The organism is Streptomyces malaysiensis subsp. samsunensis, assembly GCF_024519315.1.
Taxonomy (GTDB): domain Bacteria; phylum Actinomycetota; class Actinomycetes; order Streptomycetales; family Streptomycetaceae; genus Streptomyces; species Streptomyces malaysiensis.
This window is the reverse complement of record NZ_JANIIC010000047.1, coordinates 1-57,671: the sequence shown is the minus strand read 5'-3', so window position 1 is coordinate 57,671 and position 57,671 is coordinate 1. Positions and strand designations below refer to the sequence as shown.

Genomic DNA, 57,671 nt, shown 5'->3' with positions numbered 1-57,671 from the left:
GGTCGCGGACGTCCGCGTCCATTCGGGGGGTCCATTCGGCCGCCCGGCGCCAGTTGGCGCGCAGGGCGTCGGTGTCCGGCCAGAAGCCGACGGCCAGACCGGCGGCGTAGGCCGCGCCGAGGCAGGTGGTCTCGGCGACCATCGGGCGCACCACGGGAGCGTCCAGGGCGTCCGAGAGGGTCTGCATCAGAAGGTTGTTGGAGGTCATACCGCCGTCGACCTTGAGCGCGGTGAGCTCGACCCCGGAGTCCTTGGTCATCGCGTCGACGATCTCGCGGGTCTGCCAGGCGGTGGCCTCGAGCACGGCACGGGCGATGTGCGCCTTGGTGACATAGCGGGTCAGGCCCGCGATCACGCCACGCGCGTCGGCCCGCCAGTACGGGGCGAACAGACCCGAGAAGGCGGGCACGAAGTACGCGCCGCCGTTGTCCTCGACGGAGCTCGCGAGGGTCTCGATCTCGGCGGCGCTGTTGATCAGGCCCATCTGGTCCCGCATCCACTGCACCAGCGAACCGGTGACCGCGATGGAGCCCTCCAGGGCGTAGACCGGCTTCTCGTCGCCGATCCGGTAGCCGACGGTGGTCAGCAGCCCGTTGTAGGAGTTGACCGGCTTCTCGCCGGTGTTCATCAGCAGGAAGGTGCCGGTGCCGTAGGTGGACTTGGCCTCGCCCTCGGAGTAGCAGGTCTGGCCGAAGAGGGCCGCCTGCTGGTCGCCGAGCGCGGAGGCGACCGGAACGCCCGCCAGGACGCCCTCGGCCGTGTGCCCGTAGACCTCGGCGGAGGAACGTATCCGCGGCAGTACGGCGGTTGGGATGTCGATCGAGGACAGGATCTTCTCGTCCCAGTCCAGGGTGTGCAGGTTCATCAGGAGGGTGCGGGAGGCGTTGGTGACGTCGGTGACGTGCACCCCGCCGTCGACCCCGCCGGTCAGGTTCCAGATGACCCAGGAGTCCATGGTGCCGAAGAGGATGTCGCCCGCCTCGGCCCGCTCGCGCAGCCCCTCGACGTTGTCGAGCAGCCAGCGGATCTTGGGACCGGCGAAGTAGGAGGCCAGCGGGAGGCCGGTCTCGCGGCGGAAGCGGTCCTGGCCGACGTTGCGGCCGAGCTCACGGCACAGGGCGTCGGTGCGGGTGTCCTGCCAGACGATGGCGTTGTGCACCGGCTCACCGGTGTTCTTGTCCCAGAGCAGGGTGGTCTCGCGCTGGTTGGTGATGCCGATCGCCTTGACGTCGGCGGCGGTGATCCCGGCCTTGGTGATGGCGCCGGCGACGACCTCCTGGACGTTCTCCCAGATCTCGGTGGCGTCGTGCTCCACCCAGCCGGGCTTGGGGAAGATCTGCTCGTGTTCCTTCTGGTCCACCGAGACGATGCGGCCGTCGCGGTCGAAGACGATACAGCGGCTGGAGGTGGTGCCCTGGTCGATGGCCGCGATGAACGGGCCCTGGCCGTGGGACGAGGCGCTCGTGGTGTGGGTGTCGGTCATGATCTGCTGCTCTCCTGCGATGGGTGGGGTGGGCTAGGCGAAGGCGATCTCGTAGATCCCGCCGGCGATGGCACCGCCGATGAGCGGGCCGACGACGGGGATCCAGGCGTAGCCCCAGTCCGAGCCGCCCTTGTTGGGCAGCGGCAGGAGGGCGTGAGCGATACGGGGGCCCAGGTCACGCGCCGGGTTGATGGCGTAACCGGTCGGGCCGCCGAGCGAGAGGCCGATGCCGACCACCACGAAGGCGGTGATCATGGCGCCGATGACACCCAGGCCCTTGCCGTCGCCGTTGAGCCCCTGGGTGAGGATGGCGAGCACCAGTACGGCCGTGGCGATGATCTCGGTGGCCAGGTTCTGGCCGACGTTGCGGATCTCGGGACCGGTGGAGAAGACGCCCAGCACCGGGCCGGCGTCACCGGCCTGCTGCCGGTCCGCCACCACCGTGTCCTGGGCGCCCGGGCCGCCGACGATCTCGCGGTCCTTGAGATGGGCGTGGAAGTGGCCGAGGTAGGCGAGCCACACCAGCGAGGCGCCGATCACCGCGCCGAGCATCTGCCCGAGGAAGTAGACGGGCACCTTGCTCCACTCGACACCGCCCTTGATGGCGAGGCCGAGCGTCACCGCCGGGTTGAGGTGCGCCCCCGAGAGCGGCGCGGAGATATAGGCGCCGGTGAGCACGGCGAAGCCCCACCCGAGGGTGATGGCGACCCACCCGGCCTCGAACGCCTTGGATTGCTTCAAGACAACGCCGGCGACGACACCGCAGCCGAGCAGAGTGAGTACGGCGGTACCGATGGTCTCGCCGATGAAGATGTCGGAGCTGGACACCCGCGACTCCTTTGTCCTTCGTCCAGGGGAAGGCGAACCCCCGGGTTCTCACCGGTGGTCCGCGCCCTCGTGGGAGGGCGTTGGTCGGCCCGCGGCGAGTCCACCATAGCGAATATTGTCGTCAGGTGTTCGACAATGCCGACCGATGAACGGCAGTTTTCTTCACGCCGAAGACCCCGTCAAGGGTCGTGTGAGGGAAAAATCGCACGTATGTGAAACCGTGATGAAGCCGGTCATCACGGCATATGGGGGCTGATCGGCGCCCACCGGCACGATTCAGAAGCGCAGGGCACCCAGGTCCCGGGAGACGGCGCGGGCGCAGTCCCTTACGGCGGCCACGAGCTCGGAGCGCAGCTCCCCGCCGTCGCACACCCGCTCGACCGCGCCCGTGATCCCCACCGCGCCCACCGGCAGCCGGCGTCGGTCGTGGATGGGCGCCGCGACCGACGCGACGCCCTCCCAGGTCTCCTCCACATCGGAGCCCCAGCCACGCGCCCGGGTCAGGTCCAGGACGCCCTCGAACTCGGGCTCCCCGGTCACCGTGCGGGGGGTGAACACCCTGCGCTCGGTCTCGGTCACCTCGGTGTGGGCGACCGGGTCGTACGCGGAGAGCACCTTGCCCAGGGCCGTGGAGTGCAGCGGGTGCATCGCGCCGACCTCCAGCACCTGGCGGCTGTCGTCCGGCCGGAAGACATGGTGGACGATCAGCACGCCCTGCTGGTGCAGCACGCCCAGGTACACGCTCTCGCCGCTGGAGCGGGCCAGGTCGTCGGTCCACACCAGGGCGCGGGCGCGCAGCTCGTGCACGTCCAGATAGCTGTTGCCCAGGCGCAGCAGCTCCGCGCCGAGCTGATAGCGGCCGGACGCCTCGTCCTGCTCGACGAAACCCTCCTGCTGGAGGGTGCGCAATATGCCGTGCGCGGTGCCCTTGGCCAGCCCCAGAGTGGATGCGATGTCGGACAGCCCCAGACGTCGCTCACCACCGGCGAGCAGGCGTAGCATCGCGGCGGCGCGCTCCAACGACTGGATGTTCCGTGCCATCGCCAACCCCTCCTGACTGCGGTTCGACAATGCTGAACACTATCGGTCCATGTCGACCCCGCGGTACAGCGAGGCCGTGTGTCGGCGATCAGCGGGCCCACCGGGGGCCGATCGGCCGTGTTCATCCCGGCTGATGGAACGACCATCGTGAAATGACCACTGGCGGCTACCCTGGCGTGGTGCGCCTTCCCCCGGGGAGGGCGCAAAGCCGACAGCCGTCGCACTCCAGGGAGCACATCCATGGCCTCGTACACGCCATCGCCCACATCCGCCGCCCGAGCCGACGCGCTTCGTGAAGCGCTGGCCACCCGCGTGGTGGTCGCCGACGGCGCGATGGGGACGATGCTCCAGGCTCAGGACCCCAGTCTCGACGACTTCCAGCAGCTCGAAGGCTGCAACGAGATCCTCAACGTCACCCGCCCGGACATCGTCCGCTCGGTCCACGAGGCGTACTACGCCGCCGGTGTGGACTGTGTCGAGACCAACACCTTCGGCGCCAACCACGCGGCGCTCGGCGAGTACGACATCCCCCACCGCGTCCATGAGCTCTCCGAGGCCGGCGCCCGGATCGCCCGTGAGGTCGCCGACGAGTTCGGCGCCGATGGACGCCAGCGCTGGGTGCTCGGCTCGATGGGCCCCGGCACCAAGCTGCCCACCCTCGGCCACGCGCCCTACACCACCCTCCGCGACGCCTACCAGGCCAACGCCGAGGGCATGATCGCCGGCGGCGCGGACGCCCTCCTGGTGGAGACCACCCAGGACCTGCTCCAGACCAAGGCCGCGATCATCGGCGCCCGCCGCGCCCTGGACGCCACCGGTGCCAACCTCCCCGTGATCTGCTCGGTCACCGTCGAGACCACCGGCACCATGCTGCTCGGCTCCGAGATCGGCGCGGCGCTCACCGCCCTCGAGCCGCTCGGCATCGACATGATCGGCCTCAACTGCGCCACCGGCCCCGCCGAGATGAGCGAGCACCTGCGCCATCTCGCCCGCCACTCCCGTATCCCGCTGTCCTGCATGCCCAACGCCGGCCTTCCGGTGCTGGGCAAGGACGGCGCCCACTACCCCCTCACCCCCGGCGAACTGGCCGACGCCCAGGAGACCTTCGTCCGCGAGTACGGGCTCTCCCTGGTCGGCGGCTGCTGCGGGACCACCCCCGAGCATCTGCGCCAGGTCGTCGAGCGGGTCCGCGAGCTGACCCCCACCGAGCGCTCCCCGCGCCCCGAGCCCGGCGCCGCCTCGCTCTACCAGACCGTGCCGTTCCGCCAGGACACCTCGTATCTGGCGATCGGCGAGCGCACCAACGCCAACGGCTCCAAGAAGTTCCGCGAGGCCATGCTGGAGGGCCGCTGGGACGACTGCGTGGAGATGGCCCGGGAGCAGATCCGCGAGGGCGCCCATCTGCTCGACCTGTGCGTGGACTACGTCGGCCGGGACGGCGTGGCGGACATGGAGGAGCTGGCCGGGCGGTTCGCCACCGCCTCCACCCTCCCCATCGTCCTGGACTCCACCGAGGTCGACGTCATCCGGGCCGGGCTGGAGAAGCTCGGCGGACGCGCGGTCATCAACTCCGTCAACTACGAGGACGGGGACGGCCCCGAGTCGCGGTTCGCCAAGGTCACCGGGCTCGCGCGGGAGCACGGCGCCGCCCTGATCGCGCTGACCATCGACGAGGAGGGCCAGGCCCGCACGCCGGAGCACAAGGTGGAGATCGCCGAGCGGCTGATCGCCGATCTGACCGGCAACTGGGGCATCCGCGAGGACGACATCCTCATCGACTGTCTGACCTTCACCATCTGCACCGGTCAGGAGGAGTCCCGCAAGGACGGCATCGCCACCATCGAGGCGATCCGCGAGCTCAAGCGGCGCCACCCGGACGTCCAGACCACCCTCGGCCTGTCGAACATCTCCTTCGGCCTCAACCCGGCCGCCCGCATCGTGCTCAACTCCGTCTTCCTCGACGAATGCGTCAAGGCGGGCCTGGACTCGGCGATCGTGCACGCCTCCAAGATCCTGCCGATCGCGCGGTTCGAGGAGGAGCAGGTCGAGACGGCCCTGGACCTGATCTACGACCGCCGCGCCGAGGGCTATGACCCGCTGCAGAAGCTGATGGGGCTCTTCGAGGGCGCCACCGCCAAGTCCCTCAAGGCGGGCAAGGCCGAGGAGCTGGCCGCGCTGCCCCTGGAGGAGCGCCTCAAGCGGCGCATCATCGACGGTGAGCGCAACGGCCTGGAGGCCGACCTCGACGAGGCCCTCCAGGAGCGCCCCGCCCTCGACATCGTCAACGAGACGCTGCTGGACGGCATGAAGGTGGTCGGCGAGCTGTTCGGCTCCGGCCAGATGCAGCTGCCGTTCGTCCTCCAGTCCGCCGAGGTCATGAAGACGGCCGTGGCGCACTTGGAGCCGCACATGGAGAAGTCGGACGACGAGGGCAAGGGCACCATCGTGCTGGCCACCGTCCGCGGCGACGTCCATGACATCGGTAAGAACCTCGTGGACATCATCCTGTCCAACAACGGCTACAACGTGGTCAACCTCGGCATCAAGCAGCCGGTCTCCGCGATCCTGGAGGCCGCCGAGGAGCACCGGGCCGATGTGATCGGCATGTCCGGGCTGCTGGTGAAGTCCACGGTGATCATGAAGGAGAACCTGGAGGAGCTCAACCAGCGCAAGCTGGCCGCCGACTACCCCGTGATCCTCGGCGGCGCCGCCCTCACCCGGGCCTATGTCGAACAGGATCTGCACGAGATCTACGAGGGCGAGGTGCGCTACGCCCGCGACGCCTTCGAGGGGCTGCGGCTCATGGACGCCCTGATCGCCGTCAAGCGCGGGGTGCCCGGCGCCACGCTCCCCGAGCTCCGGCAGCGCCGCGTCCCCCAGCGCGCCGCCCAGGTGCGGGAGCCGGAGCCGGACCAGGGCCCGGCGCGCTCCGACGTGGCCACCGACAACCCCGTACCCACCCCGCCCTTCTGGGGCACCCGCGTCGTCAAGGGCATCCAGCAGGCCGACTACGCCTCCTGGCTGGACGAGGGGGCGCTCTTCAAGGGCCAGTGGGGGCTCAAGCAGTCCCGCACCGGCGATGGCCCCGGCTATGAGGAACTGGTGGAGCGCGAGGGCCGGCCCCGGCTGCGCGGCTGGCTGGACCGGCTGCACACCGGGAACCTGCTGGAGGCGGCCGTGGTCTACGGCTACTTCCCGTGCGTCTCCAAGGGCGACGACCTGGTCCTGCTGAACGAGGACGGCAGCGAGCGCACCCGCTTCACCTTCCCGCGCCAGCGCCGCGGCCGCCGGCTGTGCCTGGCCGACTTCTTCCGGCCCGAGGAGTCCGGGGAGACCGATGTCGTCGGCCTCCAGGTGGTGACCGTCGGCTCGAAGATCGGCGAGATGACCGCCGAGCTGTTCGCCGCCGACTCCTACCGCGACTATCTGGAGCTGCACGGTCTGTCCGTCCAGCTGGCGGAGGCGCTGGCCGAGTACTGGCACGCCCGGGTCCGCGCCGAGCTGGGCTTCGCCGGTGAGGACCCGGGCGAGATGGAGGACATGTTCGCGCTGAAGTACCGCGGCGCGCGCTTCTCGCTGGGCTACGGCGCCTGCCCCGACCTGGAGGACCGCGCGAAGATCGCCGATCTGCTGGGACCCGAGCGGATCGGGGTGAAGCTCTCGGAGGAGTTCCAGCTCCACCCCGAGCAGTCCACGGACGCCATCGTGATCCACCACCCGGAGGCGAAGTACTTCAACGCGCGGTAGCCCTCCGGAGGCCGTTCGTGGCCGCCTTACGGCGGCCACGAGGCGCGTCGGCGCGGCGCGACGTAAACTGGTCGATCCGGTAGAGGCCGGTCGCCTTCCCGTCCGTGGAAGGGGGCCGGCCTTCGTGCCCCTTACCCGGAGGTGTTTGGATGACCAGCAGCATCCCCGCCGTCGACACTCGTACGGCCGAAGGCTCGGCTCTGCAAGCCGTGCTGCTCGACATGGACGGCACCCTGGTCGACACCGAGGGCATCTGGTGGGACGCCGAAGTCGCCATCTTCGCCGAGCTCGGCCATGCGCTCGCCGAGGAGTACCGCCAGGTGGTCGTGGGCGGTCCGATGTCGCGCAGCGCCCAGTTCCTGATCGAGGCCACCGGCGCCGAGATCGCCCTCGCCGAGCTCACCGGCCTGCTCAACAGCCGTTTCACCGAGCTGATCGACGGCAGTGTGCCGATGCTGCCCGGCGCCCGCCGGCTGCTCATCGAGCTGGCCGCGCACTCCATCCCCACCGCCCTGGTCTCCGCCTCCCACCGCCGGGTGATGGACCGGGTCCTGCGCTCGATCGGCCCGGAGCACTTCACCCTGACGGTCGCGGGCGACGAGGTCGAGCTGACCAAGCCGCATCCGGAGCCGTATCTGTTCGCCGCCTCCGGGCTCGCCGCCGAGCCGGGGCGGTGCGTGGTCATCGAGGACACCCACACGGGTGTACGGGCCGCGGAGGCGGCCGGGTGCCGGGTGGTCGCGGTGCCGTCCGTGGTGCCGATCGAGGCCGCGGTGGGGCGTACGGTCGTCGGTTCGCTCGAAGAAGTCGATCTCGATTTCTTGCGCACTGTGGTCACTGCAATGCACTGATCGCGCACCGAGCGTATTTCTGTAAATTGCAGACTGAATAGCGCGGGCGTACTTTTCGCGATCCGTTGGCGACAATGGAACGTGATGTTTATCACTGCATATGCCGTGGACGAGTGTTGTGGATCTCTCCCGCGCGTCCCGTCTGGTGCGATTTGGGTGAGCCCAAGTGTCCGGATTGATGGCATCCCGTATGAATCGCGGCCGCGTCCGGATATCGGTCGATGATCGCGCGTTATCGGGGCGTGATATCGCCTCAACTTCGTTGTGTCTGAGCATGGCTGGCGCCTCGGACTAATGTCGTCGCGAGTAGTTGATCGATGGCAGGGAGACTCCCGACGATGACGCGCAAGTCGCTGGTGCTGCCGGCTGTGGCCGGCCTCCTGATCTCCACGCTCGCCGCGTGCGGTGGTACCGACGGCTCGGGCTCGGACGGTGAGGCGATCGTCCTGGGCAGCACGGACCGCATAGAGGCGTCGAAGGTGGCGCCCGCGCCACTGGATCCGGCCCTCGCCTATGACTTCGCCTCCTGGAGCGTGTTGCACAACACCTTCCAGACGCTGATGAGACTGCCCCGTTCGGGCACCGAGCCAATACCCGACGCGGCCGAGAAATGCGGCTTCCAGGACAGACAGAGCGAGCAGTACCGCTGCACGCTGCGAAGCGGGCTGAAGTTCTCCAACGGTCACGACCTGACCTCCAAGGACGTCAAGTTCTCCCTCGATCGCGTGCTGCGCATCGACGACCCCAACGGGACCAAGTCCCTGTTGTCCAACGTCGACAAGATCGAGACCCCCAGCGACCGAGAGATCGTCATCCACCTCTCGCAGCCGGACGCGACCTTCCCGTCCAAGCTCACCACCCCGGCCGCCGCGATCCTGGACAGCGAGGTCTACAAGCCGGACGCGCTGCGCGACGGCTTCGAGATGACCGGCTCGGGCCCGTACTCGGCGAAGACCGAGGTGCGCAACAACAAGCTGGTCAAGGTCGTCTTCACCAAGAACCCCCACTACAAGGGCGATGTCCAGCCGAAGTCCGACAAGGCCGAGATGCGGTTCTACGACTCCGCCTCGACCATGGAGCAGGCGCTGGTCAAGGGCGACATCGACGTGGTCCACCGCGGCTTCTCGCCCGAGCAGCTCGACAAGCTCAACAAGGGCGAGATCAAGGGCGTCCGCCTCTTCGAGTCCTCCGGCCAGGGCATCCGCTATCTGGTGTTCAACACCTCCGACCCGACGGTCAAGGACAAGGCGGTCCGGCAGGCCATCGCCCATCTCGTGGACCGCCAGGCGCTGGTGCGCGATGTGTACAAGCGGACCGCCGAGCCCCTGTACTCGATGATCCCCACCAGCATCTCCTCGCACATCAACTCGTTCCACAACGAGTACGGCGACCCGGACCCGGATGTCGCCCGGAGCGTGCTGCACGACGCCGGTATCAGCACCCCGGTGAAGCTGAAGCTGACCTACACCACGGACCACTACGGCCCGGAGACGGCGGCGGAGTTCAAGGAGCTTCAGAAGCAGCTCAACAGCAGCGGCCTCTTCTCCGTCACCATCAAGGGCTACCCGTGGCGGGAGTTCCGCCCCGCGCTCGTCAAGCGCGAGTTCTCCGCCTCCGGGATGGGCTGGCTGCCCGACTTCCCCGACCCGGACAGCTACACCGCGCCCTTCCTCACCAAGGACAACTTCCTCAACTCGCCCTACCGCAACAGCACCATCCAGGACGAGCTGATCCCCAAGACCCGGCAGGAGGCCCAGCGCAGCCTCGCCGACAAGGACTTCCAGTCCATCCAGAACGCCGTCGCCAGCGATGTGCCCTACCTCCCGCTGTGGCAGGGCAACACCTACGTGGCCGCCCGCGGGAACGTCACGGGCGCCGAGTACGCCTTCGACTCCTCGACCATGCTTCAGCTGTGGGAGCTCGGGAAGGGCAACTGAGGACGGCCCACGGGGGGTCGGCTGTGGCAGGGCAAGCAGTACGCGGTGGCCCAGGACGACATCTCCGGGCTCCAGTGGACCCTGGACTCCTCGACGGTCTTCCGCTTCTGGGAGATCGGCAAGTCGGCCGGCGGCTGACCGGGGCGACCGGCCGATCCGCGCCCCCGAGCCGGGCGAGGCGGCCGTACGCCAGGAGGTCCGGGGGCGCTCCCCCGGACCTCCTGGCGTACGGCCGTACGTCCCGGTGCCGCTACTGCGCGCCGGGGCGGACCAGCCCGCTCTCGTAGGCGTAGACGGCGGCCTGCACCCGGTCGCGCAGCCCCAGCTTGGTCAGCACATGGCCCACATGCGTTTTGATCGTGGTCTCGCTGACGAACAGATCCGCGGCGATCTCCGCGTTGGACAGCCCCCGGGCCACCAGCTTCAGCACCTCGACCTCGCGCTCGGTCAGCGTGTGCAGAGTGTCCGGCACCGGCTCCTCGCCCGACGGCAGATGCCCGGCGTACTTGTCGAGCAGCCTGCGGGTGATGCTGGGCGCCAGCATCGCCTCGCCCGCCGCCACCACGCGGATGGCCTGCACCAGCTCGGTGGCGGGCGCGTCCTTCAGCAGAAAGCCGCTGGCCCCGGCGCGCAGCGCCTCCACCACGTACTCGTCCAGGTCGAAGGTGGTCAGCACCAGCACCTTGGCCGGGCCGTCCCGGCCCGGACCGGTGATCTGGCGGGTGGCCTCCACGCCGTCCATCCGCGGCATCCGGATGTCCATCAGGACCACATCGGGCTGGAGCGCCCGCACCTGGTCGAGGGCCTGGAGACCGTCCCCGGCCTCGCCGACGACCGCCAGATCCTGCTCCGCCTCCAAGATCATCCGGAAGCCGGTGCGCAGCAGCGGTTGGTCATCGACCAATAGGACGCGGATCGCCACGGGATCTCCTTCATTCGCTAGCCCGCGCCCATTCTGCCCGCCCGTCTCCCACCACCACCCTCAGGGGCCGCTACGCGGCAGCCTCAATTCTGTGAAGGGATCACAGCCAGCGGATACATCGGCGGCGTACCCCCGAATTCCGGACAGTGTGCCTGGTGGTCGCACCAGCCACAGAGCCTGGTCTGACGCGGTACGAAGGCGCCGGTCTCCGTGGCCAGCCGGATCGCCTCCCACAGGGCCAGCACCTTGCGCTCCACGGCCCGCAGATCCCGCTCCTCCGGGTCGTACGTCAGCACATCCCCGCTGCCCAGATAGACCAGCTGGAGCCGCCGCGGGATCACCCCGCGCAGCCGCCACACCACCAGGGCGTAGAACTTCATCTGGAACAGGGCCTCGCCCGCGTACTGCGGCGCGGGGGCCTTGCCGGTCTTGTAGTCCACGATCCGTACATCACCTGTCGGAGCGATGTCGATCCGGTCGATGATGCCACGGAGCCTCAGCCCGGACTCGAGCTCCGTCTCCACGAACAGCTCCCGCTCCGCGGGCTCCAGACGGGTCGGATCCTCCAGCGAGAACCACTGCTCCACCAGCGTCTGGGCCCCCGTCAGCCACTCGGCCAGCCGGTCCGGCGCCGGGGCGCCGTCCTCCTCCTGGAACAGCTCCGCCAGCTCCGGCTTGGCCGCGAGCAGCCGCTCCCACTCGCCCGGCACCATCGCCCGCGCCCGCGGCGCGGTGCGCTCGGCGGCCGGGGCGTCGAAGAGCCGCTCCAGCACCGCGTGGACCACCGTGCCGCGGGTGGCCGCCGCGCTGGGCTTCTCCGGCAATTTGTCGATCACTCGGAAGCGGTACAGCAGCGGGCACCGCATGAAATCGGCCGCCCGCGAGGGTGACAACGAGGCGGCTGGAACGGATTTCGGTGGCCCGTCGGAGGGTTCGGCCTTCCCGGTGGTGGTTCCCGTGGTGGTTCCCATGGCCAAGACCCTACGACCCGCCACTGACAGCCGGACGCATACCATCGACGTTCGAGCCCCTCGCACTGCATGATCGTGGGGACCGTATCAAAAGAGGGGTGCGACGGAGCATCCGACGAGGGGACACCGTGGACAACAGCGGGCAGCGGCAGTCCGACAACGGGGAATCGGACCGCGCGACCGAGCCCGAGGACGGCAAGCAGCCGCGCCCACGCGAGGTGGGCGGCGGCTTTCTCATGGGCCGTCCCTTCGGCGTGCCCGTGTACGTCTCGCCGAGCTGGTTCCTGGTCGCCGCCCTCATCACCTGGGTCTTCGGCGGTCAGCTCGACCGGGTGCTGCCCGAGCTCGGCGCCGCCCGCTATCTGGTCTCGCTCTTCTTCGCGGTGGCCTTCTACGCCTCGGTGCTGGTGCACGAACTCGCCCACACCGTGGCCGCGCTCCGCTTCGAGCTGCCGGTGCGCCGGATCCAGCTCCAGTTCTTCGGCGGGGTCTCGGAGATCGAGAAGGAGACCGAGACCCCCGGCCGGGAGTTCGTGCTCGCCTTCGTCGGCCCGCTGCTCTCCCTGGTCCTGGCGGGCGTGTTCTACCTGGGCATGCTGGTGGTGGAGCCCGGCACGGTGCCCGGGGTGCTGCTCGCCGGGCTGATGATCTCCAACCTGATCGTGGCCGCGTTCAACCTGCTGCCCGGGCTGCCGCTGGACGGTGGGCGGATGCTGCGGGCCATCGTCTGGAAGGTCAGCGGCAAGCCCATGACCGGCACCGTCGCCGCCGCCTGGTGCGGCCGCGCGCTCGCCGTCGCGGTGCTCGTCGGGCTGCCGCTGCTCACCCAGGCGGGCGGGCTGGGCGAGGAGCCCAAGAGCTTCGGCAGCGTCGACTCGCTCACCGACGCGCTGCTGGCCGCCATACTCGCCGCGATCATCTGGACCGGTGCGGGCAACAGCCTGCGGATGGCCCGGCTGCGGGAGCGGCTGCCGGACCTGCGCGCCCGTACGCTCACCCGGCGCGCGGTGCCCGTGGCGGCCGACACCCCGCTCTCCGAGGCGCTGCGCCGGGCGAACGAGGCCGGGGCCCGCGCCCTGGTCGTGGTGGACGGCCAGGGAGCCCCGACGGCCGTGGTGCGCGAGGCCGCCATCGTGGGCGTCCCCGAGCACCGCCGACCCTGGGTCGCGGTCAGCGGTCTGGCCCAGGACCTCAAGGACGGTATGCGGGTCTCCGCCGAGCTCACCGGCGAGGAGCTGCTGGACACTCTGCGGGCCACCCCCGCCACCGAGTACCTGGTGATCGAGGAGACCGGTGAGATCTACGGGGTGCTCTCCACGGCCGATGTCGAGCGCGCCTTCGTGGCGGCCATGGCCAGGACCCCCTCGGGCCGCTCCTGAGGGCCCGGTGTGGTCCGGGCGGGCGGAAGCGCCCGGTAGGCTGTTCACATGTCCGAACCGACCGGTGCCGCCCGCCGTCGCGGGCCCTTCCAGGTCGGGGACCAGGTCCAGCTCACCGACCCCAAGGGACGCCACTACACCTTCACGCTCGAGGCCGGGAAGAACTTCCACACCCACAAGGGATCCTTCCCCCATGACGAGCTGATCGGTGCCCCCGAGGGAACCGTCGTGCGCACCACGGGAAACGTCGCGTATCTCGCGCTGCGCCCCCTGCTCCCCGACTATGTCCTGTCCATGCCACGCGGTGCCGCCGTGGTCTACCCCAAGGACGCGGGGCAGATCCTGGCGATGGCCGACATCTTCCCCGGCGCACGTGTCGTCGAGGCGGGCGTCGGTTCCGGCTCGCTCTCGATGTTCCTGCTGCGGGCCATCGGCGACCAGGGCATGCTGCACTCCTACGAGCGCCGGGCCGACTTCGCCGAGATCGCCGCCCAGAACGTCGAGCGTTACTTCGGCGCTCCGCACCCCGCCTGGCGGCTCACCGTCGGCGACCTTCAGGACAACCTCAGCGACACCGATGTGGACCGCGTGATCCTGGACATGCTCGCCCCCTGGGAGTGCCTGGAGCCGGTCTCCAAGGCGCTCGTCCCCGGCGGCATCCTGTGCGCGTACGTCGCCACCACCACCCAGCTCGCCCGCACCGTGGAGGCCATCCGCGAGCACGGCACCTTCAACGAGCCGTCGGCCTGGGAGACGATGGTGCGCACCTGGCACGTCGAGGGCCTGGCCGTGCGGCCCGACCACCGCATGATCGGCCACACCGGCTTCCTGCTCACCGCCCGCCGCCTCGCGGACGGTGTGGAGCCCCCGATGCGCCGCCGCAGGCCCGCCAAGGGCGCCTACGGCGAGGACTACGTGGGCTGGGGCACCGCGAAGGACACCGGCGCCGCGGACGCCTCCGAAGGCGGCCGGCGCGCTTCCGGCGGCCGGGACACCGCATCCGGTTCCGATGGCCGGGACACCGCTCCCCATGGGCGGGAGACCCCGTCCGGTGGCCAGGAGACCCCGGCCGGCGACTCCTGACGGCCGTCCGGTGTCCATCTGACGGACACCGGCCCGCAACAGCGCGGCGCGGCCACCGAATTCCCCGTGCGGGGGCGGTGGCCGCGCACCTGTGAGATGTGGCACGATGCGGGACACCCCCGCCGCAAGCCCTCACATGGAGTCGTCCCGCGTGCAGCCTCTGGGCCCGGATCTCGAGCACACCCACCCTCGTCCGGTGCACTGGGTCGCGACGGCGGCCGCCGTGGCCGCCGTCATCGCCGGGGGGTCGTTCTTCCAGCCCTCCGACGCCAAGGCCACCACGTCCACCGGCGTCTCCGCACCGCGCACCGGGTCGCTTCCGGCCGTCGAGGCCCCCGATCCCCGCGCCGCGGACTACCCGATGGACTGCGGACGGGCCAGGCCCGATGTCATCGACCGCGGCTCGGCGGACCTGGACGGGGACGGGCGGCCGGAGACCGTGGCCGTGGTGCGCTGCCGGACGGCGTTCGGGACCCCGCCCAGCGGTGTGTATGCGCTCTCCCAGCCGGCCGGGGCGGGCGCGGCGCCCCGGGTGGTGGCCACGTTCGTGGACCCGAAGGAAGGGATGAGCATCCGCGATTTCGCGGTGCGCGGAAAGCTGGTTTCGGCCACCTTGCTGGGATACTCCTCGGCCAAGGTTCCGCGGTGCTGTCCGGACCTGGCGCGCAAGGTCAACTGGCGGTGGCGGGACGGCAAGTTCGTTTTGAAGGCGCTGCCGGTTCCGGGGAGTGTGTGAGCGGTCACTCGCCCTGTGTCACACCGTGTGTGTCACTCCGCGTCGGGGCCGTAGACCTCGATCCGGTCCGTGACACGGCGTACATGGATGCAGTCGCCGGGGCACTCCTTCGCGGAATCCCGGACCTCGGTCAGCAGGGCCAGGGGGACCGGAGTGGTGGCACCCTTCTCCTGAAGCAGCTCATCGTCGGCGCTCTTGACGTAGGCTAGACCGTCGATGTCGAGTTCGAAGACCTCGGGAGCGTACTGGGCGCAGATGCCATCGCCGGTGCACAGATCCTGGTCAATCCAGACCTCAAGATCACCGAGCTCCTCGTTCCGCACAGTATGTCCCCTGCCGTTCCTTCGATACGCCATTCAACATTGTCTAAATATCGCCAACCCTGACGGGTGTTGACCGTGTCGACGATACAACCGCTCGCTTTCCGATGTTGTTGGGTGGGTATTCACCTGGCGTGAGGGAGTGCGCAAGGGTGAAGATCGGACACACGCCGACCGGGTTTGTGATCTAGGGGTTTCAACCCGCACCGGCCCAGGTAGGGTCAGGAAGCGTCCAGCTCCCCTTGGAGGAGGTGAGGACCGTGGCAGCCCACGACGACGACATCAACCGCGGCATCCGGCCGGGGCGGGGGTCTGACGACCCTGCCGGCCAGGTTGCCTATCTCGAGCAGGAAATCGCCGTCCTGCGCCGCAAGCTCGCCGACTCTCCGCGTCACACGAGGATTCTCGAAGAGCGGATCGTCGAGCTACAGACCAATCTGGCAGGCGTCTCCGCACAGAACGAGCGGCTCGCGAACACACTCCGTGAGGCCCGCGACCAGATCGTGGCCCTCAAGGAGGAGGTCGACCGGCTCGCGCAGCCGCCGGCCGGCTTCGGAGCCTTTCTACAGGCGAACGAGGACGGTACGGCCGACATCTTCACCGGGGGCCGTAAACTCCGGGTGAATGTCAGCCCAAGTGTCGAGCTCGACGACCTCAGGCGTGGCCAGGAGGTCATGCTCAACGAGGCGCTCAATGTGGTCGAGGCCATGGAGTTCGAGCGCGCCGGGGACATCGTCACCCTCAAGGAGGTCCTTGAGGACGGCGAGCGCGCCCTGGTGATCGGGCACACCGACGAAGAGCGGGTGGTGCGGCTGGCGGAGCCGCTGCTGCGCACCACCATTCGCCCCGGTGACGCCCTGCTGCTCGAGTCCCGGTCCGGCTATGTCTACGAGGTCGTGCCGAAGAGCGAGGTCGAGGAGCTCGTCCTCGAAGAGGTACCGGACATCGACTACAACAAGATCGGCGGTCTGGGAAACCAGATCGAGCTGATCCGCGACGCGGTCGAGCTCCCCTACCTCTACCCCGACCTCTTCAAGGAGCACGAACTGCGGCCGCCCAAGGGTGTGCTGCTGTACGGCCCGCCCGGCTGCGGCAAGACGCTGATCGCCAAGGCCGTGGCCAACTCCCTTGCCAAGAAGGTCGCCGAGGTGACCGGCAAGCCCGCGGGGAAGAGCTTCTTCCTCAACATCAAGGGCCCCGAGCTGCTCAACAAGTACGTCGGTGAGACGGAGCGGCACATCCGGCTGGTCTTCCAGCGGGCTCGGGAGAAGGCCAGCGAAGGCACGCCCGTCATCGTCTTCTTCGACGAGATGGACTCCCTCTTCCGCACCCGTGGCTCCGGGGTCAGCTCGGACGTGGAGAACACCATCGTCCCCCAGCTGCTCTCCGAGATCGACGGTGTGGAGGGCCTGGAGAATGTGATCGTCATCGGCGCCTCCAACCGTGAGGACATGATCGACCCGGCGATCCTGCGCCCCGGCCGTCTCGATGTGAAGATCAAGATCGAGCGTCCGGACGCCGAGGCCGCCAAGGACATCTTCTCGAAGTACCTGACCGAGTCCCTGCCGATCCACGGCGACGACCTCGCCGAGCACGGCGAGTCGCCCAAGGCCGCGATCGGCGGGATGATCCAGTCGGTGGTCGAGCAGATGTACACCGAATCCGAGGAGAACCGCTTCCTGGAGGTCACCTACGCCAATGGCGACAAGGAAGTCCTCTACTTCAAGGACTTCAACTCCGGCGCCATGATCCAGAACATTGTGGACCGCGCCAAGAAGATGGCGATCAAGGACTTCCTGGACCACAACCAGAAGGGCCTTCGCGTCTCCCATCTGCTCGCCGCCTGCGTGGACGAGTTCAAGGAGAACGAGGACCTGCCCAACACCACCAACCCGGACGACTGGGCCCGGATCTCCGGTAAGAAGGGCGAGCGGATCGTCTACATCCGCACCCTGGTCACCGGAAAGCAGGGCGCGGACACGGGACGCTCCATCGACACGGTGGCGAACACCGGTCAGTACCTGTAACACCGCGGTCCGGCTGCGGATGTCCTGGACGGGGCATCCGCAGCCGGATGCGCTTTTCGGACCGCATTCTTCGTATGAGTCCTACGAGCCCGACCGGAGCAATGACTGTAATGATCTCCGCAGCACCGCGTGGCCGTTCTAGGCTCTTCGGTACCGCAGTTTCGCGGCACGGGGGATCGGGGGCCGCAAATGGACCGGGAGCGCAGCGGTACTTGAGCGCCGATCCCAGCCGGGGGCGGCGCCGGGCAAGGAGGGCCGCATGACCGTACGGCGCGTGATGGGAATCGAGACGGAGTACGGGATCTCTGTCCCGGGGCACCCGAACGCCAATGCCATGCTCACCTCATCCCAGGTCGTCAACGCCTACGCGGCGGCGATGCACCGGGCGCGCCGCGCCCGCTGGGACTTCGAGGAGGAGAACCCGCTGCGGGACGCCCGCGGTTTCGACCTCGCGCGCGAGTCCGCGGACGCCAGCCAGCTCACCGACGAGGACATCGGCCTGGCCAATGTGATCCTCACCAATGGCGCACGGCTCTATGTGGACCACGCCCACCCCGAGTACTCCGCCCCCGAGGTCACCAACCCCCGGGACGCGGTGCTCTGGGACAAGGCGGGCGAGCGCATCATGGCCGAGGCCGCGGTGCGCGCCGCCGAGCTGCCCGGTGGCCAGCCCATCCACCTGTACAAGAACAACACCGACAACAAGGGCGCCTCCTACGGCACGCATGAGAACTACCTGATGAAGCGGGAGACCGCCTTCTCGGACATCGTGCGCCACCTGACGCCCTTCTTCGTCTCCCGCCAGGTCGTCACGGGCGCCGGCCGCGTCGGTGTCGGCCAGGACGGCCATGAGCACGGCTTCCAGATCAGCCAGCGGGCCGACTACTTCGAGGTCGAGGTCGGCCTGGAGACCACGCTCAAGCGCCCGATCATCAACACCCGCGACGAACCGCACGCCGACGCCGAGAAGTACCGCCGGCTCCACGTGATCATCGGGGACGCCAACCTCTCCGAGCTCTCGACCTACCTCAAGCTGGGCACCACCGCCCTGGTCCTGTCGATGATCGAGGACGGCTTCATCGCCGTGGACCTCGCCGTGGACCAGCCGGTGCGCACCCTGCACCAGGTCTCGCACGACCCGACCCTGCGCCGTCTCGTCACGCTGCGCAGCGGCCGTACGCTCACCGCGGTGCAGCTCCAGATGGAGTACTTCGAGCTCGCCCGCAAATACGTCGAGGACCGCTACGGCGCGGACGCCGACGAGCAGACCCGGGACGTCCTGACCCGCTGGGAGGACGTGCTGAACCGGCTGGAGCGCGATCCCATGAGCCTGTCCGGTGAGCTGGACTGGATCGCCAAGCGTGAGCTGCTGGAGGGCTACCGCCGGCGGGACGCCCTGGACTGGGACGCGGCCCGGCTCCATCTGGTGGACCTCCAGTACGCCGACGTACGCCCCGACAAGGGCCTGTACAACCGTCTGGTGGCCCGCGGCAAGATGAAGCGGCTGCTGGACGACGAGGACATCGCACGCGCCCAGAACAAGCCCCCGGAGGACACCCGCGCCTACTTCCGCGGCCGCTGCCTCGAGCAGTACGCGGACGATGTGGCCGCGGCCTCCTGGGACTCGGTGATCTTCGACCTGCCAGGTCGTGACTCTCTGCAACGGGTCCCCACGCTGGAGCCGCTGCGCGGCACCCGGAACCACGTGAAGGAGCTGCTGGACCGCTGCCGCACGGCCGAGGACCTGGTCCGGGTGCTGTCCGGAGGCTGAAATGCCCTTGGGCCGGGAATCATCGAGGTGGCCTCCGTGCGTTGTAGCGAGTGGGAGGCCGATGTCGGACCCGGCTTGTAGGGTCTGATCTTGAGACCGATCGAATCAGCGGGCGAACCGAGCGGGGTGAGGGATATGGCGACCAAGGACACTGGCGGCGGTCAGCAGAAGGCGTCGCGCTCGACCGAGGAGGTCGAGGAGCAGACGCAGGACGCACAGGCCGCGGAGGACCTCAAGGAGCGGCAGGAGAAGCTCTCGGACGACGTGGACTCCGTCCTGGACGAGATCGACGACGTGCTCGAGGAGAACGCGGAGGACTTCGTGAGGTCTTTCGTCCAGAAGGGCGGACAGTAAGGCGCGTCTTCTCCGTCCTGCGTCCCCGTGGAAGGGACGCAGGACGGATGACTTGCATGGCCAGGGGTATGGTCCGTGCAGAATTTCAAGATCTGGTGGAAGGAAACGTGTGGAAGCCAACACTCGTAGCACAGGGCGTCTGCCGGCTGCCTTCCTGACGCCCGGCTCCTCGTCGTTCATGGACTTCCTGGGTGACCACTCGCCCGAGCTGCTTCCGGGGAACCGTCCGCTGCCCGCGGTGCAGGGCGCCATCGAGGCCCCCCACGGCACCACCATCGTGTCGCTGACCTTCGCCGGCGGTGTGGTGCTCGCCGGTGACCGCCGCGCCACCATGGGCAATGTCATCGCGCAGCGTGACATCGAGAAGGTCTTCCCCGCCGACGAGTACTCGGCCGTCGGGATCGCGGGGACCGCCGGTATCGCCGTGGAGATGGTCAAGCTCTTCCAGCTCGAGTTGGAGCACTTCGAGAAGGTCGAGGGCACCGTGCTCTCGCTCGAGGGCAAGGCGAACAGGCTGTCGACCATGATCCGCGGCAACCTCGGCATGGCGATGCAGGGGCTCGCCGTGGTCCCGATCTTCGCGGGGTGGGACGTCGACCGGGAGAAGGGCCGCATCTTCTCCTACGACGTGACCGGGGGGCGTTCGGAAGAGCGCGGCTTCGCCGCCACCGGCTCGGGCTCGATGTTCGCCCGGGGCGCGCTCAAGAAGCTCTACCGCGAGGACCTGAGCGAGGAGCAGGCCGCCACCGCCGTGCTTCAGGCGCTCTATGACGCGGCCGACGACGATTCGGCGACCGGAGGGCCGGATCTCGCCCGCCGTATTTATCCGATCGTCACCTCCATCACCGAGGACGGTTTCAAGAGGTTCAGCGAAGGCGAGGTGTCCGAGCTCGCCCGTGCCATCCACGAACGACGTCTCGAAGAGCCCGACGGCCCCCGCGCCGCCCTGCTCTGAGAGGACGGTCCAACCGGAATGCATTCGCCAATGACAGAAGGGACGGACAGCCGGTGACGACGCCGTTCTATGTTTCTCCTCAGCAGGCCATGGCAGACCGCGCCGAATACGCCCGTAAGGGCATCGCGCGCGGCCGCAGCGTGGTCGTGCTCCAGTACACCGACGGCATCGTCTTCGTTGCGGAGAACCCGTCCCGCGCGCTGCACAAGGTCAGCGAGATCTATGACCGGATCGCCTTCGCGGCGGTCGGTAAGTACAACGAATTCGAGAATCTGCGCATCGGCGGTGTCCGTTACGCCGATCTGCGTGGCTATACCTACGACCGCGAGGACGTCACCGCGCGCGGGCTGGCGAATGTCTACGCCCAGACCCTGGGCACGATCTTCTCCAGCGCCGCCGAGAAGCCGTACGAGGTCGAGCTGATCGTCGCCGAGGTCGGGGAGGGCCCCGAGGACGACCAGATCTACCGCCTTCCGCACGACGGCTCCATCGTGGACGAGCACGGCTCGGTCGCCGTCGGTGGCAACGCCGACCAGATCAGCAGCTATCTCGACCAGCGCCACCGGGACGGCATGACCCTCGCCGAGGCACTCAAGCTGGCCGTCGACTCGCTCTCCCGCGACAACAACGGCGGGGAGCGCAGCCTCACCGCCGAGCAGCTCGAGGTCGCGGTCCTGGACCGCACCCGCCGCCCCCAGAAGCGCAAGTTCAAGCGCGTCCTGGGCCGCCAGCTCTCCCAGCTCATGGAGCCGGGAGAGGGCGGGCCGGACTCGGCGGCGCCGGAGGCGTCGTCCGAGGCATCCGAGGCGGAGGAGCCCACGTCGGACTCCGAGGACTGACCCACCCCGCCACCGTTTCGTCTCTCCACCACCGCCGCCCCGGGCCCACCCGGGACGGCGGTGGCGTTATGGGGCCGCGAGGCACGCGGGCCGCTGACGCCCGGTGCGCGCCAGCGAGGCCCAGGGCTCGGCCTGGCCGGGAGTGCCCCTCGGGGTGGCGTGGCCGGTGGGTCGCAGTTCGGCGGGCGCCCCCGGCGCGCGGTCACGTCCGAAGTGGGTCGTGGGCCGCTGCTCGTCCCCGCGGCGACCGTGGCGGCGGCCCCGAGGTCGGTCAGGGCCGCGGGGGAGGGGCCGTGGAGCTCCGGGGGATCAGGTCGACGGGTAGCACGGTGTCCTGGGGGGTCTCGCCGTCCAGGAGTGTCATCAGGGCCCGCATACCGGCCGCGCCCACCGCCTCCGCGGGGAGCCGGACCGTGGTCAGCTCCGGTTCCACCGCCGTGGCCAGGGCCAGATCGTCGAAGCCGGTCACCGAGACGTCGTCCGGGATACGCAGGCCCAGCCGCCGGGCCGCCTTGCAGGCGCCAGCGGCCAAGATGTCGTCGTCGCAGACGAGCGCGGTCGGCCGGGGCCCGGGGCGGGCCAGGACACGTTCGGCGGCCCGGCGGCCCTCCTCGACGCTCAGCCCCGCCGGTTCGGTGCTCAGCGCGGCGCCCGGGACCTCGCTCACCGCCTCCGCCAGGGCCCGGGCGCGGACCCGGAAGGTCCAGGAGTCCACCGCGGCCGCGAGATGCGCCACCCGGCGGTGCCCGAGCCTCAGCAGATGCCCCGCCGCCTGCCGCGCCCCGTCCGCGATATCGAGGTTGACCGTGGCCGCCGCGGCCGCGTCGTCCGGGTCGCTGTCGAGCATCACCAGCGGCAGCCCGCCGCCGCGCACCGCGGCCAGCGCGTCGGCGGCCATGGAGGAGGCGATCACCCCGTCCAGCGAGGCGCGCGCCGAGTCGAACGGGTCCCGGGCCGGGCCCACGCCCTCGGGGGACGGGTAGAGCACCACGCCGAAGCCATGGTCGGCGGCGACCCGCTCGGCGCCGGTGTAGACGCGGGCGAAGAACTCGGTCGTCAGGGCGGGCACCACCAGGAGCACGGTCCTGGTGCGGCCCAGGCGGAGGCTGCGGGCCGCCAGGTTGGGGCGGTAGCCGAGGTCGCGGGCGGCGGCGCGCACGGTCTCCGCGGTGCGCTCGGAGACCCGTCCGGGCCACTTCTCGCCGAGCACCAGGGACACGGTCGCCTGGGACACGCCCGCCACGCGCGCCACGTCCCGGCTCGTCGCCCGTCCCGCGGCGGGCCGTCCAGCGGCCGCCCCGCCGCTGCCTGGGCTCCCGCCGCTGCCCGAGGTCCGGCCGCCGCTCGGGTTCTCGTTGTCTGGGCTTCCGCTGCTGCCCGGGTTCGCGTCGCTGCGTGGGCTTCTGTCGCTGCCCGAGGTCCGGCCGCCACCCGGGCTCCCGTTGCCTGGGCTTTCGTCGCTATTTGGGCTTCCGCCGTCGCCCGGGTTCCTGCTGTCTGGGCTTCCGCTGCTGCCCGGGTTCGCGTCGCTGCGTGGGCTTCTGTCGCTGCCCGAGGTCCGGCCGCCGCCCAGGCTCCCGCCGCCTGGGCTCGCGCCGCCTGGGCTCTCGCCGCCGTCCGGGCCTCCGCTGCACGGGTCGCCGTCCAGGCCCCCGCCCCGCGCGGGCTCACCCGTTCGGCCGGTTCCCCGGGAACCTTTCCCGGTGGTTCCGGCGGCCCCGTCCGCCGCGTGGGTGCGGTCCGCGTTCGTCACCATCGCCTCCGCTCCCTCCGCCGCCGGGTGTCTCGCCGCCGGCTGCTCATTTCGGCCCGCGAGTGGACCCGCGGTGGCGGCCATGGTACGTATGACGCTGGCAGTTATACGTACAACGTCACACATGACCCGCGAGGCACTCGCGACAACCCACCAGGATTTCGCAGGAAGGGGCAGGCAATGGCGGCTGGCTACGGGGAACTGCTGCGCACCCCGCACGCGGCACGGCTGCTCATCGGCACACTGCTGGGACGGCTTCCGAACGCCACCGCCGCCCTCGCCGTGCTGCTCTTCGCCCGTGCCGAGGGCGGCAGCTACGCCCTCGCCGGGGGACTGTCGGCCGTCTACGGCGCGGCCAACGCGGTGGGTCAGCCGCTGCTGGGCCGGGCCGTGGACCGCCTCGGCCAGCCCCGGGTGATGCTGCCCGCCGCCGTGGCCTCCGCGCTCGGGATGGTGCTGTTCGCCGTCGTCGGGCTGGAACCGCTGCCCGTGGCGTACGCGGCGATGCTGATCGCCGGCCTGTTCACCCCGCCGCTGGAGGGCGGGCTGCGGGCGCTGTGGCCCTCGGTGCTGCGGCGCGAGGACCAGGTGCACGCGGCGTACGCGCTGGACGCCGTGGCCCAGGAGGTGATGTTCGCCCTAGGCCCGCTGCTGGTCACCCTCGCCGTGGCCCTGTGGTCCGAGGCGGCCGCGCTGCTGGTCATCAACGTCATCGGGGTCGCCGGCGCGCTCTCCGTCGTGGTGTCGCGGCCCTCGCGGCAGTGGCGCTCCGCACCGCGCGAGGCGCACTGGCTGGGCGCGCTGCGCTCACCCGGGCTGCTGGTGCTGCTCGGCTCGTTCTTCTTCATCGGGCTCGCCCTCGGCGCGATCGCGGTGGCCGCGGTGGCCTACGCCGACGAGCACGGCGGCGGCGCGGTCTCCAGCGCGCTGCTCTCCGCCCTCGGCGTGGGCGCGCTGGCCGGCGGCATCGTCTACGGCGGCCGCACCTGGCCCGGGGCACCCGAACGGCGGCTGCGGCTGCTCGTGGCCGCGCTGGCGCTGGGCTATCTGCCGCTCATGCTGGTGCCGGGCGTCGTCACGATGACCGTCCTGGCCGGGGTGGCGGGCGTGTTCCTGGCCCCGGCGCTGGCCTGCGCCTTCGTCGTGGTGGACCGACACGCGCCCTCCGGCACGGTCACCGAGGCGTTCTCCTGGCTGGTGACCACCTTCGTGGTGGGCAACGCGGCCGGGACCGCCGTGGCGGGGCCCGCCGTCCAGCTCGGCGGAGTGGCCCCCGGATTCGCGGTGCCCGCGGCCGGTGGAGTGGCCGCGCTGGCGGTGCTGCTGGCCGCCCAGCGGTTCCTCCTGGAGGGGCCACGCCCCGTCGTCCGGCCGACCGCGTACCGAACACCGGGTGAACCCGGCGCGGAAAATGATCGCAACCATGCCGCCGAACCCGGTTTCAGAGCACGCCATCAGGCGTAATGTTCAGGCATGGACCGCCGCATTTTCGGGCTGGAGAACGAGTACGGCGTCACGTGCACATTCAGGGGACAGCGCCGGTTGTCTCCTGACGAAGTGGCGCGGTACCTCTTCCGCCGTGTCGTCTCCTGGGGCCGCAGCAGCAATGTCTTCCTGCGCAACGGTGCCCGCCTCTATCTCGATGTGGGCTCGCACCCGGAATACGCAACCCCCGAGTGCGACAACGTGACAGAGCTGGTCACCCACGACAAAGCAGGCGAGCGCATTCTCGAGGGTCTGCTCGTGGACGCGGAACGCCGCCTGCACGAGGAGGGAATCGCGGGCGACGTCTATCTCTTCAAGAACAACACCGACTCCGCGGGCAACTCCTACGGCTGCCACGAGAACTATCTGGTGGCACGGCACGGGGAGTTCTCCCGGCTCGCCGACATCCTCATTCCGTTCCTGGTGACGCGGCAGCTGCTGTGCGGCGCGGGCAAGGTCCTCCAGACCCCGCGCGGTGCCGTCTACTGCGTCAGCCAGCGCGCCGAGCACATCTGGGAGGGCGTCAGCTCCGCGACGACCCGCTCCCGGCCGATCATCAACACCCGCGACGAACCGCACGCCGACGCCGAGCGCTACCGCCGGCTGCATGTCATCGTGGGCGACTCCAACATGTCCGAGACCACCATGCTGCTCAAGGTCGGCGCCACCGACCTGGTGCTCCGCATGATCGAGGCGGGCACGGTGATGCGCGACCTGACCCTGGAGAACCCCATCCGGGCCATCCGCGAGGTCAGCCATGACATCACCGGGCAGCGCAAGGTGCGGCTCGCCAGCGGGCGCGAGGCGTCCGCCCTGGAGGTGCAGCAGGAGTACTACGAGAAGGCCGTCGACTTCTGCGAGCGCCGGGGCATCCGCACCGGCATGGTCGAGCGCGTCCTCGAGCTGTGGGGCCGCACCCTGGACGCGATCCGCACCGAGGAGCTCGACCGGATCGGCACCGAAATCGACTGGGTGATGAAGTACAAGCTCATCGAGCGGTACCGGGCCAAGAACAACATCACGATGTCGCATCCGCGCATCGCCCAGATAGACCTCGCCTACCACGACATCCACCGCCGCCGCGGGCTCTACTACCTGCTGGAGAAGCGCGGCCAGGCGGCCCGGGTCTGCAACGACTTGAAGATCTTCGAGGGCAAGTCGGTACCACCGCAGACCACCCGTGCCCGGCTGCGCGGCGACTTCATCCGCCGGGCCCAGGAGCAGCGCCGCGATTTCACCGTCGACTGGGTGCATCTGAAGCTCAATGACCAGGCACAGCGCACCGTGCTGTGCAAGGACCCGTTCCGTTCGGTAGACGACCGGGTGGAGAAGCTCATCGCCGGTATGTGACCGGCGTACGGCTTACCTTCCCCTCGGGCCCCGTGCGTTCTCCGGACGGGGCCCGAGTCACGTCGTAGAGTGGCCCGCATTGGCCATCGCAAGATCTACCTAACGAGGACTCCGTGCGTCGACGCTCCGTACTCCTTGCCGTGCCCGCGGGCCTGCTGACCCTCGCGGGCTGCGGTGACGAAGAATCAGGGTCCGACAAGACCAAGCCGTCCCAGGAGCCGACGAACCAGAGTCCCTCACCGGCCCCCACCGGCAAGATCGTCTCCGGACCGGTGCCGGCCATTACCGCGGGTAAGAAGTTCGGCGAGAAGCCGAAGATCGCCAAGGGCACGGGGAAGCCGTCACAGGATCTCGCGGTCAAGACGATCAGCCAGGGCGATGGCAGGAAGACGGCCAAGGGCGACTGGATCCAGATCAACTACCTGGCGCAGATCTGGGACACCGGGAAGGTCATCGACAACACCTTCGACAAGAAGAAGACCGCGGCCTTCCCGATCGGCAAGGGCCAGGTCCTCCCGGGCTGGGACCAGGGACTGCTGGGCCGCAACCTCGGCAGCCGGCTGGAGCTGGCCGTCCCGCCCGCGTACGCGTACGGCAAGCAGGGCCAGCCGCAGGCCGGTATCAAGGGCACCGACACGCTGGTCTTCGTGATCGACCTGGTGGGCGCCTTCGACGCCAAGAGCTCGGCCAAGGGCCGCAAGGTGGAGCAGTCCGACGCAGACCTGCCCAAGGTGTCCACCAACACCGACGGCAAGGCGCCCTCCATCACCGTCCCCAAGAAGTCCGCGCCCAAGAAGCTGGTCTCCGAGTACGTCATCGAGGGTGACGGCAAGGAGGTCAAGAAGACCGACGCCCTGCTCGTCCAGTACAAGGGTGTGCTGTGGGACGGCGGCAAGGAGTTCGACTCCACCTACAAGCGCGGCGAGCTCGCCCAGTTCTCGCTCCAGCAGGTGGTCAAGGGCTGGTCGCAGGGGCTGACCGGCAAGAAGGTGGGCAGCCGGGTGCTGATCGTCGTGCCCCCGGACCTGGGCTACGGCAAGGCCGCCCAGAAGGGGATCCCGGCCAACTCCACGCTGGTGTTCTCCGTGGACATCCTGGCGGTTCTGTAACCTGTGCGGGTTGCCCACAACGTCACAAGGAGCAATTTCGTGAGCATCGAGAAGCCCGAGGTCGACTTCCCGGGCGGCGAGCCGCCGGCCGCGCTGGAGATCAAGGACATCTGGGAGGGCGACGGGCCCGAGGCCAAGGCCGGCGACAACATCGCCGTGCACTATGTGGGCGTCTCCTTCAGCACAGGTGAGGAGTTCGACGCGAGCTACAACCGCGGCACCCCGCTGCGGATCCAGCTCGGGGTGGGCCAGGTCATCTCCGGCTGGGACCAGGGCCTCCAGGGGATGAAGGTCGGCGGCCGCCGGCAGCTCATCATCCCGCCGCACCTCGGCTACGGCGACCGGGGCGCCGGTGGCGGCCGGATCAAGCCGGGCGAAACGCTGATCTTCGTCTGCGACCTGATCTCCGTCTGAGACAGCTGGTCTCCGTCCGGGACCGCGCGCGTCGGGCCGAGGGCTCCTGCCGGTGGGCAGGGGCCCTCGGCTTTTGCCGACAGGCGGCGGCCCTCGGCTTTTGCCGCGCGTCCCGGTAGCGGTACGGTCACGTGCGTAAGGTCACGAAGAAAGGGCGTCGATGGCGATTGCCAAGGCCGAGCGGCTGATGAACCTGGCCCTGTGCCTGCTGGGAACGCGGCGTCCGCTGACCAAACGGGAGTTGCGGGGCTCCATAGAGGCGTATCTCCAGACCGATACGGCCAATGACGAAGCGTTCAACCGTATGTTCGAACGCGACAAGGACGACCTGCGTGAACTCGGCCTGATCATCGAAACGGTGGAGGGCATCGACGGCGAGATCGGCTATCTCGCCCGCCGGGACAGCAACCGCCTCCCGCCGATCACCCTCGACGCCGAGGAGGCCGCCGCTCTCGGCCTTGCCGCCAAGGTCTGGCAGCAGGCCCGGCTCGCGGGCGCCGCGAGCGGCGCGCTCCAGAAGCTGCGCGCCGCCGGGATGCCGCTCGCCGACGATCCGTACGACACGCCCGGGCACAGCGCTCTGGAGCCGCGTATCCCGGTCCATGAGAGCGCCTTCGAACCGCTGATGCTCGCCTGCCGCGACCGCCGCCCCGTCCTCTTCGACTACCGCAAGGCGAACGCCGCACGCCCCGAGCAGCGGCAGGTCGAGCCCTGGACCCTGGAGTCCTGGCGCGGCCACTGGTATCTCGCCGGATGGGACCGGGAGCGCGCCGCCGAGCGGGTCTTCCGGCTCTCCCGGATCACCGGCCGGGTCCGGCTGCGGTCCGACGCGTTCACCGCCGAGGTGCCCGACCACGTCACCGTCCGGGGGACCGTGGAGACCTGGGCGGGCGAGACCGCCACCGGCACCGCCCGGATCAGGCTGCGCTCGGGCCACGGCTATCCGCTGCGGGCGAAGGCGCTGTCCGCCCGGGCGGCCGGTGAGGGCTGGGACGAGCTGGAGATTCCCTACGGGCACGGGCTGGACGCCTGGCTCGTGGAGTTCGGCCCGGATGTGGTCGTACTGGCGCCCGACGAGCTGCGGGCGGATGTCGTGGACCGGCTGCGCGCGGTCGCCAAGGGCTGAGGGGACGGACCGACTTCATCATGGCCGGAAACGCCATTGACCAGACCCGGCGGATGCTCTCCCTGGTGACATATTTGCGCGAGCGCCCCGGCGCCCGCGTCACCGATGTCGCCCGGGCCTTCGGCATCACCGAGGACGAGCTGATCGCCGACCTCGATGTGCTGCCGCTGTGCGGCACCAGCTTCCGCGGCGGCGATCTGCTGGACATCGACACCGACGGGGAGCGGATCTGGTGGCACAACCCGAACGCCTCCGGCACCAGCACAGCCGAACCGCTGCGGCTGGCGGCCGACGAGGCCACCGCGCTGCTGGTCGCCGCCCGCGCCGTCGCCACCCTCCCCGGGCTGCGCGAGGGCGACCGGGAGGCGCTGCTGCGGGCCACCGCCAAGCTGGAGGCCGCGGCGGGTGAGGCGGCCGGCGCCAGCTCCCGGCTCTCGGTGATCTTCGAGTCGGAGGGCGGTGTCTTCGCCGAAGTCGACCGCGCCATCTCCGAGCGCCGCAGGCTGTGGCTGCGCTACTACTCACCCGCGCGCGACGAGATCACCGAGCGCGAGGTCGACCCGATCCGGCTCTTCACCGTGGGCCGCACCTACATGGAGGCGTGGTGCCGCCTCTCCGAGGCGCGGCGGACCTTCCGGCTCGACCGGGTCGTCGAGATCAAGCTGCTGGACGAGGCGTCCGATCCGCCGCCGATCGAGCTGCGCGACCTCTCCGAGCTGTCCACCGCGCTGGTGCAGACCGGAGCCGAGGACCCCGAGGTGGTCGTCGAGGTCGGCCCCGGCGGGCGCTGGGTCGCCGAGTACTACCCGCACGACAGCGCGGATGAGCTGCCCGACGGCGGCCTCCGGATCACGCTGCGCGCGCCCGACCCCGGCTCGCTGCGGCGCCTCGCGCTGCGGCTGGGCAGAGACGGCAGGATCGTCTCGCCACAGGGGCTCGCGGACAGTGCTCGGGACGCGGCGCGGCAGGCGCTCGCGGCGTACGGTGAGTGAAGGGACGCACACAGTGACCGCACGGGGGAGTGCCGCATCGGTGGTCTTCAAGGCCGCCTGTCCGGAGTGCCGGGGCCGGTTCGAGCTGGCCGCGGGCGCGCTGCGGCTGGCGATCGGCGCCAGCGACCGCACCACCTTCTACTCCTTCACCTGCCCCGACTGCGGCAGCGTGGTGCGCAAACCGGCGGGGGAGCGGATCGTGGAGCTGCTCACCGGTGGCGGGGTGCGTACGCTCCGGCTGCACTCCACCGTCTAGGCTCTGCCGCATGCTCTGGCCGATGCTCGCCCTCGCCCTCGCCTTCTGCGGAATCGCCGTTCTCGCCGTGCTCGCGGCGCGGGTCTACGCGGAGGTCCGCGGGCTGGCCCGGCAGGTGTCGGACAGCTCGCGGCGGATCACCCGGGCCGCGGAGGACCTGGAGCGGGCGTCGGCTCCGCTGGGCAACCACGTCGACGCTTTGCGTCGCGAGTGAGGGGTCGCTTTGCGTCGGGAATGAGGGGTCGCTCTGTGCCGCGAATAGGGGTCGCTCCGCGTCGGGAGTAAGGGCCGCCCCGCGTCGGGACCAGGGGCCGCCCCGCGCCCGGGGGACGGGAGTGACCGCTGACGGGCGCCCTGCTGTGCTACGGCCAAGCGGGGTACGCTGACATTTCGTGGCCCTGGCTTCGAGGCGGAGGGCCGCAACCCGAAGTCCGCATGGGGATTGCTTCCGGTTTACCCCTGCGCGCTACGATCGCTGACAGCACGGCTGCCGGACACCTGTCCGACCGGTCGGGCCGACCCACCCCCAGCCGCCTCGGTGAGAAGGTAGACGCTTATGCTGTTCGGAAAGATCGGCGTTCCCGAGATTCTCCTCATCCTTGTCGTCGTGCTGCTGCTGTTCGGTGCCAAGAAGCTGCCGGACATGGCTCGCTCGCTGGGCAAGTCGGCCCGGATCCTCAAGAGCGAGGCGAAGGCGATGAAGGCGGAGGGTCAGCAGAGCGCGACGCCCGCGGACCCGCCCACCCCCGGCCAGGACGACGCCACGCACCGCACGATCCAGGCCGCGCCCGGAGACGTGACCAGCTCGCGCCCGGTGTCGGAGCCGAGCGACACCACCAAGCGCTGAATCAGGGCCACTTGAAGGCGGCACGAAGGGCCGCCACCGGACGCACGAGATGAGGACGTGGGTTGCTCAAGTCTGCCCGCAAGAAGGAGAAGGACCCCGAGGGGCGGATGCCCCTTGCCGAGCACCTGCGTGAGCTGCGCAACCGGTTGCTCAAATCGGTCCTGGCGATCTGCGTGGTCACGGTCGTCGCGATGTTCTTCTATATGGACATCGCCAAGTTCCTGATGCAGCCGGTGCTGGACGCCGTCGGCTGTGGTGGGGTATCGCTCTCCGATCTCTCGGGTAGCGGGAGCAAGGGCCACGACTGCGCCTACTTCACCGTGAACGGTCTGCTGTCGCCGTTCACGATCATGCTGAAGGTCTCCTTCACGACCGGTTTGGTGGTGGCCACCCCGGTCTGGCTGTACCAGCTGTGGGCCTTCCTCGCGCCCGGGCTGCACCGCAACGAGAAGAAGTACGGCCTGTTCTTCGTCGGGCTCGGCGTACCGCTGTTCGTCGGCGGCGCGTACTTCGCGTACATGATCCTGCCGACCAGCGCCAAGGTCCTCATCGGCTTCACCCCCGAAGGGGCCAACAACCTCCTCCCGCTGGACGACTTCCTCGATCTGCTGGCCCGGATGGTCGTCGTCTTCGGGCTCGCCTTCGAGCTTCCGCTGCTGCTGATCCTGCTGAACTTCACGGGCGTCATCAGCGGACGCCGGATGCTCGGCTGGTGGCGCGCCATGATCATGGGCATCACGGTCTTCGGCGCCATCGCCACCCCCAGCACCGACCCGATCGGCATGTTCGCCCTGGCCGGACCGGTCGTCGTGCTCTACTTCGGCGCCGTCGGCGTCGCCCTGATCAATGACCGGCGCAAGGCGCGCCGCCGCGCCGCCGACCCGGACTTCGGCCTGAGCGACGACGAGGCGTCCCAGCTGGATCTGACGCCCGAGGCCGTCGCCGCGCCCAGCGCCGCGCCGGAGCTCACCGACGGGGACGACTCCGGCACCACCCGGCGCAACGGCTACGACGACGTCACATAGCCGCCCGCGGCCGTAGCCGACCGGCGCCCGCGGTACGCGGCGGCGCCCCGCGGCGAGCGGCCGTACGCGGCCCGTACCCGGCCGGACCGTGCCCGCCCACCGTTCGGCCCGGTCCGGCGGCCGGTCCGGCGGGCCGAACAAAGCCCCGATAAAGATCGCGTGCGCTGTCGGAGGTGGCCGGTAGGCTCGTAGATACGATGACCGACGAGCTATCTCCCGCCGAGCGCTATGCGGCGTCCCGCGTCCGGGCCGCCGAGCAGGCCACCGCGTTGGCCCCCTTCCGCGAGTTGTACGACTTCGATCTGGACCCCTTCCAGATCGAGGCGTGCCAGGCACTGGAGGGCGGCAAGGGCGTGCTGGTCGCCGCTCCCACCGGTTCGGGCAAGACCATCGTGGGCGAGTTCGCCGTCCACCTGGCGCTGACCCAGGGCCGCAAGTGCTTCTACACCACGCCCATCAAGGCGCTGTCGAACCAGAAGTACACCGACCTGGTGAAGCGCTACGGCGCCGACCAGGTCGGCCTGCTCACCGGGGACAACAGCGTCAATTCCGAGGCCCCGGTGGTCGTGATGACCACCGAGGTGCTGCGGAACATGCTCTATGCCGGCTCCCGGTCGCTGCTGGGCCTCGGCTATGTGGTGATGGACGAGGTCCACTACCTCTCCGACCGGTTCCGCGGCGCCGTCTGGGAGGAGGTCATCATCCACCTCCCCGAGTCGGTGACACTGGTGTCACTCTCCGCGACCGTCTCCAATGCCGAGGAGTTCGGCGACTGGCTGGACACCGTCCGTGGCGACACCGAGGTCATCGTCTCCGAGCACCGCCCCGTGCCGCTGTGGCAGCACGTCCTGGCCGGGCGGCGGATGTACGACCTGTTCGAGGAGAAGAGCGGCCGCGACGGTGACCAGGCCGGACGCCGTGAGGTCAACCCCGATCTGGTCCGGCTCGCCCGGATGGAGAACAGCCGCCCCAGCTTCGGCCGCGACAAGCGCCGCGGCCGTAATATGCGCGAGGCCGACCGGGAGCGCGAGCGCCGTCAGCGCACCCGGATCTGGACCCCCGGCCGGCCCGAGGTGATCGACCGGCTGGACGCCGAGGGGCTGCTCCCGGCCATCACCTTCATCTTCAGCCGGGCCGGCTGCGAGGCCGCCGTCCAGCAGTGTCTCCACGCGGGGCTGCGGCTCAACGACGACGCGGCGCGCTCCCAGGTGCGGGCCATCGTCGAGGAGCGCACCGCCGGGATCCCCGACGAAGACCTCCATGTGCTGGGGTACTTCGAATGGCTGGAGGGCCTGGAGCGGGGCATCGCGGCCCATCACGCCGGAATGCTCCCCACCTTCAAGGAAGTCGTCGAGGAGCTCTTCGTCCGCGGCCTGGTCAAGGCGGTGTTCGCCACCGAGACCCTGGCCCTCGGCATCAACATGCCCGCCCGCTCGGTGGTGTTGGAGAAGCTCGTCAAGTGGAACGGCGAGCAGCACGTCGACATCACCCCCGGTGAGTACACCCAGTTGACCGGCCGGGCCGGGCGGCGCGGTATCGACGTCGAGGGCCATGCGGTGGTGCTGTGGCAGCGCACCATGGACCCCGTGGCGCTCGCCGGGCTGGCCGGCACCCGGACGTATCCGCTGCGCTCCTCCTTCAAGCCGTCGTACAACATGGCGGTCAACCTGGTCTCCCAGTTCGGGCGGCACCGCTCGCGCGAGCTGCTGGAGACCTCCTTCGCGCAGTTCCAGGCCGACAAGGCGGTCGTCGGGATCTCCCGTCAGGTGCAGCGCAACGAGGAGGGGCTCGAGGGCTACCGCGCCTCCATGACCTGCCACCTCGGCGACTTCGACGAGTACGCACGGCTGCGCCGCGAGCTCAAGGACCGCGAGACCGAGCTGGCCCGGCAGGGCGTGGCCCAGCGGCGCGCGGCCGCCGCGGTGGCCCTGGAGAAGCTGCGCCCCGGCGATGTCATCCATGTGCCCACCGGCAAGTTCGCCGGCCTCGCGCTGGTGCTGGACCCCGGGCTGCCCGCCGGGCGGGTCGGCGGCCACCGCGGCATGGAGTACCACGACGGGCCGCGGCCCCTGGTGCTCACCGCCGAGCGGCAGGTCAAGCGGCTGGCGTCGATCGACTTCCCGATTCCGGTCGAGCCGCTGGACCGGATGCGGATCCCCAAGTCGTTCAATCCGCGCAGCCCCCAGTCCCGCCGCGATCTGGCCTCCGCGCTGCGCACCAAGGCCGGCCACCACGATGCGCGGCGCCACCGCAAGGAGCGCTCGCCCGCCGCCGACGACACCGAGATCTCCCGGCTGCGCGCGGCCATCCGTGCCCACCCCTGCCACGGCTGCTCCGACCGCGAGGACCACGCCCGCTGGGGCGAGCGCTACCACCGGCTGCTGCGTGACACCCGGCAGCTGGAGCGGCGCATCGAGGGCCGTACGAACACCATCGCGCGCACCTTCGACCGGATCTGCTCCCTGCTGAGCGAGCTCGGCTATCTGCGCGCCGACCAGGTCACGGACGAGGGCAGGCGGCTGGCCCGGCTCTACGGCGAGCTGGACCTGCTGGCCAGCGAATGCCTGCGCGAGGGCATCTGGGAGGGGCTGGGCCCCGCCGAGCTTGCGGGCTGCGCCTCGGCGCTCGTCTACGAGGCGCGGACGGCCGATGACGCGCTGCCGCCCAAGCTGCCCACGGGCCGCGCCAAGGACGCGCTCGGCGAGATGGTCCGCATATGGGGGCGGCTGGACGCCCTGGAGGAGGAGCACAAGATCAACCAGGCGGAGGGCGTCGGCCAGCGCGAGCCGGACCTCGGCTTCGCCTGGGCCGCCTACCGCTGGGCGTCCGGCCACGGGCTCGACGAGGTGCTGCGGGAAATCGACATGCCCGCCGGTGACTTCGTGCGCTGGAACAAGCAGCTGATCGATGTGCTCGGCCAGATCGCCGCGGCGGCCCCGGAGGGCACGGTGGCGCGCAGCGCCCGCCGCGCGGTCGACGGGCTGCTGCGCGGGGTGGTGGCGTACTCCTCGGTCGGCTGAGCCCGTCGCCCGCCGCGCCGGGCTCAGGCCGGGTCGTAGGTGAACGGGAGGGTGTTGCTGTTGCCCGCGGGGGTGTGCAGCTGAACGCCGACGGTTCCGGCCGCGTGGGCCGGGGCCGTCGCGACGACGATGGTGTCCGAGAACACGGTGAAGGAGGCCGGGGTTCCTCCGAAGGTCACGGAGTCGGTGTAGATGAGGTTGGAGCCGCCGATAGTGACGGAGTCGCCGCCTGCCGCCGTGCCGTTATTCGGGATGAGGGTGTTGAGCATCGGGGCGCCGAGGTAGGTGTAGTACGGGGTCCCCAGGCCCACGGTGCTGGTGCCGCCCGGTGTGGTCACGGTGACCACGACCGTCCCGGTTCCGGCCGGGGCGGTCACCGTCAGTTGGGCGTCGGAGACCACGGTCAGGCCGGTGGCGAGGTTGGGGCCGAAGTGGACCTGCGTCGCCAAGGCCAGGTTACTACCGGCGATGGTGACCGTGGTCCCTCCCGTCGCCGGCCCGAACTGCGGACTCACCGAGGCCACAGTCGGGGCGGCGACGTAGATGTAGGGGAGTGGGTTGCTGCTGCCGCCCGGGGTGGTCACGGTCACGTTCACCGCGGAGGCCGGCCCTGCTGGGGCGGTGGCGGTGATTTGGGTGGGGGAGTTGACGGTGAAGGTGGTGGCGGGGTTGGTGCCGAAGAGGAGTTGGGTGGTGCCGGTGAGGTTGGTGCCGGTGATGGTGATGGTGTTGCCGCCTGCGGTGGGGCCGTTGGTGGGGTTGAGGTTGGTGAGGGTGGGGGCTGGTACTGCGGTGTAGGCGTATGGCAGGGCGTTGCTGGTGCCGTTGGGTGTGGTGACGGTGACGTTGACTGTTCCGGTGCCTGGTGGGGCGGTGGCGGCGATTTGGGTGGGTGTGGAGGTGAGGATCGTGCCGGGGGTGGTGCCGAAGAGCACCTGCACGGCGCCGGAGAGATTCGTTCCGTGGATGATGACCGAGTTCCCGCCCGCGGCCGGACCGGTGGAAGGAAACAGACTGGTGATGGTGGGGGCCGGGGCGGTGGTGTAGGTGAAGAGAACGTTCTGGGTGCTGGTGCCGCCGGGCGTGGTGACCGTGACCTTGGCCGTGCCGCTTCCCGGGGGCGTCGTGGCCGTGATCTGGGTGTCGCTCACGACGACCACGTTGGTGGCGAAACTGGAACCGAATCTGACCACGGTGGCGCCGGTCAGGCCGGAACCGTTGATCGTGACGGAGGTGCCTCCGGCCGGATTGCCTTGGGCGGGACTGACGCTGGTGACGACGGGAGCCATGACGATTGTTCTCCTTGGTGTGCCGGGAGGACGGCCGCGCCCTGGCCGACCGGCGGGGTCGGCCAGGGCGCGGGGGCGGTCCTCACCGTGGGTCCTTGGCGCTGGTCCGGGAGACGATGACCGTGGCGGAGGCGCTGTCGGCAGGATTGCCTGAGGCAGGACTGACGCTGGTCATGACGGGGACCACGAACGTTTCATCTCCTACTTGTGCCGCAGGGACGACCGGCCCCCTGGCCGGCAGTGGTCGGCCAGGGGCAGCGGACGAGGAGAGCCGCCGCCGACCGCGCCATGTGTCGCGGTCGGCGGCGGGGGCCTCCGTCGGTCACCTGGCGAGAGCCGTCAGTTGAAGGCGATGGTGTCGGAGCCGCCGCAGGTGGTGACGGTGATGGTTCCCGCACCCGCGGGCAGCCCAGTGGGCACGGTACTGAGCACGTAGGTGCCGAAGGCCGTGGCAGTGGTGTCCGTCAGAGTGGTGGCACCGACCGTGTAGGTGACCGAGACCAGGTTGTTCAGGTCGCTGCCGTAGATCGTGACCGGATCGCCGGGGAGGTCGCCTGTTGGCGGGACCACGCTGGTGAGGGCAGGGTCGGCCTGCAACGTGACAAATGCGACGTTCGGCGTGCCCGTGCCACCAGGGGTGGCGACCGTGACCTGGTAGATTCCTGGGTCGCTCCCTCCGGGGATGGTGCCCGAGACTGCGTTGTTGTTGACAGGCGGGGTGATCGTGAGCGCCGTCGGCGTCGGTGTGGTGGGCAGGTTGATGGTGCCCCCGGACGCGAAACCGCTGCCCGTGACCGTCACGCTGCCACCGGTGGTGGCGGACAGACATGTCGGGGTCACCGAGGTGACGGTTGGCGCGGGGAGGACGACGAACGACACCGGGTTGCTCTTGACGCCGACCTGGGTGACGCTGACCTGGACCGTGCCGGAGCAGGGAGCGCCGCTCGGCACCACGAACGTGAGCTGGGTGCTGGAGACGAATGTCGTAGAGGCGAGGACCGGGCCGAAGTTCACCGTGGCGGCGGTGGTGAACCCCGAGCCGTTGACGGTGACGGTGTCGCCGATCTTGCCTTGGGCGGGCACCAACGGAGGGGTGATGACTGGAGCCATGAGTTTCTCCTTGTGTTTGCAGCGCTGGGCGCAGGGGCGTGCCGGTCGGCCGTACCGGCTTCGTCGGCGCTGAGCGGAAGGGGCGATGTCGCTGAATGGAGGAGAAGGACCTTCAGGGCCCGGGCCGCCCTGGTCTTCAGCGGAGGCCGAATGACCGGAGCGGTGCCACGGGAGGGGGCTCGGTGCCTCTCAGCCGATAGCGGGAGGGCGAGCCTTGTGCGGAACGGAACGGGACGGGCGCCAGGATCACCGTGGCGCCGGGACCTCGTTAGATTCGAGTGAACCAAAAGAGCTGTAGGTGCGGAAGGTGTGAAAAAGGTGCGTGCGGAGCTTGTGTGACGATATGTCAAGTCTTCGGTACGGACTCCTGTGAGCCGGAGTGCGCTCTCCGCCGCCGGATCGACGCCGGTACTCTGCCGTGCCCGCTGAGGCCGGAGCACGCAATCGGCCCCGGCCGGATGCTCCCGGCCGGGGCCTGACGGTCGTACGTACGGCGTTTCCCTACGCCGCGGCCTCCTGGGGCCCGGCCCCCTCCTGCTCCGCCTCGACCTGCTGGTTCCACTCCCGCTTCGACGCCTGCCAGCCGTCCTCGTCATGGCCGCGCCGCCAGTAGCCGGAGATGGACAGCCATTCGCGCGGGATCTGGCGCTCGAGGCGCAGATGGCGGCGGATCTCCTTCACGAAGCCCGCCTCGCCGTGCACGAAGGCGTGCAGCTGTCCGGGCGGGAACTCCAGCCCCCGCACGGCCGCCACCAGCGCCTCGCCGACCGGCGCGGTGCCCCGGTGCAGCCAGCTCACCTCGGCCCCCTCGGGCGCGGTGAGCTTGACCTCGTCCGCCTCGCCCGCCACCTCGATGAACACCCGCACCGGCACCTCGGCCGCGCCGCCCGCCCGGCTGTCGGTGAGCCGCTCCAGCGCGGCGGCGATCGCGGGCAGCGCGCTCTCGTCGCCCGCGAGCAGATGCCAGCCGGCCTCGGGGCTGGGGGCGTACGCGCCGCCCGGCCCCATGAAGTGGATCTCCTCGCCCGGCTGGACCCGGGTGGCCCACGGCCCGGCCAGCCCCTCGTCACCATGGGTGACGAAGTCCACCGTCAGCTCGCGGGCCGCCGGATCCCACGCCCGCACCGTGTACGTCCGGGTGACCGGCCACTGCTCGCGCGGGAAGTCGGCGCGAATCCGCTCCAGGTCGAACGGCTCGGGGTAGGTGGCGCCCCCGGCGGGGAAGAGGATCTTGACGTAGTGGTCGGTGCACTCGCCCGCGTGGAAATCCGCGAGGCCGTCGCCGCCCAGGACCACCCGCACCATATGCGGGGTGAGCCGATCGGTGCGCAGCACCTGGGCGCGATACGGCGTGCGCGTCTTACGGGCCGGACGGTCCGCCATGGCGACCTCCCTGATCAACAAGAGTTAGGTTTACCTAACCTAACAGCTCACCCCTCAAGAGTGGACAGCAGTCTGCGCAAAGATCCGCCCAATCCCCAGCGCTCGGCCAGGGCTTCCACACCCCCAGGATCGCGCGGCGACCGCGGCAGCGCCGGGTCGAAGGCGGGCAGCGCCACATCCGAGGCGACCTGGACCACCTTCGGGGCGACCTCGACATACGGCCGCGCCTCGGCCAGCCGCTTGCGCTGGGTGGGGGTCAGCTTGGCGGCGGGGTCGTCCACGGCGGCCATGATCCCGGCCAGGTCGCCATGGGCGGCCAGCAGCTTGGCGGCGGTCTTCTCGCCGACGCCTGGCACCCCCGGCAGCCCGTCGCTGGGGTCGCCGCGCAGCAGCGCCAGCTCCGCGTACCCCCGGCCGCTCACTCCGTACTTCTCGCGTACATAGGACTCGTCGACCAGCTGGAGGGTGCCCACGCCCTTGACGGGGTAGAGCACCCGCACCCCGCGCTCGTCGTCCACCAGCTGGAACAGATCGCGGTCGCCGGTGACGATGTCGACCGGGCCGGTCGCCCGGCCCGTGAGCGTGCCGATCACATCGTCGGCCTCATAGTGCGCGGCGCCCACCCGGGCGATGCCGATCGCGTCGAGCACCTCGTCGATCACCGGGACCTGCGGGGAGAGGGTGTCCGGCACCTCCTCCTGGTCCACCCCGGCCCCCTCCGGGGCCTCCTCGGCCACCCGGTGGGCCTTGTAGGTGGGGATCAGCTCGACCCGCCAGGCCGGGCGCCAGTCGAAGTCCATGCAGGCCACCAGGTCGTCCGGACGGTGGTCCTGGACGAGCCGGGCGATGAAGTCGAGCAGGCCGCGCACGGCGTTCACCGGAGTGCCGTCGGGGGCCCGGACCGAATCCGGCACCCCGAAATAGGCGCGGAAGTACAGAGAGGCGGTGTCGAGGAGCATCAGGCGTCGCGTCACGATCTCGACTATGCACTACCCCACTGACAACCAGTGCGCGGATAATGTGAAGCGGATCACCGTTGGGTTTGCGTCACATCGATCGGGGCAGGCGCGCCCCCGGAGCGAACCCGTTCAGTGATTCAACTATTGCGGCGGTCAGCGGTCCGATGCCGTACCGCTCCACGACCCGCCGGCGGGGGTGGCGGGTCGTTTTTTGGTGCGATCTGAGAGGTACATGTGGCCAATTTGCGAGCCGAACACCTGTACAAGGTGTTCGGCAGACGACCCGATGAGGCGGTGGCGCAGCTCGAGGGCGGCGCGGACCGCGAGGAGCTCCGTGCGAACGGTACGACAGCAGCGGTCATCGATGCCTCCTTCGCCGTCGAGGCGGGCCAGATCTTCGTCGTCATGGGTCTGTCCGGATCCGGTAAGTCCACCCTGCTGCGCATGCTGAACGGACTGCTGGAGCCGACCGCGGGGCGTGTGCTCTTCGACGACGACGATCTGACCGCGCTCAGCCCCAAGGGTCTGCGCGAGGTCCGGTCCCGCAAGATCAGCATGGTCTTCCAGCACTTCGCCCTCTTTCCGCACCGCAGCGTCCTGGAGAACGCCGCGTACGGCCTCGAGGTGCAGGGCGTGCCGCGCGAGGAGCGCATCCGCCGTGCCACCGAGGCGCTGGAGCTGGTGGGCCTGGCCGGTTGGGAGAAGTCCTGGCCCGATGAGCTCTCCGGTGGTATGCAGCAGCGCGTCGGCCTCGCCCGCGCCCTGGCCACCGACGCCGACATGCTGCTGATGGACGAGTCCTTCAGCGCCCTCGACCCGCTGATCCGCCGCGATATGCAGGACCAGCTGCTCCAGCTCCAGAAGCGGCTCAAGAAGACCATCGTCTTCATCACCCACGACCTGAACGAGGCCATGCGGCTCGGCGATCGCATCGCCGTGATGCGCGACGGCCGCATTGTCCAGATCGGCACCGCCGAGGACATCCTGGTCACCCCGGCCAACGACTACGTCGCCTCCTTCACCCAGGACGTCGACCGCAGCCGGGTGCTCACCGCCGGCGCGATCATGGCCGAGCCGAGCGAGGTGCTGGGCACCACGACCGACGACGGCACCACACTCCGTACCGCGCAGGACGTGCTCGCGGCAGCCCCCGCCACCGTCACCGAGAGCACTCCGATCATCGAGCTGTTCCGGCCCTGTTCGCGCAGCGGGGTCGCGGTCGCCGTCACCGACGACGACGGTGCGCTCACCGGTGTCGTCAGCCGCGCCCGGCTGCTCGCCGTCCTCGGCGAGCCGGACACCGGACCCGACGGGGCCGAACCACCGGCCGGTGGCGCGCCGGACGCGCCCGAGGCCGCCAAGAAGGTGATCACCGGTGCCTAGGCTTCAGCTCGGCGACTGGATCAACTCCGGCGTCAACTGGCTCCGAGACAATCTGAGCTGGCTCTTCGACTTCATCTCCAGCGTCGTGCAGGGCATGTACGACGGGGTGAACACCGTGCTCAGCGGCCCCGAGCCGCTGCTGCTCGCGGGCATCCTGGCGCTGCTCGCCTGGTGGCTGCGCGGGCTGCTGCCCGCCGTGCTCGCCTTCCTGGGATTCGCCCTCATCGACTCGATCGAGCTATGGGGCGAGGCGATGAACACCCTCGCACTGGTGCTGGTCGCCGGTGTGATCACCGTTGTGTTCGCGGTGCCGCTGGGCATCTGGGCCTCGCGCAACCGCGCGGTGAGCGCCACGATCCGCCCGGTGCTGGACTTCATGCAGACGATGCCCGCCTTCGTCTACCTGATCCCCGGCATCTTCTTCTTCGGCCTCGGGGTGGTCCCCGGCGTCGTCGCCACCGTCATCTTCTCGATGCCCCCGGGCGTCCGCATGACGGAACTGGGCATCCGGCAGGTGGATGCGGAGCTGGTCGAGGCGGCCGACGCCTTCGGTACCCATCCGCGCCGCACCCTGCTGGGCGTCCAGTTCCCGCTGGCCCTGCCCACCATCATGGCGGGCGTCAACCAGGTGATCATGCTGGCGCTGTCCATGGTCGTCATCGCCGGTATGGTCGGCGCCGAGGGCCTGGGCTCCACCGTCTTCCAGGCGATCAGCTCCGTCGACGTCGCCATGGGCTTCGAGGGCGGTATCGCGGTCGTCATCCTGGCCATGTACCTGGACCGGATGACCAGCGCGCTCAATCAGCGCGTCTCCCCGCTGGCCCGCCGCGCGCTGGCCAAGCAGAACGCCAAGGCGCTCAGCGGCCTCAAGGTGCTGCACTGGCGCCCCGCCACCTCCGTCGCCATGGTCGGCGTCGTCGTCCTGGCGCTGGTCGCCGGCGGTATGAGCATCTTCGGCGACGACGACGAGGGACCCACGGTCTCCGCCAACGTCGGCAAGGGCCAGTCGGTCAACATCGGCTACATCAACTGGGACGAGGGCGTCGCCTCCACCTTCCTGTGGAAGGAGCTCCTGGAGCAGCGCGGTTTCAAGCCGAAGGTGCAGTCGTACGACGTCGGCGCGCTGTACACCGGTATGGCCGCGGGCAACATCGACTTCGAGACCGACTCCTGGCTGCCCACCACCCACGCCTCGTACTGGTCGAAGTACAAGAGCAAGCTGGAGAACCTCGGCTCCTGGTACGGCCCCACCTCGCTGGAGGTCGCGGTGCCGTCGTACGTCAAGGGCGTCAAGACCCTGGACGACCTCGAGAAGAAGGCCGGCACCTTCAAGAAGAAGATCGTCGGCATCGAGCCCGGCGCCGGTGAGATGAAGTTGATGCAGGACAAGGTCATGCCCGGCTATGGCCTGAACAAGAACTTCACCCTGGTCAAGGGCTCCACCGCGGCCATGCTCTCCCAACTGGACCGCTCCTACGCCAAGAAGGAGCCGATCGCCGTCACGTTGTGGTCCCCGCACTGGGCGTATGACAAGTACGAGCTCACCAAGCTGAAGGACCCCAAGGGCGCCTTCGGCAAGGGCGACCGCATCGACTCCCTCGCGCGCAAGGGCTTCTCCAAGGACAACCCCCAGGTCGCCAAGTGGATCAAGAACTTCAAGCTGACCGAGAAGCAGCTCACCAGCCTGGAGTCGGCGATCCAGGACGCCGGTAAGGGCAAGGAGCAGCAGGGCGTGCGCGCCTGGCTGAAGCAGAACCCGGGCATGGCCAACAAGCTGGCCCCGGTGCCCGGCGGCGGCGACCAGAAGGGCAAGGACGCGGGCGCCGCGCCGATGATCGGGTACTTCCCGTGGGACGAGGACATCGCCACCACCTACCTGTGGAAGAACGTCCTCGAGCGGCGTGGCTACAAGCCGGAGATCAAGCAGTACGACGTCGGCTCGATGTTCACCGGGATGAGCACCGGACAGGTCGACGTCGAGTTCGACGGCTGGCTACCGGTCGCCCAGAAACAGTACTGGGACAAATACAAGAAGAACCTGGTCGATGTCGGGTCGTGGTACGACAAGACCTCCCTGGAGATCGCGGTGCCGTCCTACGTCAAGGACGTGAAGTCGCTCGCCGATCTCAAGGGCAAGGCCGGCACCTTCGGCGGCAAGATCGTCGGTATCGAGCCCGGGACCGGCGAGATGAAGCTCCTGAAGGGCAAGGTGCTCAAGGAGTACGGCCTGGACAAGGAGTACAAGGTCAGCGACGGCTCCTCGCCGGCGATGCTGGCCCAGCTGGAGCGGTCGTACGCCAAGAAGGAGCCGGTGGCCGTGGTCCTGTGGACCCCGCACTGGGCCTACAGCAAGTACAAGCTGACCAAGCTCGCCGACCCGAAGCAGGCGTTCGGGGCCAGCAACCAGCTCCACACCCTCGCCAACAAGTCCTTCCCGAAGAAGTTCCCCGAGTTCAACGGGTGGCTGAAGAAGTGGCACATGACGGAGAAGGAGCTGGCGAGCCTGGAGCAGGCCATCCAGGACGCCGGTAAGGGCAACGAGGAGAAGGGCGTCCAGAAGTGGATGGACGCCAACCCCGGCATCGTCGACAAGATGGCGCCGGTGGCTCCCTGACACCCTGTAGGCACCACGCACACCGCGGCCCGGAGCACCCGCTCCGGGCCGCGGTGCTGTGCTGTGGCCATGTGCTGCGCCGTGCCTCTGGGCGCAGCGCCGTGCCGTGCCGCCGGGTGCGGAGAAAACCGGATGACGGCCGAGGAGACGGCCCCCTACTGTCGTATCCGTGAACGCACCTCCCGGTGCGAAGACGACGGTTACTTCGGTCGATTTGGGTTCGATTCCTGAAACACCCCGCCGACGCGGGGTGGGAAACGTACCGTCGTCGACTTTGATCTCGGGAGGCGCGCGCACGGCATCGGAGCGCCTGGTGCGCGGGTCGCGGTTACTTCCTTTCCAGAACAGTCCGCCGCCCACTCCTGACCTCAGGCGCTGCCGACGCACCGGCGCGCACGCCTCCTCCTGTGCCCACTCGGGGGAGAGGCATGACCGCATGACGAAGTTCAACCGCGCCCTCCGGCGCGCCATGGCCACCGCGACCACCCATGAGGGCGGCGCCGCCGTCACCCGCGACAGCAAGTCCGACCTGGTGCTGCTGGCCGTGGTGAACATGGTCGGCGAGCAGACCTTCTACGAGCCCTCCGGCGACCGCGACGACCGCTTCCGCGCCCTCGTCCGTACGGTCGCCGTCGAGGACGGCGACTGGACCGCGTGCTTCATCACCTGGCTGCGCGCCGAGGCCCAGATGCGCACCGCGTCGCTGGTCGCCGCCGCCGAGGCCGTCGCGGCACGTCTCGCGGCCGGGCTGCACGGCGACAACCGCCGTATCGTCGACGCCGCGTGTCTGCGCGCCGACGAGCCCGGCGAGTTCCTCGCCCACTGGACCGCCCACCACGGCCGCGCCCTGCCCAAGCCGGTCAAGCGCGGCCTCGCCGACGCCGCCCGCCGCCTCTACACCGAGCGCTCGCTGCTCAAGCACGACACCGAGAGCCACGGCTTCCGCTTCGCCGACGTCCTGGAGCTGGTGCACGCCGCCCCGGACCCCGACAAGCCGTGGCAGGGCGAGCTGTTCCGGCACGCCATCGACCGCCGCCACCGCCGGGAGGCCGCGCCCCCGGTCTCGCTGCGCACCCTGCGCGCCCGCGCCCGGCTCACGGCCCTGCCGCAGTGGGAGCGCCGTGCCGTGCTGGAGCGGCCGGACGCCGCCGACGCGCTCCGTACCGCCGGGATGACCTGGGAGGCGCTCGCGGGCTGGCTCCAGGGGCCGATGGACGCGACGGCCTGGCAGGCCGTACTGCCCTCGATGGGCTATATGGCGCTGCTCCGCAATCTGCGCAACCTCGACGAGGCCGGGCTGCCGGACGAGGCCGCCGAGCGGGTCGCGGCGCGGCTGGCCGATCCGGCCGAGGTGGCCCGCTCCCGTCAGTTCCCGTACCGTTTCCTGTCCGCGTACCGGGCCGCGCCGTCGCTGCGCTGGGGCCACGCCCTGGACCGGGCGCTGACCGCCTCCACAGCGGCCGTCCCGGCGCTGCCGGGCCGCACTCTGGTGCTCGTCGACACCTCCGGCTCGATGCAGGCGCCGGTCTCGGGCCGCTCCCAGGTGCGCCATGTGGACATCGGCGCGCTCTTCGGGGTCGCGCTCGCGCACCGCGGCTGCCGGGTGGACCTGGTCGGCTTCGCCTCCGGGCACTTCGGCCACCGGCTGACCCCGGGCGGTTCGGTGCTCCGCGACATCGAGGGGTTCTGCGCGCGGATCGGCGAGGTCGGGCACGGCACGGAGACGGGCGCGGCGCTGCGGGCCGCCTATGGCGGCCACGACCGGGTGGTGATCGTCTCGGATATGCAGGCGTTTCCGCATACGCGCGGCCGCCGGTCCGTTCCGGCCTCGGAGGCCGTCCCGGCGCGGGTGCCGGTGTTCGGCGTCAACACCACCGGCTACGCGCCCACGTCCATCGACACCGGCCGCCCGAACCGGTACGAGATCGGCGGCTTCAGCGACAAGCTGTTCACGATGGTCGGGCTGCTGTCGCAGGGCGACCGCGGCGGGCGGGCCGTCTGGCCATGGGAGGCGCCGGCCGAGGCGGCGTAGCGGCGTGGGCCGTGCCGTTCTTACGGTTCGTAGGGCCGTAGGGCTCGTACGGTCGTGGGGCTCGTACGGGTGTGAGGCTCGTACGGGCGCGCGGGCCGTAAGGCTGCGATGGGCGCCTTACGGTTCGCACGGCTCGTACCGCACGGCTCGTATCCGGCACCGCGGGGCCGGTCGCGCCGTACGGTGGAGCGATGAGCCCTCGCACCCCCGTACGGCGCGTGGTGTCCCTCGTGCCCTCGCTCACCGAGGCCGTCGCCGCCACCGAGCCCGAGTTGCTGGCCGGTGCGACCGACTGGTGCACGCATCCGCCCGGCCTCGCCGTGGAGCGGTGCGGCGGCACCAAGAACCCCGACACCGCCCGGATCGCCGCCCTCGCACCGGATCTCGTGATCGCCAACGAGGAGGAGAACCGCCCCTCCGACCTCGCCGCGCTGCGCGCCGCCGGTCTGGAGGTCCTGGTGACCGAAGTGCGCACCCTGGAGCAGGCGTTCAGCGAACTGGAGCGGGTCCTGGTGCGCGGCTGCGGACTGGCCAGGCCCGGCTGGCTGGACGCGGCCGAGGCCGCCTGGGCGGACGTACGGGCCACCGGCCCGGCGCGGCACGCCGTCGTACCGGTGTGGCGGCGTCCGTGGATGGTGCTGGGCCGGGACACCTTCGCCGGTGACGTCCTGGCCCGGCTCGGCGTGAAGCACCTCTACAGCGCGCATCCCGAGCGCTATCCCCGCGTCCCGATCCAGGAGTTGACGGCGCGGGGCGCGGATCTGGTGGTGCTGCCCGACGAGCCGTACCGCTTCACGGCCGACGACGGCCCCGAGGCGTTCCCCGGCCTTCCGGCGGCCCTGGTCAGCGGCCGTCACCTCACCTGGTACGGCCCCTCGCTGGCCGAGGCGCCCGCCGTCCTCACGGATGCGCTGTCGGCGGCGCGCTGACGGCCGGGGGTGACGGTCCCTGGGTGACGTTCGAGGGCGGCCTCAGGCCCGCGCGTAGTCGGCGAGGGCCGGTTCCAGCAGGGCGAACGCCCGGGTGGCCTCGGCTTCGAGGATGGCGGCGATCTCCTTGCCGCCGTGCCCCGCGAGCGTGAGGTCCAGAATCCTGTGGAACAGCACGCGATGCACCCCGGCGAGCAGGGACGCGGCCGTGCGCGGGGTGATGTCGGCCGCGGAGGTACCGGTCGCCGCGGCCAGAGCGATGGCAAGGGCCTCCTCGCGCTGGTCGTGCAGTCCGCGCAGACAGGCCGAGAGGGTGGGACTCTCCACGATCATGCGGGTGAACTCCGGTCCGGCGAAACCGGCGACCGGATCCTGTGCGGCGACGGCGGAGAGCAGGGCGCGCCGCAGCGCGACGAAGGCGGATTCGCCGGGCTCCCGGGCGGCGACGGCGCGGGCCAGGCCGGTGACGAACTCATCCTGGTGGTCGAGGGCCAGATCCTCTTTGCGCGGGAAGTAGTTGGTCACCGTCTTCTTCGCCACGCGCGCGGCGTCGGCGATCTCGGCAATGGTGGTGCGTTCGAACCCCTGCGCCATGAAGAGCTCGGTGGCCCGGTCGGAGATCAGCTGCCGCGTCTCACGCTTCTTGGCCTCGCGCAGGCCGGTGGCCGCGGAGTCGGTCGTGGTGCTCGACTCGATGTCCATGAGGACGAATCTTACCCTCGTAGCATATTTACATTGACGAGCAATAGAGGACGGTTCTAACTTTACCTCCGTCATAACTTTTGCTTCGCGAGGAAGATGGGCCCGCCTCCGCGATGAGCCCATTGCCCCCCGCGAGTCCCGACCACCCACGACGGAGGACCGTTTGCTGCATGTCATCGCCGTTCCCATGGCGCCCGAGGCGGCCCGAGCGGTCCGCGACTGCCCCGACGCGCTGATCGCCGCCCCGCTTCCGGACGACGCCGAGGTGCGCGGCGACTGGGTCCGCGCGCCGGGCGCCCGGGGCGGCGCGCTGATCTATGTGCACGGCGGCGGGTTCGTCCACACCATGCCCGAGGCCGAGCGGGTGATGGCCTATCGGCTGTCGAAGGCGACCGGCCGCCCCGCCCTGCGGGTGGACTACCGGCTGGCGCCCCGACACCCGTATCCCGCGGCGCTCGAGGACGTCCTGGCCGCCTGGCGGAGCGTGCTGGACGCGGGCGTCCCCGCCGCCGAGGTCGTGCTCGCCGGCGAGTCGGCCGGCGCCACGCTGGTGCTCTCCGCGCTGCTGGAGATCCGGCGGACCGGCGGCCCCCAGCCGGGTGCCGCGGTCGCGGTCTCACCCGTCACCGACTTCGCCCTTACCGGCGCGTCGCTCTCCGCCAACGACGGTAAGGACGTGATGAACCGGGCCGCCCTCGACTCCCTGCGCGCCCGGTACCTTGCCGGCGCGCCCGCCGACCGGGCCCCGCAGTCGCCGCTGTACGGGGACCTTCGCGGGCTGCCGCCGCTGCTGATCGCCGTCGGTGCGCACGAGGTCCTCCTGGACGACGCCCGCCGCTTCGCAGAGGCGGCCGACGCCGCCGGGGTGAGCGTGCGCCTGGAGGAGTACGCGGATATGCCGCACGCCTTCCACCTGTCCGAGCGGGGCGAGGTGCTGCTGGACCGGATCGGCCGGTGGCTCGCCGACCCGGTCCGCGAGGTCGGGGTCGGCGATGTCAGCGTCAGTGATGCCAGGGGCCGTGACGTCACGGGCCGCGATGTCAGGGGCCGTGACGTCACGGGCCGCGATGTCAGGGGCCGTGACGTCAGGGGCCGCGATGTCAGCGTCAGTGATTTCACCGTCAGCGCCCCGGACGCGGGACCCTACGCGCTCACCGAAGGCCCTGACGGCGCCCTGTGGTTCACCCTGGTCCACCAGGGCGCGATCGGCCGCAGGGGCGCGGACGGCCGGATCACCGTCCATTCCGTCGGAGCCAAGCCGATGATGATCGCCCAAGGGCCCGATGGCGCCCTGTGGTTCACCGAGTACGACACACACCGCATCGGCCGGATCACCGTCGACGGCGCGGTCTCCTCCTTCGTACCGCCGACCGCCGGGGGCGGTCCGTACGGGATCGCGGCGGGCCCGGACGGCGCCATGTGGTTCACGCTGTCGGCCGCCGACCGCATCGGGCGGATCACCATGGACGGCGACATCACCGAGTACCCGGCGTCCGGGATCACCGAGCCCCCCGCGCCAGGCGCCACCCAGCACTCCCCGTGCGGGACCTTCCCGTCCGCCATGGCGGCGGGGCCGGACGGCGCGATGTGGTTCACCCTCAACCAGGGCAACGCCATCGGCCGGATCACCATGGACGGCCTGACGACCGCCCACCCCCTGCCGACCGAGGCCGCCGCGCCGGTGGGCATCGCCCAAGGGCCGGACGGCGCCCTGTGGTTCACCGAGATCGGCGCGGGGCAGATCGGCCGCATCACGGTGGACGGCACCGTCACCGAGTACCCGCTGCCCGACCGCCAGGCCCGCCCGCACGCCGTCACCGGCGGCCCCGACGGGGCGCTGTGGTTCACCGAATGGGGGCGCGGCGGGGTCGGACGCATCACCACGGACGGCCGGATCACGGCGTACGACCTGCCCCGCGCCGACTGCGAACCGCACGGCATCGCCGCGTACGACGGCGCGCTGTGGTGCGCCCTGGAAACGGGCTCCCTGGCCAGGATCGAGGTGCCCCGATGACCGTCACGATCCCGCTTGCCGCGACTCCGTTCCCCGAACCCGCCACCTAAGATACCCCATCTGAAACCCCGACGAGAGGAATCCCCTTGGCCCGGACCCCCTTCGACGCGGGAGCCGAATTCGACCGCCAGGTGTGCGTCCTGACCGACCTGGGCTACCCGGAGCTGTCCGGCCTCGGCCCGGAGCGGTTCGGCGCGCTGGTCGCCCCGCTGCGGGGCCGCGCGGTGGCGGCCCAGGAGAGCCGATACGAGCCCGGGACCGGGGCGGGGGACGAGGGCCGTGTGCCGTTCCTACTGGTCGTCACCCGGAACGTGGCGCCCATTGAGGAGACGATGCCGCGTACCACCCTGCGCGGCGGGCGTCTGCCCGGTTTCGTGGACCGGACCTTTGAACCCGGCTCCCTCGAACGGTTCGTCGCCACCCAGGAGACACCGCTTCCCGCCCCGGACGCCTATCTGCTGTTCGACATCGAACGCGGAGAGGAGTTCTGCGGCGCGGTGCCCCACGACGCCATGAAGGCCATCGCCGGACGGGACCGCTCCCTGCTCACCATCGAGGAGGGAATCGCGCTCATCACCCACTTCCCACAGGCGCTGGTCAAGAACAAGTGCTTCTCGTTGGGCGGTTCACGGTGCGGTGACCGCCGGGTCCCGGCGATCTGGATCAGCCAGAAGGCACCGAAGCTGGGCTGGTGCTGGGAGGGCAACCCGCACACCTGGCTCGGCATGGCCTCCGCGGGGACGCGGACCGGGGGAGTGGCGTAAGGGCGCCCTTGGGCTGGGGCGAGGGCCGAGGGCGCCTTGGCCGTGCGCGGGCGCGCCCTTGAGCCAGGGCTCAGGAGCCGGGCCAGGGCTCAGGGACCGGGCCAGGGCTCCCTGGCCGGGGCGGGCCGGGCGCGGACCGGAGCCAGCCAAGGACCGGAGCCAGGCCGGGACCGGCGCGTGGCGGGGACCCGGTGCGGGACCCCAGTGAGCCGGGACTCCAGGAAGCCAGGGACCGGGTGGACCGGGGACCGGAGCCCCGCCCACCCCTCAGCCGCCCCCAGCGCCCTCAGCCACCCTCAGCGCCCTTGGCCGTCCCCCAGCGCCCTCAGCCGTCCACCGCGCAGCACGAGTCCCGCCGCAGCTGTCGCCCCACCTCCAGCCACTCCTCCGCCGACCGCCCGTGCGCCCAGTTCTCCCCGTGCGGTGCCGTCGCGGCAGCGGTCCCCGGGAAGGACTCGACCAGCTCGCGCTGCTCGTACGGCAACCCGCCCCGCAGCACCGACACCGTCCGTATCAGCGTGTCGAAGTCCGTGAAGGGATCGCCGTCCACAACCGTCAGATCCGCCAGCTTGCCGACCTCCAGGGTCCCGAGGTCGCGGTCGGCGCCGAAGGCCCGCGCGGGCAGGACGGTCGCGGTGCGCAGCGCCTCCTCCGGCGACAGCCCGAACCGGTGCAGGGCGCGCAGCGCCAGATGCAGATGGAGGCCCACCGGCACCAACGGCTGGTCCGTCCCCAGGGCCACCACCCCACCCCCGGCGAGAATCCGTTGATACACCCCGACCTCGGTGCGCAGCGTGGTCAGTTGGCCGGGCGTCGGGGGCGTCCCGGCGAGTTGCTGTACGAGCGCGGTGTCCCACGGCGGCATCAGCCGGGTGACCCGCTCGTCCTCCGCGAGCGAGGGGTCCGCCCCCACCAGGGGGGAGGCCGTGAACGGCGTGGCGATGAGCCGGAAGTCGGAGGTCGCGGTGTAGATCTCCGTCAGGTCCTGGTAGGAGTGCCCGGTCGCCGTCGTGGCGTGGCCGTACTCCAGCCGCTGGGTGGCCTGTAGATGCGTCGTCAGGTCCTGTCCGAGCTGTATGCCCGGGGAGCACAGATGGCTGCCGGTGCGCACGCCGAGCCGCTCATGCGCGAACCGGGCCGCCTCCTCCATGATCCATCCCGGCGCCCGCACATACGTCTTGACGAAGTCCCAGTCGAGCGCGGCGCCGCGCTCCAGAGAGCGCCGCAGACCGTCCCGGGTGCGGTGTGCGCGGCCCATGCTGTACGCGACGCGCGGTCCGTCCAGCAGCTCGCCGGTGGCCAGCAGTCGCGGCCCGGCCAGGGCGCCCGCCGCGACGGCCTCCCTGAGGCGCGCCTGCTCATAGGCGAAGCCGCCGAGGGAGACCGCGGTGGTGATGCCGTAGGCGAGCTGCAAGGCGGTCTGACGGCCGCCATAGGTGTACTGCCACGGGTGCGTATGGGCGTCCCAGAGCCCCGGCACGACGGTGTGGCCGGAGGCGTCCACGCGCCGCTTCGCGGGCCGCCCGGCCCGGTGCGCCTCCACGGCGGCGATGCGTCCGCCGCGCACCACGATGTCCACGTCCTCGCGGACCGTGCCGCCCTTACGGCTGTTACGGCCGGAGTCGCCCTCGCCCCCGGTGCCGTCCCAGAACCGCCCGGCGTGGACGACGGTGTCCGCGGGACGCGGCCGCCGGTGGTCCAGCGGGACGCGGACCGTGCGGGCGGTGCCGCTCTCGACGTCCAGCAGCCGCAGCCGGCCCGCCGAGAGATACAGGACGTGGCGCGAGTCCCCGGACCAGGAGGGGTGGTCGGCGGCCTCGTCGGTCAGCCGGCGCGGCGCGCCGTCGGGGGTGCCGTCCGCCCTTACGGGCAGCAGCCATAGGGCGGACTCGACGATGAGCGCCATATGGCGGCCATCGGGGGACCAGACCGGCCCGGAGTCATAGCGGTCGGAGAGGGAGGTGTGCGGTGCGACGGCGTGCTGTCTGGCCTTACCACTGTCGGTGTCGATCACCCGGATCAGGTTGTAGCCCTCGCGGAACCGCTGGTTCAGCCGGTTGCGATCGCACAGGGCGACATAGCGGCCGTCGGGCGACCAGCTCGGTCGGCCGGGCAGCCCTCCGGCGCCCATCGGGGCGGCGAGCACCCGTTCCGTACCGGCGTCGAGATCGCGCAGGACCAGGTTTCCCGACATGTCGACACTGACGAGCCGCTTGCCGTCCGAGGAGAGCGCCGGATGCACCCTGCCGCCGGAGGCCAGCACGGTCTCCTCGCCCGAGGCGAGGTCCCGGCGGCGCACGGCCAGCAGCCCGTCGCGGTCGTCGGCGTACACCAGGGCGCGCCCGTCGGGCGTCCACGTGGGAGCCAGCAGATACCGCGTGGGGGCCGCCCGTACGACCCGGCGCGGAGCGCGCCCGCCGGAAGCATCGGCGACCCAGAGGGAGTTGAGGGCGGCGAAGGCGACCTTACGGCCGTCAGGAGAGAGCGCGGGCATATGCAGCCCGCGCACCGGGCGCGCCCCGCCGCCGTCGAAGTCGTACCGCTTGACGCGATACCGGGGCCGGTCGACGGGGAGGGTGGCGGAGAAGGGGATCTCCTCGTACGCGAGGCCCTTACGGGCGGCACCCTCGGAGGAAACGTCCTCACCGGCAGTGTCCTCACCGGCAGTGTCCTTATGGGCAGCGTCCTTGTCATCGGCGTCCTTACCGTCGCCGACGGCCGAGCCGGAGCGTACCGCCTCGGGCACTTGGAACACCCGGAACCGCCCGTCGACGGTGAGCAGCAACTCCTCCCGCGAAACCCAGCGGGGCGGCACGGGCTGCACATCGCCCGTTATGGCCACCGGCTCCCCGGCCACGACCAGCGTGCAGGAGGCGGCGGGGGCGGCCGTGGTGCGCAGATACGCGAGCCGGCCGTCCGCCGACACGGATGGCGTCATCACCTGGGCGTCGGCGGTGGGATCGGTGTGCTCGGCCGTGACCGGACCGCTGCCGTCGGCCCGTACGGAGGCGACCGTACGGGCGTTCAGCGTCGTCCCGGAGAGCGCGCCGCGCACGAACAGCACCCGTTCGCCGTCCGGGGACCAGACGGGGTCGAAGTCCTCCCAGGCGCCGTCCTGGAGCGGCCCGTCCTGGCCGTCCACCCCCGAGAGCCGGGTGAGCTCACCGGTGGCCACCGCCAGCACCCAGATCCGGTACGGGCTGCCCGCCACGGGGTCGCCGCCGCGCTCGGAGGCGAAGGCGATCCGGGTGCCGTCGGGTGACCAGGCCGGACCGCGGTCGTCCCACGGTCCGTCCGTTCGCTGTCGCAAACCGGAGCCGTTGGGACGCAGCGTCCAGATATGGAATCCGCCGCCCCGGTAGGCGCAGATGGCCAGCTGCTTTCCATCGGGCGAGTAGACCGGCCGAGTGGGCTCCAGATCGGCCGGCGTGAGTGCCACGGCCTCGCCGCCCTTACGGGCGACCGACCACAGGACGTTCTGGACCTCGGCTATAAGGCGGTCACCGGACGGGGAGAGGGTCGCGGCGCCGTTGGTGGCGGCCGTGAAGGAGAGCGAACCCGGCCGGGCAGCCGCTGCGGCGGTCGTTTCGAACGGCAGTGTGGCCGCGGTGGCGGCGGCGGTGCCCACGGCGGCGGCCTGGAGAAAACGCCGCCGCGAGAGGGCGGAGGCGTCTGCTGAGAGGGCGGCAAGCGAAGCGTCGTGCGAATCCAACGGTCCTCCTGGAGCAAGGGAGTTGCATGGAGCAGGAGTTGGTACGCGGTGCTGAGTGCTTGATCGTTACACACCCACGCCCCCGGAGGACAGGACCGCGTCGATGCCCTTGGCTTGCGGGCCGGGCAAAGGGAGAGTGGGCGTCTACATCCCTTCGCGCCGCGTCAATTCGCACCCGACCGATCAGTACTCGACCGATACACATCGAAGACCGAAGGCACCCGACCAATACGGTGACCGATTCACACGCGACTGATTCCCACCCGACCGATTCGCACCAGGAGACAGGAGATGAGACGGCATGCCCGACGGCGGTATCACCCACCGCACCGACCATCTGCCCATGCCCGACGGAGTGCGGGTCGCGACCTACAGCTGGCTGCCGGAGAACGGCGACACCGTACGTGCGATCGTCCAGATCGCGCACGGCGCGGCCGAACACGCGCGGCGCTACGACCGGTTCGCCCGCTTCCTCGCCGCACACGGCTACGCGGTGGTCGCCTCGGACCACCGCGGCCACGGAGCCACCGCCGAGTCGACGGGCGGCTTCGGCGTCGTGGGCGAGGAGGGCGACGGCTGGCGGGCGATCGTCTCGGACCTGCGCACCATCGGTGACCGAACGCGAGCCGCGCACCCCGGCGTGCCGCTGGTCCTGCTCGGCCACAGCATGGGCTCGATGCTGGCCCGCGACTGCGCCCAGGAGTACGGCGAGGAACTGGCCGGGCTGATCCTCTCCGGAACCTTCCGCTCACTGCCTGGGACCGAGACCGAGGAGGCGCTGGAGGGCATCGCGCGGGAGATCGCGGAAGGCGGCCGGACCGGCCCCTCCACCTTCACCCCGACCCTCTTCGCCTCGTTCAACGACCCGTACGAGTCCGTTCCGGACAGGACGGGTTTCGAGTGGCTGTCGCGCGACGCGGCGGAGGTGGCCGCGTACGCGGCGGACGAACGGTGCGGCTTCGCGTTCAGCGCCGGACTGTCCCTGGACTGGGTCCGCGGCGTCCGCAAGATCAACGACCCGCGCCACCAGGCCCGTATCCCGGCCACGCTGCCCGTGCATCTGGCGGTGGGCACCGAGGACCCGTGCAACCAGGGGATGACGCTCGTCCACGAACTCCTGGAGGACTTCCGCTACGGCGGTACGCGCGAGTTGAGCTGGAAGGGATACCAGGGGGCTCGGCACGAGATCCTCAACGAGACCAACCGGGACGAGGTCCAGCAGGACCTGCTGACCTGGCTGGAAAAACACCTCTGAACCAGAGAGCCCCGGCGGGCGAAGCGGGCCCCGGCGGGCGAACCGGAGGCCCGGCGGATGAACCGAGGGCCCTGGCGGGCGAACCGGGGGCACCGGTGGACGAACCGAGGGCCCTGGAGTCGAAGCGGGGGCGAACCGGAGGCCCGGCAGGCGAACCGAGGGCCCGGTGGGAGCCACCCCCTCAGCGCAGAAAGCCGGAGATGCGCTCCCGCAACGACGCCGGGTCCAGCCCCCGCCCCGCCAGATGCTCGTCGATCGTGCCGTAGCGGCGCAGCTCGCGCCGGGGGATGCCCAGGCCGAGCACCCGATGCGGGCGATCGGCGAGCGCGTCATTGGCGGCGGCGGTCGAGGTGCCCGCGAGATACGGCTCGACCAGCACGACGTCGACGGCGCCCGCCGCCCCCGCCCCGGCCGCCGCACGTAGCGTCCGCCCGTCGAAGGGCCGCACCGTGGTGGCGTACAGCACGGTCACATCCAGCCCCTCGACGGCCGTGAGCACGCCGTCGAGCATCGGCCCGACCGCGATCACCACACCGCCGCGCCCCTCCCGTACGGTCAGGAAGCGGCCGGGGGCGATGTCCCGCAGGGCGGAGTTGGCGTGCGCCGACAGCCGTACGTACACCGAGTCGTCACCGGCCGCGACCGCGTCCCGCAGCAGGGTCTCGGCCTCGTCCGGATGGCCGGGCACATGGATGGTCCAACCGTCGAGCGTGTCCAGCAGGGCCACATCGCCGGGGGCCATATGGGTGTAGCCGCCCGCCGGCCAGTCGTACGAACCGGCCGCGCTCACCAGCACCCCGCCCACGCCCTGATGCCCGAAGTCGAGCTTGACCTGCTCAAACGGCCGCTCGACCAGAAAGCTGGCAAAGGTGTGCAGAATCGGCCGCATCCCGGTCAGGGCCAGTCCACCGCCGACGCCGACCAGCAACTGCTCGCGGATGCCGACATTGATCACCCGGTCGGGATGCGCCCGGGCCGCGTCCGTGAACCCGTCCTTGCCGATCTCCGCCAGCACGACGGCCAGCCGGGGGTCGTCGTCCAGAAGCCGGGAAACGACAGAGGCGAAACGCTCACGCATAGTGTCCATGAGAACAGTTCCTCTCACCCTGGAAACGAATCAGACCTTGGCCTCGACCTGGGCCACAACGGCACGCGGCCGCCCCGCGTGCGGCGCGGTGTACGCCTCGTACAACGCCTGATGATCACGCCCGTCCACGGTCACCGTGGACCAGCCCGCGGCCTCGAAGCGCGCGGCGATGCCCCCGGGCCGGACATGGCTGGCGGAGGCGTTGTCGACCACGACCGTATGCAGCCGCTCCAGCCCGACGGCCCCCGCGTAAGCGATCGCCTCGTGATTGCTGCCCTCGTCCAGCTCGGCGTCGCCGATCAGCACCCACACCGCCGCCCCGGAGAGCCCCCGCGCCCGCAACCCGAGCGCACTCCCCACGCCCAGCGGCAGCCCGTGCCCCAGCGAACCACTGCTGATCTCCACGCCCGGCACGAGCACCCGATCCGGATGGTGCCCCAACGGCGAGTCATACGCCCCGAACCCCGCCAGCAGCGATTCGGGGAAGAACCCCTTGGCGGCGAGCACGGCGTAGTACGCCATCGGCCCGTGCCCCTTGGACAGCAGAAACCGATCCCGATCCACATCATCCACGGCCCCCGGCGAGACCCGCAGCACCCGGTCGTAGAGCACCCAGAGCACATCAAGCGTCGAGGTAGCGGCCGGCCCATGCTTCTCGTCCCCGGTCATGAGGCTCATCAGCCGCGGAAGATCGTCGTATCCATATGCGGTGTGAACGTCGATGAAGGTCATAGACCGAGCGTGCAACTTAAACCCAGCTTCAAGTCAACCCCACGCCGCCGCCCTCCACTACCCCCTGAGTGACGAAGGGCGACCACGCACTCCCGCAGAGTAAACACCCCAGCTGGTCCCGCCGGGCTCCCGATCTCCACCCCGGGTGGCAGCGACCACCCCCTGAAGTGCGGTATTGTTCTTCATGCGCGGTCGGCGAGGGAAAGCCTAAACCGAACGAGCACCGGGACGTGGCGCAGCTTGGTAGCGCACTTGACTGGGGGTCAAGGGGTCGCAGGTTCAAATCCTGTCGTCCCGACCAGCTTTTTCGCAGGTCGAAGGCCGTTTCCGCGGGTAGCGGAGGCGGCCTTAACCATTTCCCGAGTGGGAGCAAGTGGGAGCCCTCTGGGAGCCCTCGTGCTCCCAACTCGCAGACGTGTCAACGGTGCCCGATTCGTCCGTCACCCGATCCGGTAGACCTGCGGCGCCGTACCGCGCCCCTGTGTGTCGTCGTCAACCGTAGGCCCCTGGGGCCACCCCATCGATTCGGATGCTCTCTACATCGAGAGGCATAAAGGGCCCTTGTCGGCTCTTGAGCGCCTTTCGCGGTGGGAGCACGGTGTCGTGCTCCCCATGCGACAGGGGGCGGGCGGACCGGCGAGGATCTCTCCGGCCAGTTTTCGCAGACGGCTCGCGCGCGGGTGTCCTGGCCGCAGTGGAGGGCTTGTGTCAAGACGCGGCAAAGCCCCTTGGTGTCCGCCGGTAGATAGGGCACTCCCAGGGCGTGAGCGCCGTAGCGGGATCTGCGGCGCTGTAAAGGGACAGTCCGCAAGGGTGGCCATGTAAATAGTGTGCCAAGCGGCTATTGGCAGTGAGCGGGAGCAACAGGTGGGATGGCGGGCGTCGTGAAGGGTGTGGGTGTCGAAAACGGTGTCACCCTATGCGACCTGCGTGTATTCGAGGATGATGCCGCCGAGTCGATCGCGTCGATGGATGCGAGTGTTGTCGGTGGCGGTGGGTGGTCCGGGTTCGGTGAGTCGGTTCGGCGCCCGTTGTCCGAGGGATCGGCGCGGCCGGTGTTGGTTGTAGTGCTTCGCGTACTCATC

General features: G+C 70.2%; 44 protein-coding genes, 1 tRNA gene and 2 pseudogenes (1 of these 47 running past the window's edge). 32 read left to right on the top strand and 15 right to left on the bottom strand.

The window, feature by feature from the left end; genetic code table 11:
- The 3 genes from glpK to NQU54_RS32780 form a co-directional block, all read right to left on the bottom strand.
- Positions 1–1,483, bottom strand: partial view of a glycerol kinase GlpK gene (glpK, locus tag NQU54_RS32790; RefSeq protein WP_257634188.1) — the 5' portion only. It extends 65 nt beyond the left edge of the window; the window shows 1,483 of its 1,548 coding nt (coding positions 1–1,483); it begins with the start codon at positions 1,481–1,483; its stop codon lies beyond the left edge, outside the window.
- Positions 1,484–1,516: 33 nt separating this feature from the next.
- Positions 1,517–2,311 carry an MIP/aquaporin family protein gene (locus NQU54_RS32785; protein ID WP_257634187.1) on the bottom strand — a complete coding sequence of 265 codons (795 nt, stop codon included), beginning with the start codon at positions 2,309–2,311 and terminating at the stop codon, positions 1,517–1,519.
- 276 nt (positions 2,312–2,587) lie between these two features.
- The gene (locus tag NQU54_RS32780) at positions 2,588–3,352 is read right to left on the bottom strand and encodes an IclR family transcriptional regulator (RefSeq protein ID WP_173963322.1); all 765 of its coding nucleotides are present in this window, start codon (positions 3,350–3,352) and stop codon (positions 2,588–2,590) included.
- A gap of 240 nt (positions 3,353–3,592) precedes the next feature.
- Here NQU54_RS32780 and metH point away from each other — a divergent pair, with 240 nt between their 5' ends.
- The 3 genes from metH (at position 3,593) to NQU54_RS32765 (ending at position 9,887) form a co-directional block, all read left to right on the top strand.
- The gene (gene metH, locus NQU54_RS32775; RefSeq protein WP_257634186.1) at positions 3,593–7,099 is read left to right on the top strand and encodes a methionine synthase; all 3,507 of its coding nucleotides are present in this window, start codon (positions 3,593–3,595) and stop codon (positions 7,097–7,099) included.
- 149 nt (positions 7,100–7,248) lie between these two features.
- Entirely contained in the window at positions 7,249–7,950 is a 702-nt protein-coding gene (locus NQU54_RS32770; RefSeq protein ID WP_257634185.1) for an HAD family hydrolase, read from the top strand.
- A gap of 338 nt (positions 7,951–8,288) precedes the next feature.
- Positions 8,289–9,887, top strand: coding sequence for an ABC transporter substrate-binding protein (locus NQU54_RS32765; protein WP_257634184.1), 1,599 nt, complete (start codon positions 8,289–8,291; stop codon positions 9,885–9,887).
- Positions 9,888–10,137: 250 nt separating this feature from the next.
- Here NQU54_RS32765 and NQU54_RS32760 read toward each other — a convergent pair whose 3' ends face one another.
- Complete coding sequence (locus NQU54_RS32760) at positions 10,138–10,809, bottom strand: response regulator (RefSeq protein WP_257634183.1); 672 nt, start codon at positions 10,807–10,809, stop codon at positions 10,138–10,140.
- An 83-nt stretch (positions 10,810–10,892) separates the two neighbouring features.
- Entirely contained in the window at positions 10,893–11,780 is an 888-nt protein-coding gene (locus tag NQU54_RS32755) for a RecB family exonuclease (protein WP_069869031.1), read from the bottom strand.
- Positions 11,781–11,908: 128 nt separating this feature from the next.
- On the opposite strand from NQU54_RS32755, the gene NQU54_RS32750 reads away from it, so the two are divergent.
- The 3 genes from NQU54_RS32750 (at position 11,909) to NQU54_RS32740 (ending at position 14,978) form a co-directional block, all read left to right on the top strand.
- On the top strand, positions 11,909–13,159 hold the full coding sequence (locus NQU54_RS32750; RefSeq protein WP_257634211.1) for a site-2 protease family protein: 1,251 nt from the start codon (positions 11,909–11,911) through the stop codon (positions 13,157–13,159).
- 48 nt (positions 13,160–13,207) lie between these two features.
- A complete protein-coding gene (locus NQU54_RS32745; protein WP_257634182.1) occupies positions 13,208–14,242 on the top strand; it encodes a tRNA (adenine-N1)-methyltransferase in 1,035 nt (344 codons plus the stop codon).
- Positions 14,243–14,378: 136 nt separating this feature from the next.
- Entirely contained in the window at positions 14,379–14,978 is a 600-nt protein-coding gene (locus NQU54_RS32740) for a hypothetical protein (RefSeq protein WP_306279299.1), read from the top strand.
- A 32-nt stretch (positions 14,979–15,010) separates the two neighbouring features.
- Here the strand turns inward: NQU54_RS32740 and NQU54_RS32735 are convergent, their stop codons facing one another.
- Positions 15,011–15,334 carry a ferredoxin gene (locus NQU54_RS32735; protein WP_069869034.1) on the bottom strand — a complete coding sequence of 108 codons (324 nt, stop codon included), beginning with the start codon at positions 15,332–15,334 and terminating at the stop codon, positions 15,011–15,013.
- Positions 15,335–15,558: 224 nt separating this feature from the next.
- Here NQU54_RS32735 and arc point away from each other — a divergent pair, with 224 nt between their 5' ends.
- The 5 genes from arc to prcA all read left to right on the top strand — a co-directional run bounded on the left by arc (position 15,559) and on the right by prcA (position 21,244).
- The gene (arc, locus tag NQU54_RS32730) at positions 15,559–17,325 is read left to right on the top strand and encodes a proteasome ATPase (protein ID WP_069869120.1); all 1,767 of its coding nucleotides are present in this window, start codon (positions 15,559–15,561) and stop codon (positions 17,323–17,325) included.
- A 259-nt stretch (positions 17,326–17,584) separates the two neighbouring features.
- Entirely contained in the window at positions 17,585–19,096 is a 1,512-nt protein-coding gene (dop, locus tag NQU54_RS32725) for a depupylase/deamidase Dop (RefSeq protein ID WP_257634180.1), read from the top strand.
- A gap of 135 nt (positions 19,097–19,231) precedes the next feature.
- Positions 19,232–19,450: a ubiquitin-like protein Pup gene (locus tag NQU54_RS32720; RefSeq protein WP_069869121.1), complete on the top strand. Its 219-nt coding sequence runs from the start codon at positions 19,232–19,234 to the stop codon at positions 19,448–19,450.
- Between the two features lie 109 nt (positions 19,451–19,559).
- Complete coding sequence (gene prcB / locus NQU54_RS32715; protein ID WP_257634179.1) at positions 19,560–20,405, top strand: proteasome subunit beta; 846 nt, start codon at positions 19,560–19,562, stop codon at positions 20,403–20,405.
- A gap of 53 nt (positions 20,406–20,458) precedes the next feature.
- A complete protein-coding gene (gene prcA / locus NQU54_RS32710) occupies positions 20,459–21,244 on the top strand; it encodes a proteasome subunit alpha (protein WP_257634178.1) in 786 nt (261 codons plus the stop codon).
- 271 nt (positions 21,245–21,515) lie between these two features.
- Here the strand turns inward: prcA and NQU54_RS32705 are convergent, their stop codons facing one another.
- On the bottom strand, positions 21,516–22,496 hold the full coding sequence (locus tag NQU54_RS32705; protein WP_257634177.1) for a LacI family DNA-binding transcriptional regulator: 981 nt from the start codon (positions 22,494–22,496) through the stop codon (positions 21,516–21,518).
- Between the two features lie 681 nt (positions 22,497–23,177).
- Here NQU54_RS32705 and NQU54_RS32700 point away from each other — a divergent pair.
- The 11 genes from NQU54_RS32700 to NQU54_RS32650 all read left to right on the top strand — a co-directional run bounded on the left by NQU54_RS32700 (position 23,178) and on the right by NQU54_RS32650 (position 34,621).
- Positions 23,178–24,461 (top strand): MFS transporter, encoded by a 1,284-nt coding sequence (locus tag NQU54_RS32700; protein WP_257634176.1) that lies wholly within the window; start codon positions 23,178–23,180, stop codon positions 24,459–24,461.
- A gap of 9 nt (positions 24,462–24,470) precedes the next feature.
- Positions 24,471–25,832, top strand: coding sequence for a Pup--protein ligase (gene pafA / locus NQU54_RS32695; protein ID WP_014059506.1), 1,362 nt, complete (start codon positions 24,471–24,473; stop codon positions 25,830–25,832).
- 113 nt (positions 25,833–25,945) lie between these two features.
- A complete protein-coding gene (locus NQU54_RS32690; protein ID WP_257634175.1) occupies positions 25,946–26,941 on the top strand; it encodes an FKBP-type peptidyl-prolyl cis-trans isomerase in 996 nt (331 codons plus the stop codon).
- Between the two features lie 39 nt (positions 26,942–26,980).
- Positions 26,981–27,355: an FKBP-type peptidyl-prolyl cis-trans isomerase gene (locus NQU54_RS32685; RefSeq protein WP_257634174.1), complete on the top strand. Its 375-nt coding sequence runs from the start codon at positions 26,981–26,983 to the stop codon at positions 27,353–27,355.
- 160 nt (positions 27,356–27,515) lie between these two features.
- Positions 27,516–28,481, top strand: coding sequence for a helix-turn-helix transcriptional regulator (locus tag NQU54_RS32680; RefSeq protein WP_167500881.1), 966 nt, complete (start codon positions 27,516–27,518; stop codon positions 28,479–28,481).
- Positions 28,482–28,501: 20 nt separating this feature from the next.
- Positions 28,502–29,473, top strand: a complete 972-nt coding sequence (locus tag NQU54_RS32675) for a helix-turn-helix transcriptional regulator (RefSeq protein ID WP_167500880.1) — start codon at positions 28,502–28,504, stop codon at positions 29,471–29,473.
- A 13-nt stretch (positions 29,474–29,486) separates the two neighbouring features.
- Positions 29,487–29,729 (top strand): hypothetical protein, encoded by a 243-nt coding sequence (locus NQU54_RS32670; RefSeq protein ID WP_087684183.1) that lies wholly within the window; start codon positions 29,487–29,489, stop codon positions 29,727–29,729.
- A gap of 10 nt (positions 29,730–29,739) precedes the next feature.
- Positions 29,740–29,943 carry a hypothetical protein gene (locus NQU54_RS32665; protein ID WP_069869045.1) on the top strand — a complete coding sequence of 68 codons (204 nt, stop codon included), beginning with the start codon at positions 29,740–29,742 and terminating at the stop codon, positions 29,941–29,943.
- 345 nt (positions 29,944–30,288) lie between these two features.
- The gene (tatA, locus tag NQU54_RS32660; RefSeq protein WP_167504226.1) at positions 30,289–30,576 is read left to right on the top strand and encodes a Sec-independent protein translocase subunit TatA; all 288 of its coding nucleotides are present in this window, start codon (positions 30,289–30,291) and stop codon (positions 30,574–30,576) included.
- A 62-nt stretch (positions 30,577–30,638) separates the two neighbouring features.
- A complete protein-coding gene (tatC, locus tag NQU54_RS32655; protein WP_257634173.1) occupies positions 30,639–31,601 on the top strand; it encodes a twin-arginine translocase subunit TatC in 963 nt (320 codons plus the stop codon).
- 197 nt (positions 31,602–31,798) lie between these two features.
- Positions 31,799–34,621 (top strand): DEAD/DEAH box helicase, encoded by a 2,823-nt coding sequence (locus NQU54_RS32650; RefSeq protein ID WP_257634172.1) that lies wholly within the window; start codon positions 31,799–31,801, stop codon positions 34,619–34,621.
- Between the two features lie 23 nt (positions 34,622–34,644).
- Here the strand turns inward: NQU54_RS32650 and NQU54_RS32645 are convergent, their stop codons facing one another.
- The 4 genes from NQU54_RS32645 to NQU54_RS32630 all read right to left on the bottom strand — a co-directional run bounded on the left by NQU54_RS32645 (position 34,645) and on the right by NQU54_RS32630 (position 39,362).
- On the bottom strand, positions 34,645–35,910 hold the full coding sequence (locus tag NQU54_RS32645; protein WP_257634171.1) for an IPT/TIG domain-containing protein: 1,266 nt from the start codon (positions 35,908–35,910) through the stop codon (positions 34,645–34,647).
- A gap of 339 nt (positions 35,911–36,249) precedes the next feature.
- Complete coding sequence (locus NQU54_RS32640) at positions 36,250–37,020, bottom strand: IPT/TIG domain-containing protein (protein ID WP_257634170.1); 771 nt, start codon at positions 37,018–37,020, stop codon at positions 36,250–36,252.
- 501 nt (positions 37,021–37,521) lie between these two features.
- A complete protein-coding gene (locus NQU54_RS32635) occupies positions 37,522–38,403 on the bottom strand; it encodes a siderophore-interacting protein (protein WP_257634169.1) in 882 nt (293 codons plus the stop codon).
- Between the two features lie 47 nt (positions 38,404–38,450).
- Entirely contained in the window at positions 38,451–39,362 is a 912-nt protein-coding gene (locus NQU54_RS32630; protein WP_079257010.1) for a 5'-3' exonuclease, read from the bottom strand.
- A gap of 234 nt (positions 39,363–39,596) precedes the next feature.
- Here NQU54_RS32630 and NQU54_RS32625 point away from each other — a divergent pair, with 234 nt between their 5' ends.
- The 4 genes from NQU54_RS32625 (at position 39,597) to NQU54_RS32610 (ending at position 46,320) form a co-directional block, all read left to right on the top strand.
- A complete protein-coding gene (locus NQU54_RS32625) occupies positions 39,597–40,745 on the top strand; it encodes a quaternary amine ABC transporter ATP-binding protein (protein WP_257634168.1) in 1,149 nt (382 codons plus the stop codon).
- Positions 40,738–43,359, top strand: a complete 2,622-nt coding sequence (locus NQU54_RS32620) for an ABC transporter permease/substrate binding protein (RefSeq protein WP_257634167.1) — start codon at positions 40,738–40,740, stop codon at positions 43,357–43,359. Before NQU54_RS32625 ends, NQU54_RS32620 begins: the two co-directional genes overlap by 8 nt.
- 436 nt (positions 43,360–43,795) lie before the next feature.
- Positions 43,796–45,391, top strand: coding sequence for a TROVE domain-containing protein (locus tag NQU54_RS32615; protein ID WP_257634166.1), 1,596 nt, complete (start codon positions 43,796–43,798; stop codon positions 45,389–45,391).
- A 191-nt stretch (positions 45,392–45,582) separates the two neighbouring features.
- A complete protein-coding gene (locus NQU54_RS32610) occupies positions 45,583–46,320 on the top strand; it encodes a helical backbone metal receptor (RefSeq protein ID WP_257634165.1) in 738 nt (245 codons plus the stop codon).
- Positions 46,321–46,362: 42 nt separating this feature from the next.
- Here the strand turns inward: NQU54_RS32610 and NQU54_RS32605 are convergent, their stop codons facing one another.
- Positions 46,363–47,022 carry a TetR/AcrR family transcriptional regulator gene (locus NQU54_RS32605; protein ID WP_257634164.1) on the bottom strand — a complete coding sequence of 220 codons (660 nt, stop codon included), beginning with the start codon at positions 47,020–47,022 and terminating at the stop codon, positions 46,363–46,365.
- Positions 47,023–47,209: 187 nt separating this feature from the next.
- Between NQU54_RS32605 and NQU54_RS32600 the strand changes: the two are divergent.
- From NQU54_RS32600 to NQU54_RS32590, 3 genes and pseudogenes are all read left to right on the top strand, one after another.
- A pseudogene (locus tag NQU54_RS32600) lies at positions 47,210–47,923 on the top strand (alpha/beta hydrolase); the annotation flags it as partial.
- Between the two features lie 201 nt (positions 47,924–48,124).
- Positions 48,125–49,036: pseudogene (locus NQU54_RS32595) on the top strand (Vgb family protein); the annotation flags it as partial.
- Positions 49,037–49,122: 86 nt separating this feature from the next.
- On the top strand, positions 49,123–49,800 hold the full coding sequence (locus tag NQU54_RS32590; protein WP_257634163.1) for a DUF5701 family protein: 678 nt from the start codon (positions 49,123–49,125) through the stop codon (positions 49,798–49,800).
- Between the two features lie 325 nt (positions 49,801–50,125).
- Here NQU54_RS32590 and NQU54_RS32585 read toward each other — a convergent pair whose 3' ends face one another.
- The gene (locus NQU54_RS32585; RefSeq protein ID WP_257634162.1) at positions 50,126–53,512 is read right to left on the bottom strand and encodes an amidohydrolase family protein; all 3,387 of its coding nucleotides are present in this window, start codon (positions 53,510–53,512) and stop codon (positions 50,126–50,128) included.
- Between the two features lie 301 nt (positions 53,513–53,813).
- On the opposite strand from NQU54_RS32585, the gene NQU54_RS32580 reads away from it, so the two are divergent.
- On the top strand, positions 53,814–54,767 hold the full coding sequence (locus NQU54_RS32580) for an alpha/beta hydrolase (protein ID WP_257634161.1): 954 nt from the start codon (positions 53,814–53,816) through the stop codon (positions 54,765–54,767).
- 181 nt (positions 54,768–54,948) lie between these two features.
- Here NQU54_RS32580 and NQU54_RS32575 read toward each other — a convergent pair whose 3' ends face one another.
- Positions 54,949–55,854, bottom strand: a complete 906-nt coding sequence (locus NQU54_RS32575) for a transketolase family protein (protein ID WP_257634160.1) — start codon at positions 55,852–55,854, stop codon at positions 54,949–54,951.
- A gap of 30 nt (positions 55,855–55,884) precedes the next feature.
- Positions 55,885–56,586, bottom strand: a complete 702-nt coding sequence (locus tag NQU54_RS32570; protein WP_257634159.1) for a thiamine pyrophosphate-binding protein — start codon at positions 56,584–56,586, stop codon at positions 55,885–55,887.
- Between the two features lie 224 nt (positions 56,587–56,810).
- Between NQU54_RS32570 and NQU54_RS32565 the strand changes: the two genes are divergently transcribed.
- A tRNA-Pro gene (locus NQU54_RS32565) sits at positions 56,811–56,887 on the top strand.
- Positions 56,888–57,458: 571 nt separating this feature from the next.
- The coding region (locus NQU54_RS32560; RefSeq protein WP_257634158.1) for a hypothetical protein at positions 57,459–57,671 on the top strand (213 nt) is incomplete at its 3' end.

Coding starts and splice junctions, on each gene's coding strand:
- NQU54_RS32765 (WP_257634184.1), top strand. CDS start 8,289: ATGACGCGCAAGTCGCTGGTGCTGCCGGCTGTGGCCGGCCTCCTGATC.
- NQU54_RS32770 (WP_257634185.1), top strand. CDS start 7,249: ATGACCAGCAGCATCCCCGCCGTCGACACTCGTACGGCCGAAGGCTCG.
- NQU54_RS32635 (WP_257634169.1), bottom strand. CDS start 38,403: ATGGCGGACCGTCCGGCCCGTAAGACGCGCACGCCGTATCGCGCCCAG.
- dop (WP_257634180.1), top strand. CDS start 17,585: ATGACCGTACGGCGCGTGATGGGAATCGAGACGGAGTACGGGATCTCT.
- NQU54_RS32735 (WP_069869034.1), bottom strand. CDS start 15,334: ATGGCGTATCGAAGGAACGGCAGGGGACATACTGTGCGGAACGAGGAG.
- NQU54_RS32615 (WP_257634166.1), top strand. CDS start 43,796: ATGACGAAGTTCAACCGCGCCCTCCGGCGCGCCATGGCCACCGCGACC.
- NQU54_RS32650 (WP_257634172.1), top strand. CDS start 31,799: ATGACCGACGAGCTATCTCCCGCCGAGCGCTATGCGGCGTCCCGCGTC.
- NQU54_RS32645 (WP_257634171.1), bottom strand. CDS start 35,910: ATGGCTCCCGTCGTCACCAGCGTCAGTCCCGCCCAAGGCAATCCGGCC.
- NQU54_RS32570 (WP_257634159.1), bottom strand. CDS start 56,586: ATGACCTTCATCGACGTTCACACCGCATATGGATACGACGATCTTCCG.
- NQU54_RS32680 (WP_167500881.1), top strand. CDS start 27,516: ATGGCGATTGCCAAGGCCGAGCGGCTGATGAACCTGGCCCTGTGCCTG.
- metH (WP_257634186.1), top strand. CDS start 3,593: ATGGCCTCGTACACGCCATCGCCCACATCCGCCGCCCGAGCCGACGCG.
- NQU54_RS32745 (WP_257634182.1), top strand. CDS start 13,208: ATGTCCGAACCGACCGGTGCCGCCCGCCGTCGCGGGCCCTTCCAGGTC.
- NQU54_RS32580 (WP_257634161.1), top strand. CDS start 53,814: ATGCCCGACGGCGGTATCACCCACCGCACCGACCATCTGCCCATGCCC.
- NQU54_RS32740 (WP_306279299.1), top strand. CDS start 14,379: ATGGAGTCGTCCCGCGTGCAGCCTCTGGGCCCGGATCTCGAGCACACC.
- NQU54_RS32630 (WP_079257010.1), bottom strand. CDS start 39,362: ATGCTCCTCGACACCGCCTCTCTGTACTTCCGCGCCTATTTCGGGGTG.
- NQU54_RS32755 (WP_069869031.1), bottom strand. CDS start 11,780: ATGGGAACCACCACGGGAACCACCACCGGGAAGGCCGAACCCTCCGAC.
- NQU54_RS32720 (WP_069869121.1), top strand. CDS start 19,232: ATGGCGACCAAGGACACTGGCGGCGGTCAGCAGAAGGCGTCGCGCTCG.
- NQU54_RS32700 (WP_257634176.1), top strand. CDS start 23,178: ATGGCGGCTGGCTACGGGGAACTGCTGCGCACCCCGCACGCGGCACGG.
- NQU54_RS32675 (WP_167500880.1), top strand. CDS start 28,502: ATGGCCGGAAACGCCATTGACCAGACCCGGCGGATGCTCTCCCTGGTG.
- NQU54_RS32640 (WP_257634170.1), bottom strand. CDS start 37,020: ATGGCTCCAGTCATCACCCCTCCGTTGGTGCCCGCCCAAGGCAAGATC.
- NQU54_RS32780 (WP_173963322.1), bottom strand. CDS start 3,352: ATGGCACGGAACATCCAGTCGTTGGAGCGCGCCGCCGCGATGCTACGC.
- NQU54_RS32665 (WP_069869045.1), top strand. CDS start 29,740: ATGCTCTGGCCGATGCTCGCCCTCGCCCTCGCCTTCTGCGGAATCGCC.
- NQU54_RS32610 (WP_257634165.1), top strand. CDS start 45,583: ATGAGCCCTCGCACCCCCGTACGGCGCGTGGTGTCCCTCGTGCCCTCG.
- NQU54_RS32575 (WP_257634160.1), bottom strand. CDS start 55,854: ATGGACACTATGCGTGAGCGTTTCGCCTCTGTCGTTTCCCGGCTTCTG.
- pafA (WP_014059506.1), top strand. CDS start 24,471: ATGGACCGCCGCATTTTCGGGCTGGAGAACGAGTACGGCGTCACGTGC.
- NQU54_RS32605 (WP_257634164.1), bottom strand. CDS start 47,022: ATGGACATCGAGTCGAGCACCACGACCGACTCCGCGGCCACCGGCCTG.